Annotated in this window: 53 protein-coding genes, 1 other RNA gene, 1 pseudogene and 1 riboswitch (2 of these 56 cut by a window edge); of the genes and pseudogenes, 27 read left to right on the top strand and 28 right to left on the bottom strand. The window is 73.0% G+C overall.

What is annotated here, in order from left to right; translation table 11 throughout:
* Positions 1–1289, top strand: partial view of an MFS transporter gene (locus tag ABZ934_RS09290; RefSeq protein ID WP_361310578.1) — the 3' portion only. Its footprint begins 763 nt before the window's first position; 1289 of the gene's 2052 nt are visible here — the last part of the coding sequence; the start codon falls outside the window, past its left edge; the stop codon is at positions 1287–1289.
* Positions 1290–1348: 59 nt separating this feature from the next.
* Here ABZ934_RS09290 and ABZ934_RS09285 read toward each other — a convergent pair whose 3' ends face one another.
* Positions 1349–1870, bottom strand: coding sequence for a GNAT family N-acetyltransferase (locus ABZ934_RS09285; protein WP_361310576.1), 522 nt, complete (start codon positions 1868–1870; stop codon positions 1349–1351).
* A 107-nt stretch (positions 1871–1977) separates the two neighbouring features.
* On the opposite strand from ABZ934_RS09285, the gene ABZ934_RS09280 reads away from it, so the two are divergent.
* Complete coding sequence (locus tag ABZ934_RS09280) at positions 1978–2373, top strand: nuclear transport factor 2 family protein (RefSeq protein ID WP_361310575.1); 396 nt, start codon at positions 1978–1980, stop codon at positions 2371–2373.
* A gap of 64 nt (positions 2374–2437) precedes the next feature.
* Here ABZ934_RS09280 and ABZ934_RS09275 read toward each other — a convergent pair whose 3' ends face one another.
* Positions 2438–2773 (bottom strand): antibiotic biosynthesis monooxygenase, encoded by a 336-nt coding sequence (locus tag ABZ934_RS09275; RefSeq protein ID WP_361310573.1) that lies wholly within the window; start codon positions 2771–2773, stop codon positions 2438–2440.
* A 205-nt stretch (positions 2774–2978) separates the two neighbouring features.
* Between ABZ934_RS09275 and ABZ934_RS09270 the strand changes: the two genes are divergently transcribed.
* Complete coding sequence (locus ABZ934_RS09270) at positions 2979–4937, top strand: bifunctional glycosyltransferase 87/phosphatase PAP2 family protein (protein WP_361310570.1); 1959 nt, start codon at positions 2979–2981, stop codon at positions 4935–4937.
* 152 nt (positions 4938–5089) lie between these two features.
* On the opposite strand, the gene ABZ934_RS09265 is transcribed toward ABZ934_RS09270, so the two are convergent.
* A complete protein-coding gene (locus ABZ934_RS09265; protein ID WP_361310567.1) occupies positions 5090–5464 on the bottom strand; it encodes a DUF6193 family natural product biosynthesis protein in 375 nt (124 codons plus the stop codon).
* A 70-nt stretch (positions 5465–5534) separates the two neighbouring features.
* Positions 5535–6785, bottom strand: coding sequence for a cytochrome P450 (locus tag ABZ934_RS09260; protein WP_361310565.1), 1251 nt, complete (start codon positions 6783–6785; stop codon positions 5535–5537).
* A 244-nt stretch (positions 6786–7029) separates the two neighbouring features.
* Here ABZ934_RS09260 and ABZ934_RS09255 point away from each other — a divergent pair, with 244 nt between their 5' ends.
* The gene (locus ABZ934_RS09255) at positions 7030–8199 is read left to right on the top strand and encodes a steroid 3-ketoacyl-CoA thiolase (RefSeq protein WP_361310562.1); all 1170 of its coding nucleotides are present in this window, start codon (positions 7030–7032) and stop codon (positions 8197–8199) included.
* Between the two features lie 207 nt (positions 8200–8406).
* Here ABZ934_RS09255 and ABZ934_RS09250 read toward each other — a convergent pair whose 3' ends face one another.
* The 7 genes from ABZ934_RS09250 to ABZ934_RS09220 form a co-directional block, all read right to left on the bottom strand.
* Positions 8407–8811 carry a transglycosylase SLT domain-containing protein gene (locus ABZ934_RS09250; RefSeq protein WP_361310560.1) on the bottom strand — a complete coding sequence of 135 codons (405 nt, stop codon included), beginning with the start codon at positions 8809–8811 and terminating at the stop codon, positions 8407–8409.
* 388 nt (positions 8812–9199) lie between these two features.
* Positions 9200–10006, bottom strand: a complete 807-nt coding sequence (locus tag ABZ934_RS09245; protein ID WP_361310558.1) for an ECF transporter S component — start codon at positions 10004–10006, stop codon at positions 9200–9202.
* Complete coding sequence (locus tag ABZ934_RS09240) at positions 10003–11862, bottom strand: ATP-binding cassette domain-containing protein (protein WP_361310555.1); 1860 nt, start codon at positions 11860–11862, stop codon at positions 10003–10005. Before ABZ934_RS09240 ends, ABZ934_RS09245 begins: the two co-directional genes overlap by 4 nt.
* Complete coding sequence (locus tag ABZ934_RS09235; protein WP_361310552.1) at positions 11859–13091, bottom strand: energy-coupling factor transporter transmembrane protein EcfT; 1233 nt, start codon at positions 13089–13091, stop codon at positions 11859–11861. Before ABZ934_RS09235 ends, ABZ934_RS09240 begins: the two co-directional genes overlap by 4 nt.
* The gene (locus tag ABZ934_RS09230) at positions 13088–13774 is read right to left on the bottom strand and encodes an SCO2322 family protein (protein WP_361310549.1); all 687 of its coding nucleotides are present in this window, start codon (positions 13772–13774) and stop codon (positions 13088–13090) included. The genes ABZ934_RS09235 and ABZ934_RS09230 overlap by 4 nt, the downstream gene beginning before the upstream one ends.
* On the bottom strand, positions 13774–15024 hold the full coding sequence (locus ABZ934_RS09225; RefSeq protein WP_361310547.1) for a prenyltransferase/squalene oxidase repeat-containing protein: 1251 nt from the start codon (positions 15022–15024) through the stop codon (positions 13774–13776). The genes ABZ934_RS09230 and ABZ934_RS09225 overlap by 1 nt, the downstream gene beginning before the upstream one ends.
* 143 nt (positions 15025–15167) lie before the next feature.
* Positions 15168–15260: riboswitch (cobalamin riboswitch) on the bottom strand.
* Between the two features lie 102 nt (positions 15261–15362).
* A complete protein-coding gene (locus ABZ934_RS09220; protein ID WP_361310544.1) occupies positions 15363–16415 on the bottom strand; it encodes an MBL fold metallo-hydrolase in 1053 nt (350 codons plus the stop codon).
* 203 nt (positions 16416–16618) lie between these two features.
* Between ABZ934_RS09220 and ABZ934_RS09215 the strand changes: the two genes are divergently transcribed.
* Positions 16619–18091, top strand: coding sequence for an aldehyde dehydrogenase (locus ABZ934_RS09215; RefSeq protein WP_361310541.1), 1473 nt, complete (start codon positions 16619–16621; stop codon positions 18089–18091).
* Positions 18091–18324 carry a ferredoxin gene (locus ABZ934_RS09210; protein WP_361311342.1) on the top strand — a complete coding sequence of 78 codons (234 nt, stop codon included), beginning with the start codon at positions 18091–18093 and terminating at the stop codon, positions 18322–18324. Before ABZ934_RS09215 ends, ABZ934_RS09210 begins: the two co-directional genes overlap by 1 nt.
* A gap of 203 nt (positions 18325–18527) precedes the next feature.
* Here ABZ934_RS09210 and ABZ934_RS09205 read toward each other — a convergent pair whose 3' ends face one another.
* Positions 18528–19151 (bottom strand): TetR family transcriptional regulator, encoded by a 624-nt coding sequence (locus ABZ934_RS09205; protein ID WP_361310538.1) that lies wholly within the window; start codon positions 19149–19151, stop codon positions 18528–18530.
* 227 nt (positions 19152–19378) lie between these two features.
* Between ABZ934_RS09205 and ABZ934_RS09200 the strand changes: the two genes are divergently transcribed.
* The 3 genes from ABZ934_RS09200 to ABZ934_RS09190 are packed head-to-tail and all read left to right on the top strand — an operon-like array spanning position 19379 to position 22558.
* Positions 19379–20689, top strand: a complete 1311-nt coding sequence (locus ABZ934_RS09200) for a glycosyltransferase family 4 protein (RefSeq protein ID WP_361310536.1) — start codon at positions 19379–19381, stop codon at positions 20687–20689.
* Between the two features lie 55 nt (positions 20690–20744).
* Positions 20745–21479, top strand: coding sequence for a class I SAM-dependent methyltransferase (locus tag ABZ934_RS09195; RefSeq protein WP_361310533.1), 735 nt, complete (start codon positions 20745–20747; stop codon positions 21477–21479).
* Positions 21476–22558 carry a prenyltransferase/squalene oxidase repeat-containing protein gene (locus ABZ934_RS09190; RefSeq protein WP_361310530.1) on the top strand — a complete coding sequence of 361 codons (1083 nt, stop codon included), beginning with the start codon at positions 21476–21478 and terminating at the stop codon, positions 22556–22558. Before ABZ934_RS09195 ends, ABZ934_RS09190 begins: the two co-directional genes overlap by 4 nt.
* A gap of 119 nt (positions 22559–22677) precedes the next feature.
* Here ABZ934_RS09190 and ABZ934_RS09185 read toward each other — a convergent pair whose 3' ends face one another.
* Positions 22678–22977 (bottom strand): hypothetical protein, encoded by a 300-nt coding sequence (locus ABZ934_RS09185; protein ID WP_361310528.1) that lies wholly within the window; start codon positions 22975–22977, stop codon positions 22678–22680.
* A 113-nt stretch (positions 22978–23090) separates the two neighbouring features.
* On the opposite strand from ABZ934_RS09185, the gene ABZ934_RS09180 reads away from it, so the two are divergent.
* The 3 genes from ABZ934_RS09180 to ABZ934_RS09170 all read left to right on the top strand — a co-directional run bounded on the left by ABZ934_RS09180 (position 23091) and on the right by ABZ934_RS09170 (position 26027).
* On the top strand, positions 23091–23732 hold the full coding sequence (locus tag ABZ934_RS09180; RefSeq protein WP_361310526.1) for a hypothetical protein: 642 nt from the start codon (positions 23091–23093) through the stop codon (positions 23730–23732).
* Between the two features lie 141 nt (positions 23733–23873).
* Complete coding sequence (locus tag ABZ934_RS09175) at positions 23874–25592, top strand: immunity 49 family protein (protein ID WP_361310524.1); 1719 nt, start codon at positions 23874–23876, stop codon at positions 25590–25592.
* A gap of 36 nt (positions 25593–25628) precedes the next feature.
* Entirely contained in the window at positions 25629–26027 is a 399-nt protein-coding gene (locus tag ABZ934_RS09170; RefSeq protein ID WP_361310522.1) for a hypothetical protein, read from the top strand.
* Here ABZ934_RS09170 and ABZ934_RS09165 read toward each other — a convergent pair.
* The 5 genes from ABZ934_RS09165 to ABZ934_RS09145 form a co-directional block, all read right to left on the bottom strand.
* Positions 26024–27034 carry an LLM class F420-dependent oxidoreductase gene (locus ABZ934_RS09165; RefSeq protein WP_361310519.1) on the bottom strand — a complete coding sequence of 337 codons (1011 nt, stop codon included), beginning with the start codon at positions 27032–27034 and terminating at the stop codon, positions 26024–26026. The two genes, ABZ934_RS09170 and ABZ934_RS09165, sit on opposite strands and share 4 nt — an antisense overlap.
* Positions 27035–27168: 134 nt before the next feature.
* A complete protein-coding gene (locus ABZ934_RS09160; protein ID WP_361310517.1) occupies positions 27169–27972 on the bottom strand; it encodes a hypothetical protein in 804 nt (267 codons plus the stop codon).
* 137 nt (positions 27973–28109) lie between these two features.
* Complete coding sequence (locus tag ABZ934_RS09155) at positions 28110–29093, bottom strand: N-acetylmuramoyl-L-alanine amidase (protein WP_361310514.1); 984 nt, start codon at positions 29091–29093, stop codon at positions 28110–28112.
* A gap of 96 nt (positions 29094–29189) precedes the next feature.
* Positions 29190–29831: a class I SAM-dependent methyltransferase gene (locus ABZ934_RS09150; RefSeq protein WP_361310512.1), complete on the bottom strand. Its 642-nt coding sequence runs from the start codon at positions 29829–29831 to the stop codon at positions 29190–29192.
* Between the two features lie 548 nt (positions 29832–30379).
* Entirely contained in the window at positions 30380–30934 is a 555-nt protein-coding gene (locus ABZ934_RS09145) for a hypothetical protein (protein WP_361310510.1), read from the bottom strand.
* A 147-nt stretch (positions 30935–31081) separates the two neighbouring features.
* Between ABZ934_RS09145 and ABZ934_RS09140 the strand changes: the two genes are divergently transcribed.
* Positions 31082–31930 carry a helix-turn-helix transcriptional regulator gene (locus ABZ934_RS09140; protein ID WP_361310507.1) on the top strand — a complete coding sequence of 283 codons (849 nt, stop codon included), beginning with the start codon at positions 31082–31084 and terminating at the stop codon, positions 31928–31930.
* On the top strand, positions 31890–32150 hold the full coding sequence (locus ABZ934_RS09135; RefSeq protein WP_361310504.1) for a DUF397 domain-containing protein: 261 nt from the start codon (positions 31890–31892) through the stop codon (positions 32148–32150). Before ABZ934_RS09140 ends, ABZ934_RS09135 begins: the two co-directional genes overlap by 41 nt.
* A 146-nt stretch (positions 32151–32296) precedes the next feature.
* Here ABZ934_RS09135 and ABZ934_RS09130 read toward each other — a convergent pair whose 3' ends face one another.
* The gene (locus ABZ934_RS09130) at positions 32297–35305 is read right to left on the bottom strand and encodes an NB-ARC domain-containing protein (protein WP_361310501.1); all 3009 of its coding nucleotides are present in this window, start codon (positions 35303–35305) and stop codon (positions 32297–32299) included.
* 48 nt (positions 35306–35353) lie between these two features.
* Positions 35354–35704 carry a hypothetical protein gene (locus ABZ934_RS09125; protein ID WP_361310499.1) on the bottom strand — a complete coding sequence of 117 codons (351 nt, stop codon included), beginning with the start codon at positions 35702–35704 and terminating at the stop codon, positions 35354–35356.
* Between the two features lie 180 nt (positions 35705–35884).
* Between ABZ934_RS09125 and ABZ934_RS09120 the strand changes: the two genes are divergently transcribed.
* Both ABZ934_RS09120 and ABZ934_RS09115 read left to right on the top strand, forming a co-directional pair.
* Positions 35885–38020 carry an acyl-CoA dehydrogenase gene (locus ABZ934_RS09120; protein ID WP_361310497.1) on the top strand — a complete coding sequence of 712 codons (2136 nt, stop codon included), beginning with the start codon at positions 35885–35887 and terminating at the stop codon, positions 38018–38020.
* Positions 38021–38041: 21 nt separating this feature from the next.
* Positions 38042–39232 (top strand): lipid-transfer protein, encoded by a 1191-nt coding sequence (locus ABZ934_RS09115; RefSeq protein ID WP_361310494.1) that lies wholly within the window; start codon positions 38042–38044, stop codon positions 39230–39232.
* A gap of 57 nt (positions 39233–39289) precedes the next feature.
* Here the strand turns inward: ABZ934_RS09115 and ABZ934_RS09110 are convergent, their stop codons facing one another.
* Entirely contained in the window at positions 39290–39640 is a 351-nt protein-coding gene (locus tag ABZ934_RS09110) for a DNA-binding response regulator (RefSeq protein WP_361310491.1), read from the bottom strand.
* Between the two features lie 251 nt (positions 39641–39891).
* On the opposite strand from ABZ934_RS09110, the gene ABZ934_RS09105 reads away from it, so the two are divergent.
* The 3 genes from ABZ934_RS09105 (at position 39892) to ABZ934_RS09095 (ending at position 42849) form a co-directional block, all read left to right on the top strand.
* Positions 39892–40746 carry a MaoC/PaaZ C-terminal domain-containing protein gene (locus ABZ934_RS09105; RefSeq protein ID WP_361310489.1) on the top strand — a complete coding sequence of 285 codons (855 nt, stop codon included), beginning with the start codon at positions 39892–39894 and terminating at the stop codon, positions 40744–40746.
* A gap of 61 nt (positions 40747–40807) precedes the next feature.
* A complete protein-coding gene (locus ABZ934_RS09100) occupies positions 40808–41884 on the top strand; it encodes a Zn-dependent alcohol dehydrogenase (RefSeq protein WP_361310487.1) in 1077 nt (358 codons plus the stop codon).
* 23 nt (positions 41885–41907) lie between these two features.
* Positions 41908–42849 carry a 3-oxoacyl-ACP reductase gene (locus ABZ934_RS09095; protein WP_361310484.1) on the top strand — a complete coding sequence of 314 codons (942 nt, stop codon included), beginning with the start codon at positions 41908–41910 and terminating at the stop codon, positions 42847–42849.
* Positions 42850–42933: 84 nt separating this feature from the next.
* Here the strand turns inward: ABZ934_RS09095 and ABZ934_RS09090 are convergent, their stop codons facing one another.
* Complete coding sequence (locus ABZ934_RS09090) at positions 42934–43998, bottom strand: hypothetical protein (protein WP_361310482.1); 1065 nt, start codon at positions 43996–43998, stop codon at positions 42934–42936.
* A gap of 187 nt (positions 43999–44185) precedes the next feature.
* On the opposite strand from ABZ934_RS09090, the gene ABZ934_RS09085 reads away from it, so the two are divergent.
* Genes ABZ934_RS09085 through ABZ934_RS09075 form a run of 3 tightly spaced genes read left to right on the top strand, consistent with a single transcriptional unit; the run spans position 44186 to position 47087 of the window.
* Entirely contained in the window at positions 44186–45043 is an 858-nt protein-coding gene (locus tag ABZ934_RS09085; RefSeq protein ID WP_361310479.1) for a Nif3-like dinuclear metal center hexameric protein, read from the top strand.
* Positions 45040–45783, top strand: a complete 744-nt coding sequence (locus ABZ934_RS09080) for a C4-type zinc ribbon domain-containing protein (protein ID WP_361311341.1) — start codon at positions 45040–45042, stop codon at positions 45781–45783. Before ABZ934_RS09085 ends, ABZ934_RS09080 begins: the two co-directional genes overlap by 4 nt.
* Positions 45783–47087: a bifunctional RNase H/acid phosphatase gene (locus ABZ934_RS09075; RefSeq protein WP_361310476.1), complete on the top strand. Its 1305-nt coding sequence runs from the start codon at positions 45783–45785 to the stop codon at positions 47085–47087. The genes ABZ934_RS09080 and ABZ934_RS09075 overlap by 1 nt, the downstream gene beginning before the upstream one ends.
* Positions 47088–47148: 61 nt before the next feature.
* On the opposite strand, the gene rnpB is transcribed toward ABZ934_RS09075, so the two are convergent.
* An RNA gene (gene rnpB, locus ABZ934_RS09070) (RNase P RNA component class A) lies at positions 47149–47550 on the bottom strand.
* Between the two features lie 78 nt (positions 47551–47628).
* On the opposite strand from rnpB, the pseudogene ABZ934_RS09065 reads away from it, so the two are divergent.
* Positions 47629–47790: pseudogene (locus tag ABZ934_RS09065) on the top strand (MerR family transcriptional regulator); the annotation flags it as partial.
* A 36-nt stretch (positions 47791–47826) separates the two neighbouring features.
* On the top strand, positions 47827–48360 hold the full coding sequence (locus tag ABZ934_RS09060; RefSeq protein ID WP_361311338.1) for a hypothetical protein: 534 nt from the start codon (positions 47827–47829) through the stop codon (positions 48358–48360).
* 13 nt (positions 48361–48373) lie between these two features.
* On the opposite strand, the gene ABZ934_RS09055 is transcribed toward ABZ934_RS09060, so the two are convergent.
* Entirely contained in the window at positions 48374–49816 is a 1443-nt protein-coding gene (locus ABZ934_RS09055; RefSeq protein WP_361310474.1) for an RNB domain-containing ribonuclease, read from the bottom strand.
* Between the two features lie 175 nt (positions 49817–49991).
* On the opposite strand from ABZ934_RS09055, the gene yaaA reads away from it, so the two are divergent.
* Entirely contained in the window at positions 49992–50792 is an 801-nt protein-coding gene (gene yaaA, locus ABZ934_RS09050; RefSeq protein ID WP_361310471.1) for a peroxide stress protein YaaA, read from the top strand.
* Between the two features lie 34 nt (positions 50793–50826).
* Here yaaA and ABZ934_RS09045 read toward each other — a convergent pair whose 3' ends face one another.
* The 3 genes from ABZ934_RS09045 to ABZ934_RS09035 are packed head-to-tail and all read right to left on the bottom strand — an operon-like array spanning position 50827 to position 52651.
* Positions 50827–50958, bottom strand: a complete 132-nt coding sequence (locus tag ABZ934_RS09045) for a hypothetical protein (RefSeq protein WP_361310469.1) — start codon at positions 50956–50958, stop codon at positions 50827–50829.
* A 13-nt stretch (positions 50959–50971) separates the two neighbouring features.
* The gene (locus ABZ934_RS09040) at positions 50972–51847 is read right to left on the bottom strand and encodes a PhzF family phenazine biosynthesis isomerase (protein ID WP_361310467.1); all 876 of its coding nucleotides are present in this window, start codon (positions 51845–51847) and stop codon (positions 50972–50974) included.
* A 42-nt stretch (positions 51848–51889) separates the two neighbouring features.
* The gene (locus tag ABZ934_RS09035; protein WP_361310464.1) at positions 51890–52651 is read right to left on the bottom strand and encodes an SDR family oxidoreductase; all 762 of its coding nucleotides are present in this window, start codon (positions 52649–52651) and stop codon (positions 51890–51892) included.
* A 107-nt stretch (positions 52652–52758) separates the two neighbouring features.
* Between ABZ934_RS09035 and ABZ934_RS09030 the strand changes: the two genes are divergently transcribed.
* Positions 52759–54051 (top strand): multidrug effflux MFS transporter, encoded by a 1293-nt coding sequence (locus tag ABZ934_RS09030; protein WP_361310462.1) that lies wholly within the window; start codon positions 52759–52761, stop codon positions 54049–54051.
* Positions 54052–54096: 45 nt separating this feature from the next.
* Positions 54097–55110, top strand: a complete 1014-nt coding sequence (locus ABZ934_RS09025) for a small ribosomal subunit Rsm22 family protein (protein ID WP_361310459.1) — start codon at positions 54097–54099, stop codon at positions 55108–55110.
* Positions 55111–55123: 13 nt separating this feature from the next.
* Here the strand turns inward: ABZ934_RS09025 and ddaH are convergent, their stop codons facing one another.
* On the bottom strand, positions 55124–55382 hold the 3' portion of the coding sequence (ddaH, locus tag ABZ934_RS09020) for a dimethylargininase (protein ID WP_361311336.1). The gene runs 605 nt beyond the window's last position; the window shows 259 of its 864 coding nt (coding positions 606–864); its start codon lies beyond the right edge, outside the window; its stop codon occupies positions 55124–55126.

Here is a 55382-nt window from a genome sequence, read left to right as displayed (position 1 = left end):
TCGCCTTCATCGCCGTGGAACGGCGGGCCGCCGAACCCGTCCTGCCGCTGGGACTGTTCAAGATCCGCACCTTCACCCTCTGCTCGGTGATCAGCTTCGTCATCGGTTTCGCGATGTTCGGGGCGATGGTCTACCTGCCGACCTTCCTCCAGGTCGTCCGGGGCGTCTCACCGACGTTGTCCGGCGTCCATATGCTGCCGATGGTGTTCGGTCTGCTGATCTCCTCCACCGCCTCCGGCCAGGTCGTCAGCCGCACCGGCCGCTGGAAGGTCTTCCCGATCGCGGGCACCGCCGTCACCACCGTCGGGCTGCTGCTCCTGCACCAGTTGGAGCGCACCAGTTCCGACCTGGTCATGAGCGTCTACTTCTTCGTCTTCGGCGCCGGCCTAGGCCTGGTCATGCAGGTGTTGGTCCTGGTGGTGCAGAACTCGGTCCGCTACGAGGACCTGGGCGTCGCGACCTCGGGTGCCACCTTCTTCCGCTCCATCGGCGCCTCCTTCGGCGTGGCCATCTTCGGCACGATCTTCAACAGTCTGCTGGGCGACAAACTCTCCGCCACCCTCACCGGGGTGCCCCTGCCGCCCGGGGTGAGCGTGAACGGCCTGGAGGCCGACCCGCGGGCGATCGCGATGCTGCCCTCCGATCTGCGGCCACGCGTGCTCGACGCCTACTCGTCCGCGATCACCGACGTGTTCCTCTACGCCGTGCCCGTGGTCCTCGTCGCCTTCGTCGTCGCCTGGTTCCTCAAGGAGGACAAGCTGCGCGGTTCGGTCACCGCACCGGACGCGAGCGAGACCCTCGCCACCAACCCCGTCGAGCGCTCATCCCGAGACGAGGTGGCCCGGGCGCTGTCGGTGCTCGGGAGCCGCGAGGGCCGCCGCCACGTCTACGAGAAGATCACCGCGAAGGCCGGCTTCGATCTGCTGCCCGCCGCGAGCTGGATGCTGTTGCGGATCAACAGGTACGGATCGGTGGAGCCCGCGATGCTCGCGGAACGCACCACCGTGCCCATCAAGACCATCACGGAGGCGGCCCGTCAGATCGAGGAGCGCGGGCTCGCCGTCCGCGACGGCCTGCCGCTGGTCCTGACCGAACCCGGCCGCGAGGCGGCGGCCAGGCTGTCCCGCGCCCGCCAGGAGTCCCTCGCCGAGCTGCTCGGTGATTGGTGGGGCCCCGACCGGCCGACCGACTTGGCCGACCTGCTCAAGGAACTCAACGACGAACTCTGCGGCTCCGACTCCGAGGAGCCCTACGACACCTCCCCGCGCCGCGACCACTCCAACCACTGACCGGCCCGATCGCGCCCGGCGCCGGCGTGGTGCCGACCCGTCCCCGGCGGGAGCAGCGGTCAGCCGGGCAGGGCGGCCGGGATCCGCTTCTCGAACCAGTGCTCCGCGTACGGGCCGGAGTTGTAGGCGGGTATCTCCGCGTAACCCTGGCGCGCGTACAAGCGGCGGGCCTCCACCAGATCGGAACGGGTGTCCAGGCGGACGCGCTCCGCCCCCAGGTCCCGAGCCGCGTCCTCAAGAGCCCCCAGGAGGGCCGCCCCGCCGCCGGTACCCCGGGCGCGGGGGTCGACGTACACCCTCGTGAGCTCGGCGGTCGTCGCGTCGAGGAGGCGTATGCCGCCGCAGGACAGGGGCCGGCCGTCGTACCGGCCGACCACGAAACAGCCCGTCGGCGCGGCGAGCCCGTCGGCCGGGTCGTCACGCAGACCCTCGTCGATCTCGGCCTCGCTGACGGGCCTGCGCCAGTACCGGCCGGCGACCTCGGCGTAGTAGGCGCGCCGCAGGGCGGTGGCGTCGGGAGAGGTGAACGGTTCGGGGGCGACCGTCCAGGTGCCCTCGGCGGTGATCTGTTCGCTGGTCATGGAGTCATTCTGGGGCGGCTGCCGGATGGCCGCGTTGGAATATCCACAGGGACGGACCGATGATGTGAAAAGGGGTAAATCGCTTCGATAAAGAGGATGTGGGCGCCATGTCCGAACACCCTGACGCGGCCTTGGTCCGCCGTGGCTACGAGGCCTTCAACAAGGGCGACATGGAGACGCTCGGCTCCCTCCTGACGGCCGACGTCATCCACCACATGCCCGGCGACAACCCGCTCTCCGGACACCACAAGGGCCGCCAAGCCGTCCTCGACCTCTACCGGGCCTTCGCCAAGGAGACCGACGGCACCATGCGGGTCGAGCTGCACTCCGTGCTCGTCGACGGCCGCGGCCACGCGATGGCCTTCCACACCACCCGCGCCGACCGGGCCGACCGCGGGATCGAGATCCACCAGGGCATCTTCTTCACCATCGTCGGCGGCAAGGTCAGCGACATGGACCAGTGCACCCAGGACATCGACGAGGAGAACACCTTCTGGGGCTGAACCCGCTCGTCTCATCGAGAGGCGCCCCGGCGGCCGTCACCCGCCGGCCGCCGGAGCGTGGGGCTCAGCCCTGCGGCTTGGGCGCCGCCTGCTGCACGACCTCGAACGACCACACCGACGACCCCGACGCCGCGGGCTTCGGCCGCTCCCCGCCCGCACCGCCGGCGCCACCCTGGTGTGCCGCCTTCATCGGGCCCTCCATCCACGCCTGGAAGTCCTCCTCCGAACGCCACCGCGTGTAGACGAGGTACTGGTCCGTGCCCTCCACCGGACGCAGCAACTCGAACCACTCGAACCCGTCCGAACCCTCCACGGCCCCCGCCCGCGAGGCGAAACGCCGCTCCAGCACCTCCCGCTGTTCGGCGGGAACGGTCAGCGCGTTGATCTTCACGATGCTCATGCCCGCCATCCTAGGGATCGCGCGCGGGATATCGTCGTCCCCAGGTAATCAAGTGGTGCATGAAGCGCGGCAGCCAGGCGAAGTCGGGGTTGCGGTCAACAGGGCGGGAGGCCGGCGAGGCGTGGCTAACGCGGCGGAGCACAGGGGTGGACCCGGACATGCCGGGGTCATAGGCGATGGCGGAAGGCTCGGGGCGGCGCGCCTCTTGCTGTGGGCGCTGGCGGCGGTGCTCGCCGTCAGACAGGCCGCCGTCGTGCTGCGCGTCCCGCCCGGGCAGTGGCTCAGCGCCTTCCACCTCCCCGGCAGTCTGCCCGGCTCGCTCTACGACAGCGGTTCCGGCCAGTTCACCGGCACGCCCTTCGCCGGGCTCGTCCTCAAGCCGTTCGTCGGTTTCGCGGCGCCCTCGCTGGAGGTGGCGTGGACCTGCGTCACCCTCCTGTTCGTCGCCGCGATCGGACTGGTGGCCGCTCGCGCGCTGGCCGACCCCGTACCGCGCCGCACCGCGCTCTTGGCCGCGCCCGTCCTGGTCGCGCTGATGATGGTCTCGCTGCCCGTCCGCGAGGCCGCCTCGCCCGGGCAGACCGCGGTGCTGCCGGTCCTGCTGGTGCTGCTCGCCGTCTTCCGGGTGCCCGCCGAGCGCCCCGCCGGGTTCCTCGTCGGCCTCGCCGCCGCGCTGCAGCCCGGGCTGCTGCTGTTCGCGCCGTTGCTGTGGCTCACCGGCCGCCGCGCCGGGGCCCGGGCCGCCGCCGTGACCTTCGCCGGCGCGACCGCGCTGTCCTGGGCGTCCCTGCCGCGCGACTCGTGGACGTACTGGGTGCGCGACGTCGCGGGCACCGGCCTCGGCGGAGCCCCCGACGGCCTCGCCAACCAGTCCCTGCACGGCGCGCTGCTGCGGCTCGGCCTGAGCGGTCCCGGCGAGATCGTCCTCTACGCCGCCCTCGCCGCCGCCGTCACCTGGATCGGCCTGCGCCGCGCGGCCCGCTACGCCCGCGACGGGCAACTGCTGCTCGCCGCCGCGATCACCGGCTGCGTGGCGGTCGCCGTCTCCCCGGCCGGCTGGCGCCACCAACTGCTGTGGGTGCTGCTCGCGGTCGCCGGCAAGGTCGGCAAGCGGGCCGCCGACCGCACCGTGTGGCCGGTCGCCGTGGTCCTGGCCATGACGCTGTCCGCCGACGTGCTGCTGCCGAACCTCGCCGCGCTGGCCCCCGTACGCGACAACGTGCTGCTGCTGACAGCGCTGGCCGCGGCCTGCGCCGTACCGTTCCTGCCGCGGTCGTCCCCGTACTGGCGCGACCCCGTCCCGACGGCCTACGGGCGCCCTGCGGCCGCCCGCTGGTCACGCGTGCCGTTGACGCCGTTCTGGCGGCGCGTCCTGTCGCGCCCCAACCTGTTGCTGGAGCTGCTGCTGATACGGGTGGGGTACTCGCTGTACTCGCACATCCGCGCCGCCGCACCCACCAGCCGCAGCCTCGCCGAGAGCAACGGCAGCCTCATCCACGGCGCGGAGGAGGCGCTCGGCATCGACATCGAGCACGCCGTGAACCACGCCGTCGTCAACGCGCCCCCGGTGAAGGCGTTCTTCAACTTCTATTACACGTCCTTCCACTTCGTGGTCCCGCTGACCATCCTGGCCGTCCTGTACTGGCGCCGCCCCGGCGACTACCGCTGGGCGCGCGCCTCGCTCGGCCTGGCCACGGTCCTCGCGCTCGTCGGCTTCTGGCTGTTCCCGCTCGCGCCGCCGCGCCTGATGCCCGACCTCGGGTTCGTCGACACGGTGCACGGCGTGCAGGACCTGGCGCACCCCCAGTACGGGGCGATGACCGCCATCTCCAACCAGTACGCGGCGATGCCCTCCCTGCACTTCGGCTGGTCGCTGTGGTGCGGGATCGTCATCATCGTGCTCGCGCCCAAGACCTGGCAGAAGCTGCTGGGCGCGCTGCACCCGCTGATCACGGTGTGCGCGATCGTCGCCACCGCCAACCACTGGGTGCTCGACGCGGTGGGCGGCGCCCTCGTCGTCGGCGCCGGGTTCGGGCTGGTCTACGTACTGTCCGGGCCGCGCGGCGCGTCGGCGCCGGCCGAGGTGGGCCTGACGATGCCGCGTCCGCGCACGCCGGAGCGGGTGGGCAGCGCGAGCCCCTCGGGGGAGCGCACCAGCGCCTGACCGCGGCGCCGGCGTACGCGGGTACGGGCAGGCGGTGGGCGCGCGGACCGAAGGGGTGCCGGAGCGGCGATCGGGCCGTTCCGGCACCCCTTCGTGGATCGCCGCGTCCGTCCAGGATGGGGCCGCGGGCCGGCCCTGCCAGTCGGGACGCCCTACTGCCGCCCGTCCGGCGGGAGATGGGCCACCACCAGCGCGATGGCCGCCTCGGCGGTGTCGGTCTCGCCGAGGAGCTGCGCCGCACGCGGGCCGCGCACCCGGAACCGGCCGTCGGGCAGCGGCTCGACCGCCGGCACGTCCACGTTGAACGGCGGGCTGGTACGGGAGCTGAACCACAAGGTCCACTGTTTGGTGAACGGGTACAGCCGGCGCAGCCCCGGCTCGGCGGAGGCAGCCGCCAGCAGCGACAGAACGCCCTGGCTCAGCGTCTTGGACTCGGCCCGGTCCCGTACCAGCCGCCACGTCAAGGGCATGCGCTGCCAGCGGGCCTCCACCGCGTCGGCGGCCCCGCGTTCCTCCTGAAGGTTCATCCGCGCAGTGTGCTGCCCCGGCGCCGCCAGGACAACGGTTTCGCAGGTCACGAACCGGTAGAGCGCGGTGTCAGGCGCGGCCGTGGCCGACCCGGAGCTCCTTGATGCCGTTGAGCCAGGCGGCGCGCAGCCGGCGCGGGCCCTGCGCGGCGAGACGCAGATCGGGCAGGGTGTCGGCGAGCGCGTTGAAGATGAGGTCGATCTCCATGACGGCGAGGGACTTGCCGAGGCAGAAGTGCGGGCCGCCGCCGCCGAACCCGAGGTGCGGGTTGGGGTCGCGGGTGATGTCGAAGACGTCCGGGTTCTCGAACACCTCGGGGTCGTGGTTGGCGGAGGAGTAGAACAGACCCACCCGGTCACCGGCCTTGATCTTCTGGCCGCCCAGTTCGGTGTCCTGGGTGGCGGTGCGCTGGAAGGACACCACCGGGGTGGCCCAGCGCACGATCTCCTCCGCCGTGGTGGAGGGGCGGGTCGCCTTGTAGAGCTCCCACTGCTCGGGATGGGTGAGGAAGGCGTGCATGCCGTGGCTGATGGCGTTGCGCGTGGTCTCGTTGCCCGCGACCGCCAGCAGCAGCACGAAGAAGCCGAACTCGTCGGAGCCCAGGTTGCCCTGACCCTCGGCGGCCACCAACTGGGTCACGATGTCCTTGGCCGGGCACTCCTTGCGGGCGGCGGAGAGGTTCATGGCGTAGCCGATGAGTTCCATCGCCGCGTTGGCGCCGACCTCCTCGGTGATCGCGTACTCCGGGTCGTCGTAGGCGATCATCTTGTTCGACCAGTCGAAGATGCGCGAGCGGTCCTCCTGTGGCACGCCGATCAGCTCGGCGATGGCCTGGAGGGGCAGTTCGCAGGCGACCTGGGTGACGAAGTCGAAGCTGCCGTCGGCGGAGGCGGTCAGCGCCTCCTCGACGATCGTCCGCGCCCGCTGGCGCAGGGCCTGTTCCAGGCCGCGGATCGCCCGCGGTGTGAAACCGCGCTGCACGATCTGGCGTACCCGCGTGTGTTCCGGCGGGTCCATGTTCAGCATGATGAGGCGCTGGGCATCAATGGCATCACGCGGGATGTGTTCGTTGAAGCGGATGATCGCCGTGTTGAGCGTCGAGGAGAACAGCTCGGGGTGCGTGGAGACGTACTTGACGTCCGCGTGCCGGGTGACGGCCCAGTACCCCTCGTCGTCAAAACCGGTCACGCCCCGCCGCTGGGCGCACCACCAGACGGGCGCCGTCTGCCGCAGCCGCGCGAACTCGGGGAGCGGGACCCGGTCGTGGAGGAGGTCGGGGTCGGTGGCGTCGAAGCCTTCGGGCAGCGCGGGACACGACATCGGGCGACTCCAGAATCGATCTGATGGTGCATCAGAGATGGCTCGAAGGTAGTAACGAGTTCTAGAAGTGACAAGGGTCGCGGCGCCGACTGTTGAGTGTGGAATCCGTGCAAGCCGCGTGCAAGACCCTTGCGTGCCGGGCCCCCGGGTCATAAGACTGCGCAGAGAAATAGAACGCGTACTAGTTCGGGCGGGGCGCCGGGACGGCCCGCCGCGCCGGCACCGTGCAGGAGAGGACGAGCTCATGGCCGCGGAACCCGTCATCGTCGAAGCCGTACGCACCCCCATCGGAAAGCGCGGGGGCTCGCTCGCCAACCTCCACCCCGCCTACCTGCTCGGCGAGACGTACCGCGAACTGCTGGCCCGGACCGCGATCCAGCCCGACTGCGTCGAACAGATCGTCGGCGGCACCGTCACCCACGCCGGCGAGCAGTCGATGAACCCGGCCCGCAACGCCTGGCTGGCCATGGGCCTTCCGTACGAGACGGCCGCCACCACCGTCGACTGCCAGTGCGGCAGCTCACAACAGGCCAACCACATGGTCGCCAACATGATCTCCGGCGGGGTCATGGACATCGGCATCGCCTGCGGCGTCGAGGCCATGAGCCGCGTCCCGCTCGGCTCGGGCTCCAAGCACGGCCCCGGCAAGCCCTTCCCCGACGAGTGGAACGTCGACCTCCCCAACCAGTTCGAGGCCGCCGAGCGGATCGCCCGCCGCCGGGGCCTGACGCGCGAGGACGTCGACCGGCTCGGCCTGCTGTCCCAGGAGCGGGCCGCGGTCGCCTGGGCCGAGGAGCGCTTCAAGCGCGAGACCTTCGCCGTGCAGGTGCCGACCACCGAGGCGGAGCAGGCGGCCGGGCAGGGCATGTGGCGGTTGGTCGACCGGGACGAGGGGCTGCGGGACACCTCCATGGAGGCGCTGGCCCGACTCAAGCCGGTCATGCCGACCGCCGTCCACACCGCCGGGAACTCCTCGCAGATATCCGACGGCGCCGCGGCCGTGATGTGGGCCTCGCGGAAGATGGCCCGCGCCCTCAAGCTCAAGCCGCGGGCCAGGATCGTCGCCCAGACGCTGGTCGGAGCGGACCCCCACTACCACCTGGACGGGCCGATCGACGCGACGCGGGCCGTCCTCGGCAAGGCCGGGATGTCCCTGCGCGACATCGACCTCGTCGAGATCAACGAGGCGTTCGCCTCGGTCGTCCTCAGCTGGGCCCAGGTCTTCGACCAGGACCTGGAGAAGGTCAACGTCAACGGGGGCGGCATCGCGATCGGCCACCCCGTCGGCGCCACCGGCGCCCGGTTGATCACCACCGCGCTGCACGAGCTGGAACGGCGGGACAAGGAGTTCGCGCTGATCACCATGTGCGCGGGAGGCGCGCTGGCGACCGGCACGATCATCCAACGGCTGTGACGGCGCGACGGTTGTGACGACCGCTGTGACGGCGCGCGGCCGCCCCCGGGGCGGGCGCGCGAGCGGGCTCCGCTTCGGGCGCGGGGCCACTGAACCCAGTGGGATGGGAAAAAGTCGAAGGCCCCGGTGGCCGGCCTGGGGAGGCCGGCCACCGGGGCCTTCGCACGCACCGGGGTGCGTCATGCGGCGTCTGCTGCCACTGGTGGCTTAGTACCAGTGGTGCGACTGCCAGAAGTTCCAGGCGCCTACGGGGCTGCCGTAGCGGGAGTTCATGTAGTCCAGGCCCCACTTGATCTGGGTGGCCGGGTTCGTCTTCCAGTCGGAGCCCGCGGACGCCATCTTCGAGGCGGGCAGGGCCTGGACCAGGCCGTACGCGCCGGAAGAGGAGTTCGTGGCGGTGTGGTCCCAGCCACTTTCACGGGAAACGATCTGGTTGAAGGCCGCGAACTGCGCCGGGTCCTTGATCATCTGGCGCGCGATGGCCTTGGCGTCCATCGGGGCCGCCTGGGCGGGGACCGTGGCGAGCATGGAACCGGCGACGCCCAGGGCGAGGACGGAGCCCACGAGGGTCTTCTTGGAGGCGGCGATGCGGCGGATGACTGCGTTGGACACGGAGGAAACCTTCCGAAGGGAACAAGGGCGGTCGCCGTGCATGCCGAGGACATGCGTGAGCCACTCACGCGGAGGAGAGGGGTTCGTCGGGCGGGGGGTGAAGACCCCTGCCGCCGTGGCGACATCACCAGTTAGCCAGGTCCGACGCGCCCTGGCAACGACCCCTGTTACTAGGCACTTTCATAGCGGCCGCCCTGGGGACCCCCGGTGCACGGGTGGGGGGCGCGCAGGTCAAGGCCGGTTTCACGGGTCCGGAGAGGGTCCCGGGTAGCTACTAAAGAGTGCCGTATGTGACGTGGGTCCTGTGGGCCGCCTCACCTCCGGAGGGCCCCGATGTAACGCTGAGTAGCCGAGTGGGCAACGAAATAGGGTGTGGTCGGGGCCACTTTCAACGCATATCGAAGCAAAACGGGACATCAAACGCGGCTTTCCGCGTCGCCCGGCGGAGCGCTCTCACCAGGGTCCCGCCGAGCGCGAGGGTGAGTACGACGGTCAGGGCGGCCCGACCCAGGTCCCAGCCGAGCGATGTGGCGAGGCAGTACGCGAGGAAACGGGTCAGGTTCGCGGGCACCGGGTCCCCGGGGTGGAAGGAGACGCCCTGGCCCATGCCCTGGAGGAGCACCCAGCCCTGAAGGTTCATGACCGTGCCGTACGCGAACGACCCGACGAACCCGTACGCCGCGAGCATCCACAGCTCGGCCCGGCCACGTATCCGACCGGGCCCCGGCAGCAGCCCGGCGCCCAGCGAGAACCAGCCCAGCGCCAGCATCTGGAACGGCATCCACGGCCCCACACCGCCCGTGAGCAGCGCGGACGCGAACATCGTGACGGAGCCGAGGACGAACCCGAACCCGGGGCCCAGCACGCGCCCGCTGAGCACCATCAGGAAGAACATGGGCTCCAGGCCGGCCGTACCGGCGCCCAGCGGCCTGAGCGCCGCCCCCACCGCGGCGAGGACGCCCAGCATGGCGACGGCCTTGGAGTCCATCCCCTGGTCGGCGATGGTCGCGACGACCACCGCCACGAGGAGCGGCAGGAGCGCCGCGAAGAGCCACGGGGCGTCCTGGGAGTGGGAGAGGCCGGACCGGCCGTCGGCGAGCAGGGGCCAGCCGAACGCGGCGATGCCGATGAGGGTGACGAGGACCAGCGCGGCGGCGGCGCGGGGGCCGATGCGCAGGGGGCGGGCGGGGGTCATGCGGGGCGGCCCTCCCGGGACAGGGCGGCGGCGACCTGGGAGACCGTGAGCCAGTGGCCCGGCGCCAGGACCTTGGCCACCTGCGGGGCGAAGGCGGGGGAGGAGACGACCACCTCGGCGGTCGGGCCGTCCCCGACGACCTCCCCGCCGGCCAGGATCACCACGCGGTGGGCCAACTCGGCGGCGAGCTCCACGTCGTGGGTGGCCAGGATGACGGCGTGGCCGGCGGTGGCGAGGGCGCGCAGGATGCCGATCAGGCGGCCCTTGGCGGCGTAGTCGAGGCCGCGGGTCGGCTCGTCGAGCAGCAGCAGGGCCGGTTCGCCGGTCAGGACCAGGGCGAGGGCCAGGGCCAGACGCTGGCCCTCGGACAGGTCGCGGGGGTGGGTGTCGTCGGGGACGTCGGGGAGGAGGGAGGTGACCAGGGCGCGGCAGGTGCCGGGAGCGGCGCCGGCGTCCGCGTCGGCGGCGGCGCACTCGGCGGCGACGGTGTCGGCGTAGAGGAGGTCGCGGGGGTCCTGGGGGACGAGCGCGACGCGGCGGATCATCTCCCGGGGCGGAGTGCGGTGGGGGGTGCGACCGCCGACGAGCACCTCGCCGGTGGTGGGGGCGAGGATGCCGGCGAGGGTGGCGAGGAGAGTGGACTTGCCGGCGCCGTTGCGGCCCATGAGGGCGATGGTTTCGCCGGGGCTGACGGTGAGGGTGATGTCGTGGAGGACTTCGGCGCGGGCGCGGCGGAGGGTGAGGCGGGTGGCGCGGGCCGGTTGCTCCACCGGTTGCTCCGCCGGTTGCTCCGCCGGGTTCGTGGCGGGGGTCGGGGCCGGGGGCTGCGTGGGGGTGGGCCTGCGGAGGAGGCGGCCCCAAAGGGAGGGGTGCGGCGCCGTTGCGCGAGCGGCCCCGGCTGCGCCGGGCTGTGCGGGGCTCCGCCCCGCGCCCCGCGCCTCAAACGCCGGCGGGGCTGAAGAGCCCGTCTCCAACGCGGGCGGGGCTGGATCCACCGGCGGGGCTGGATGTGCCGGTGCGGCGGCGGGGGTCGTGGGGGTCGCGGTGAGGCGGGCTTTGAGGGGGGCCGAGAGGCGGCGGGCGTCGCGGACGGAGAGGGGGAGGGGGGACCAGCCCGCCAGGCGGCCGAGGGAGACGACCGGGGGGTGGACCGGGGAGACGGCCATGATCTCGGCCGGGGTGCCGAGGACGGGGGCCGCGCCCGGGGCGGCCAGCAGCAGCACGCGGTCGGCGTACTGCACCACCCGCTCCAGGCGGTGCTCCGCCATCAGCACGGTGGTGCCGAGGTCGTGCACCAGGCGTTGCAGGACCGCCAGCACCTCCTCCGCCGCCGCCGGGTCCAGCGCGGACGTCGGCTCGTCCAGCACCAGCACCCGCGGGTGCGGGGTCAACACCGAGCCGATCGCGACCCGCTGCCGCTGGCCGCCGGACAAGGTGGCCAGCGGGCGGTCGCGGAGCTCGTTCAGGCCCAGCAGGTCCAGCGTCTCCTCCACCCGGCGCCGCATCACCGCAGGTGGCAGCCCCAGGGACTCCATCCCGTACGCCAGCTCGTCCTCCACCACGTCCGTCACGAAGTGGGCCGACGGGTCCTGCCCGACCGTGCCCACCACGTCCGCGAGCTCCCGCGGCCGGTGCGTGCGCGTGTCCCGGCCCGCGACGGTGACCCGACCCCGCAGCCGGCCGCCCGTGAAGTGCGGGACCAGCCCGGAGACGGCCCCGAGCAGGGTCGACTTGCCGACGCCCGACGGGCCGACCAGCAACGTCAGCTCCCCTTCCGGCACGGTGAAGTCCGCGTCCCGCAGTGCGGGGGCCGACGCCCCCTCGTACGTCACCGACACCTCTTCGAACCGGATCACAGCGACGACGCCTCCTTCGGCGGTACGGGTGCCACGAGGGCGGGGAGCAGGCCGATGAGGATCGCCGCCGCGGGCCACAGCGGCAGCGTCGGGGCGAGAAGCGGCACCACCCCCGGACGCAGGGCCTCCGGGTCCAGCGTCCCGGCGTAGGAGACCAGGGCGGCCACCGCCGCCCCGGACCCGGCGACCAGCCAGGCCCGGCCGCCCCACAGGTCGGGCCGGTAGCGGGTGCGGACACTGCGCCGGCCGCCCAGGCGCAGTCCGGCCAGGGCCAGGACGAGACCCAGGAAGAGGACGGGCAGACCGAACACGGCGCCCTCCGCAGCGAGCAGCCCGTACGTACCGGCGCACATGCCGAGCAGCCCGCCGAGGGTGAGCGCGTTGGTGGTGCGGCGGACGGCGGGCGGGACCTGCGCGGTGCGGCCGTAGCCGCGGGCGTCCATCGAGGCGGCCACCGCCACCGAGCGCTCCAAGGCGCCCTCCAGGACCGGCAGGCCGATCTGGAGGACGGCCTTCACCCCGCCGGTGGGGCGTCCGCGCAGCCGTCGGGCGGTGCGCAGGCGGGCCACGTCGGCCACCATGTTCGGTGCGAATGTCATCGCGACGACCACGGCCACGCCCGCCTCGTACAGGGCGGCGGGCAGCGACTTGAGCAGCCGGGCCGGGTTCGCGAGCGCGTTCGCGGCGCCGACGCACACCAGCAAGGTGGCCAGCTTCGCGCCGTCGTAGAAGGCGAAGACCAGCTGCTCGGCGCTGACGCGGCCGCCGAGACGGATGCCCTGCGCCCAAGCAGGCAGGGCGAGTTCGGGGAGAGTGAGGAGGGTGTGCGCGCCGGGGACGGGCGAGCCGAGGAGGGTGGAGAAGAGCAGGCGCAGGCCGATGACGAAGAGGCCGAGCCGCAGGAACGCGCCGTAGGAGCGGGCCCAGGGCGCGGCGGTGCGGCGGGCGGCGACGACGTAACCGGCGACGGCGACGATCAGCCCGAGCAGGAGCGGGTTGGTGGTCCGCGAGGCGGCGGTGGCCAGCCCGAGCGCCCACACCCACCAGGCCCCCGCGTGCAGGGCGTTCCCACGACGCGCCTCGGGGGCGGAGCGCAGGCCCCTTTTCCCGTACGTCGGCACCCGCGACCCCCGACCGGCCGCGACCGCGCCGCCCCGGGCCGGGGTCACGAGGTCGGGTACGGCGTCGTGCGTGGTTGCCGTGCGCGGGCCCCGGCGGACCGGGGTCATCGGGAGCGTCGGCGGGATTGCCAGACGGCGGCCACCGCGAGGACGGCTACCGCCCCGATGCCCGCGAGCAGTCCCGCGGAGGGTCCGCCGTCACGGGCGGGGGCGGTCTGCGGTGCCTCGTGCCGCGGTGCCTCGTGCTGCGGTGCCTCGTGCTTCGGTTCGTCGGGCGCGCCCTGCGCGAGCGGCTCGCCGCAGCCCTGCTTCGGGTAGCCGGAGATCGCGCACAGCAACGCCGCGCCGTTGTAGCGCAGCGGTTTCGCCACCGACGCCAGCGCCTCGGCGGTCGTGGCATCCGGGGCGACCTGCGCGCAGGCGGTGCGCGGCCCGGTCTGCGGCGGTGCTTCGCCGGAGGGCGAGTCCTCGGGGATGCCGAAGTCGATGACCAGGGCCACCCGCTTTTTCCCCGCCACCGCCGGGGTGCCCGCGCAGACCGTCGCGAAGTCGGCGTCCGTGCGCGGCCGGGACGCGTGGTCCCCGGCGTCCTTGCTCACCGCGAAGCGGAAGCCCTGGACGGTGCCGTCCGCCGGGCGGGCCGCCGTGCCCTGGGTGGCGTAAGTCCAGGGGCCCTTGGCGCCGCCGTCCCAGAACGACCAGTAGCGGTAGCTCGACGCCACCGCCGGGGAAGCGGCGAGGAGGGTGAGGAGGACGCCGAGCGCGACGGCGAAAGCGGGCAGCCTGCGCATCAGTTCTTGTTCTCCTTCCGGCGGCCGCTCAGCAGGAAGCCGATGCCGACGCCGGCCGCGGCGCCCGCGCCGATGATCCAGCCGAGGTTGCCGGAGCCGTTCCCGTCCTTGTCCTTCTCGGCCTCGCTCATGCCGCCCGTCGCCGGGGTCTGCGCGGTCGGGCCGGTCACGTTCAGTGCCGCGACCAGGTCGGTGCCGCCGAAGGCGCGCGGGTCGGTGCCCGTCGCGTGCGCGGTGAGGATCAGGGTGCCCAGGGCCGCCGGGTTGCCCTTCGCCCACTGCGCCGAGTTGGCCTTGAGCCACTCCAAGGCGCCCGCCGCCGACTGCTTGTGGCCGGCCGCGGCGAGGGCGATGACGGCGTCGGCCGTGTTGCCGGTGTCGGGGGTCGGCTGGTCGGCGCCGGGGGTGACGGCGGTGAGGTGGCCGTCCTTCTTGAGGGCCTCGGCGAGGTAGCCGGCCGCGCCCTGGGCGGCGGCCGCCGGGTCGGTGGCGGCCGGGTCGGCGTCCGCCGCGCAGTTCGGCGCGGTCGCCGGGGTGTCGGTGGCGGCCGGGGCGACGACCGCGCCCTTGCCGAGGCCGGCCAGGGTCGCGGCGGCCGACGCGTCGGCGTTGGCGGGGAGCTTGCCGCCGGTCGGCTGGTAGCCGAACGCGCCCCGGTCGGAGGCCGGGTCGGCGGCGCAGCCCAGCCGGAAGGAGAGCAGCCCGTCGTACGCGGACTTGCCCGTCTTGGACTTCACGTCGGCCGGCCTCTCGCCGGCCGCGGCGAGCGCGCTGATGACGACGGAGGTCGAACTCGCCTCGCTCGGGGAGCCCGGGACGTACGCCCAGCCGCCGTCCTCGTTCTGGACGGACCTCAGCCAGTCCACGCCCTTCTTGACCGCCGAGGCGTGGCCGCCGAGCGTCTTGAGGGCCTGCACGGCCACGGCGGTGGCGTTGGTGTCGAGGGGCGTCGCCGGGTCGCACGCCTTCGTCGCGTCCGCGCGGAATGAGGCGAAGCCGCCGGCGGCGCACTGCTGGCCGGCGAGCCAGTCCACGGCGCGCGGGGAGGGCCGCAGGCCGACGGTGTGCTGGGCGAGCAGTGCGAACGACTGGCGCCAGACGCCGTCGTAGGTGGGGTCGGCCTGACCGAACAGCCCCGAGGGGATGACCGGCGCCGGGGAGGGGGAGGGGGCGGCGAGGGCCACGGGGGCCGCGCCCACGCAGAGCACGGCGGAGGCGGCGAGCGCGGCGGCGCTGCGGCGGACGTTCATGGCGGGGCGGGTGCCTCTCGTGCCGGGGAGCGGAGGCAGGCGCACGCGGGTGCGGGCACACGCGGGTACCGGGCTCCGGCTCCGTATACCTCGACGGTGCCGGCCGCCGGGGGCCCGGCGGCACGAGCCGCGCACTCCCGGCGGGGCATCCCGGCTCCCCGCCTCGGCGGCGCCGGAACGGCGCCGGGACGCGGGTCACGGTTGCGGGTCAGCGCCGGATTCGCACCGGCTTCCCCCCGTACGGAAGTGTGGACGACGGCCTTACTGTACCGGCCCCCGCCGGGCGCGGCGGGTGGCGCCGGCCGGGAGCGCCCCTTACCGACGTGCCGGGCCGCGCCTCACACCGCCCGGTACGTCACGGGGTCCGTGCCCGGCACCGCCTCCGCCCGGCCCTGCTTCACCAGCCGCCGAAGGTGCGCCTCCGCTTCCGAGACGGCGATGTTCCGGGACCCGTACGGGATCTGCTCCCAGGGCCGGTTCCACTCCATCCGCTCGGCCAGCTCCCACGGCGTCAGGGGCTCGGCGAGCAGCTCGCGCAGTCCGGCCAGCCGCTCCTCGTGGTGGGCCAGCAGCTCACGCACCCGGGCCGGGGCGTCGGTGAAGGGGTGCTGGTGCGCGGGGAGCACCTCGGCGGGGCGCAGCCGGCCGACGCGTTCGAGGGAGGCGAGGTAGTCGCCGAGGGGGTCGGTGATCCGCTCGTCCTGCGGGTCCTCGTAGAGCCCGATGTGCGGGGAGATCCCGGGCAGCAGGTGGTCGCCGGAGAAGAGGCGGCCGTTGCCGGGGAGGTTGTCGGGGTGGGTTTCCTCCAGGTGCAGGCAGACGTGGCCGGGGGTGTGGCCGGGGGTCCAGATCGTGCGGAGCGCGCGCCCGGCGAGGGGCAAAAGCTCGCCGGGGACGATCTCCCGGTCGGGGACGGCGGCCCGCAGGCCGGGCAGGGTCCGCAGCCGTCCGCCCGCCAGGGCCGCCCGCAGCGGGGCGATGTGCTCCTCGGGGGCGCCGGCGGCGGCCAGCTTCTCGCTCATGTAGCCGTACCAGACGCCCGGTTCGGCCGAGCGCGTCCGCACGACGACCTCTGTGTCGGCGGCGTGCATGGCGATCCAGGCGCCCGACACGTCCCGGACCCGCCCCGAGAGGCCGTGGTGATCGGGGTGGTGGTGGGTGATGACCACGCCGTGGAGGTCGGTGACGGCGGTGCCGAGCGCGGCGAGCCCGGCCACGAGGGTGTCCCAGGATTCGGGGTCGTCCCAGCCCGTGTCGATCAGGACGGGCCCGAGGTCGGTGTCGAGGACGTGGACGAGGGTGTGCCCGAGCGGGTTGTCGGGGATGGGGACCTTGATGCCCCACACGCCTCCGCCGTGGTCGGTGACCTGAGGTGGGGCGAGGGGCGTCATACGGGCTCCCTGGGAACGAGAACGTGTTGCATTGGTCGCCCCAGTCCACCACCCTGCGCGGGGTCCTGACTAGTCGTCGGCTCCGCACCTTCGGAGCGGGGTCGGTCCGCGCCGGCGATCGTGTCCGCGCCGTGGACTCCTGGAACTAGAACTGGTATCAGTTCTGGGACGCCCAGCCGCTGGTAGCCGCAGGAGGCATTGCCATGACCGAGCTCGTGGAACACGGACAGCTGTTCATCGGCGGGGAGTGGACCGATCCGCTGGGCGACGCCACCATCTCCGTCGTCTCACCCCACACCGAGCAGGTCATCGGCAGCGTCCCGCACGCCTCCGCGGCGGACGTGGACCGCGCCGTGGCCGCCGCCCGCAAGGCGTTCGACGAGGGGCCCTGGCCCCGGATGACCCTGGAGGAGCGGATCGCCGCCGTCTCCCGGATCAAGGACGCCATCGCCGTCCGGCACGAGGAGATAGCCCGCTCGATCAGCTCCCAGAACGGGTCCCCGTACTCCTGGAGCGTTCTCGCCCAGGCACTGGGCCCGATGATGGTCTACGACGCCGCGATCACCGTCGCGCGCGACTACCCGTACGAGGAACACCGCCAGGGCGCGCTCGGGCCGATCCTCGTGCGGCGCGAGCCGGTGGGCGTCGTCGCCGCCGTCATCCCCTGGAACGTCCCGCAGTTCGTGGCCGCGGCGAAGCTCGCGCCCGCGTTGCTCACCGGGTCGGCGGTGATCCTCAAGCCCTCGCCGGAGTCCCCGCTCGACTCCTACATCCTGGCCGACATCGCGCGGGAGGCCGGCCTGCCGGAGGGCGTGCTGTCGATCCTGCCCGCCGACCGGGAGGTCAGCGAGTACCTGGTCGGCCACCCCGGCATCGACAAGGTCGCCTTCACCGGCTCGGTGGCCGCCGGCAAGCGCGTCATGGAGGTCGCCGCGCGCAACCTGACCCGGGTCACCCTCGAACTCGGCGGCAAGTCCGCCGCCGTGATCCTGCCGGACGCCGACCTGGAGTCCACCATCGCCGGGATCGTCCCGGCCGCATGGATGAACAACGGGCAGGCGTGCGTGGCCCAGACCCGCGTCCTCGCGCCCCGCGGTCGCTACGGGGAGATCGCCGAGGCCCTGGCCGCCGCGGCGGGAGCGCTGGTCGTCGGAGACCCGCTGGACCCGGCGACGCAGCTCGGGCCGCTGGTGGCCCGGCGCCAGCAGCAGCGCTCGTTGGACTACATCCGGATCGGGCAGGAGGAAGGCGCCAAGATCCTCACCGGCGGCGGCCGCCCGGCGGCCCTGGAGCGGGGCTGGTACGTCGAGCCCACCCTCTTCGGGGACGTCGACAACTCGATGCGGATCGCCCGGGAGGAGATCTTCGGGCCCGTCGTCTGCCTGATCCCGTACGGGGACGAGGCCGAGGCGGTACGCGTCGCCAACGACTCGGAGTTCGGCCTCAGCGGCAGCGTCTGGACCGGTGACGTGGAACACGGCCTCGACTTCGCCCGTGCCGTCCGCACCGGCACCTTCAACGTGAACACCTTCAGCCTGGACATGCTGGGACCGTTCGGCGGCTACAAGAACAGCGGCGTGGGACGCGAGTTCGGGCCCGAGGGGCTGAGCGAGTACCTGGAGCACAAGATGATCCACCTGCCGGCGGGATACCAGGCCCCAGGGACCGGTGCGTGATGGGCGACCGCTGGCAGATCGAGGTCGACCGGGGGGTCTGCATCGGCTCGGGCATGTGCGTGAACCACGCACCGGCGGGCTTCACCCTCGATTCGGCGCGCCAGTCCCACCCCCGCGAGGCGCAGACCGACGCCAACGAGCCCGTCCTGACGGCGGCCGAGGGCTGCCCGGTGGAAGCCATCACCATCACGCTCCTCACCACGGGCGAGGCGGTGTTCCCCCCGGAGGAGTAGGGCCCCCGGGGCTCGCTCAAGTGCCTTGTTCCTGCTGTGCGGTGCGCGTCCTGAGCCCTGCTTGGGGTGTGTTCTGCTCGGAGTCGGCCCGTGGCTCGGCGCCCTCGGAGGTGACGGGAACCCCCATACCGCCCCTGATCCCGCCCCGCCGAAACCCCGCCTCCGCAGGCCGCCTCACCAACCCCCGCCCAGCGGGGGCGGGTTCAGGCCCTTTCCGGGGACGTCAGGTCGATCAGGCGGCAGACCGTCTCGATGTCGATCTTCACCTGGGCGATCGAGGCGCGGCCCGACAGCCAGGTGATCAGGGCCGAGTGCCAGGTGTGTTCGATCACCCGGACCGCCGAGAGCTGTTCCGCCGTCGGGGCGGACTCCAGGCCCATGGCGTCCAGGATGATCGCCGTCGTCAACCGCGAGACCGTGTCCACCTCCGGGCTCACGCTGCGGTCCGCGAAGGTCAGGGCGCGGACCATCGCGTCCGCCAGGTGCGGCTCCCGCTGGAGGGCCCGGAACGCGCGCATGAGGGTTTCGGCGACGCGCGCCGCCGGGTCCTCCGCCGCGGGGGGTCGCTTGCGCAGCGTCGTGTGCATGTGCTGGAGCTGGTCCTGCATGGTGGCGACCAGCAGGTGGACCTTGGAGGGGAAGTACCGGTACAGGGTGCCCAGCGCCACGCCCGCCGCCTCCGCGACCTCGCGCATCTGGACCGCGTCGAAACCGCCCCGGCCGGCGAGCTGCGCGCTGGCCTGTAGGATCCGCCGTCGTCGCGCCTCCTGGCGTTCCGTCAGGGGCGGGGACGCCGGCGTGGTCACGGCCTTCGCTTCCACTGTCATCTGTCCTGTTCCAAGGCGTTCCGTGTCGTTGGCGGGGGCTGCTCGCGTCGGGTTCGCCGTCAGCATGTCAGCCGTTGGAGCCGTGGCGTGAATCACCCGCTCCGCCTCTTACGGTGTGGTTTCCGGCCGGTAGATTCAATGCTCTTCGACGGATCAAGTCTGAAACTTGTTCTACATTATGCGAGCGGTTACGCTCCGGCGAAAGTGCAGGGAGAAGGGGGCCGAGAGTGACCGCAGAGGCCATGGTGACGAGCCCTTTCGCGGGTTCCGCCGCCGACGGCGACCGCCCGTTGCGCATCGCACTCCTCACCTATAAGGGGAACCCGTTCTGCGGCGGCCAGGGCGTCTACGTCCGGCACCTCTCGCGCGAGCTCGTCCGGCTGGGCCATTCGGTGGAAGTGATCGGCGCGCAGCCCTACCCGGTGCTCGACACCGGCGCCACCCTCACCGAGCTGCCGAGCCTGGACCTGTATCGCAGCCCCGACCCGTTCCGTACGCCGGGGCGCGACGAGTACCGGGACTGGATCGACGCGCTGGAGGTCGCCACCATGTGGACCGGCGGCTTTCCCGAGCCGCTGACGTTCTCCCTGCGGGCCCGCCGCCACCTCGCCGCCCGCGCCGGTGACTTCGACGTCGTCCACGACAACCAGACCCTCGGCTACGGCCTGTTGGGCGAGCTGGGCGCGCCGCTCGTCACCACGATCCACCACCCGATCACCGTCGACCGGAAGCTGGACCTGGCCGCCGCCAAGGACCGCAAGAAGCGCCTCTCCGTACGCCGCTGGTACGCCTTCACCCGCATGCAGGGCCGCGTCGCCCGCCGCCTGCCGTCCGTGCTCACCGTCTCCGGCTCCTCCCGGCAGGAGATCGCCGAGCACCTCGGGGTGCGCGACGAACGCATCCACGTCGTGCACATCGGCGCCGACACCGACCTGTGGTCGCCCGACGCCTCCGTGGCGGAGGTCCCCGGCCGGATCGTGACGACCTCCAGCGCCGACGTGCCGCTCAAGGGGCTCGTACACCTCGTCGAGGCGCTCGCCAAGCTGCGCACCGAACGGCCCGACGCGCACCTGGTCGTCGTCGGCAAACGCGCCGAGAAGGGCCCGGTCGCCCGCGCGATCGAGGCGTACGGGCTCCAGGACGCGGTGCGGTTCGTGAAGGGCATCACCGACGCCGAGCTCGTGGACCTGGTGCGCAGCGCCCAGGTCGCCTGCGTGCCGTCCCTCTACGAGGGCTTCTCGCTGCCCGCCGCCGAGGCCATGGCCACCGGCACCCCGCTCGTCGCCACGACCGGCGGGGCCATCCCCGAGGTCGCCGGACCCGACGGGGAGACCTGCCTGGCCGCGCCGCCCGGCGACGCGGGGGCGCTGGCCGCCGCGCTCGGCCGGCTGCTGGGCGACGAGCGGCTGCGCGCCCGGCTCGGCACCGCCGGACGCGAGAGAGTCCTGGCCCGGTTCACCTGGGCGAAGGCCGCCGAGGGGACCGTGGTCCACTACCGGGCCGCCATCGAGCAGGCCCGTACCCGCCGCTCGCGCTGACACCGTTCCACCCAACCGCCCCGTACACCCCCGCGACCCGCGAAGGCAGGACCCCGTGCTGACCGTCGATTTCTCCCGGTTCCCGCTCGCCGCCGGCGACCGCGTGCTCGACCTGGGCTGCGGCGCAGGCCGGCACGCCTTCGAGTGCTACCGGCGCGGCGCCCAGGTGGTCGCCGTGGACCGCAACGGCGAGGAGATCCGCGAGGTCGCCAAGTGGTTCGCCGCCATGAGGGAGGCCGGTGAGGCCCCCGCGGGCGCCACCGCCACCGCCATGGAGGGCGACGCACTGGCCCTGCCCTTCCCCGACGAGTCCTTCGACGTCGTCATCATCTCCGAGGTGATGGAGCACATCCCCGACGACAAGGGCGTGCTCGCCGAGATGGTGCGCGTGCTCAAGCCCGGCGGCCGCATCGCGATCACCGTGCCGCGCTACGGCCCGGAGAAGATCTGCTGGGCGCTCTCCGACGCCTACCACGAGGTCGAGGGCGGACACATCCGCATCTACAAGGCCGACGAACTGCTCGGGAAGATGGAGGCCGCGGGCCTCAAGCCGTACGGCACGCACCACGCGCACGGCCTGCACTCCCCGTACTGGTGGCTCAAGTGCGCGTTCGGCGTCGACAACGACAAGGCGCTGCCGGTGAAGGCGTACCACAAGCTCCTCGTCTGGGACATCATGAAGAAGCCGCTGGCCACGCGGCTCGCCGAGCAGGCCCTCAACCCGGTCATCGGCAAGAGCTTCGTGGCGTACGCGACCAAGCCCCACCTCCCCGTCGGCGCGGCGCAGTGAGCACGCCCGGACGCACCGAACACCTGGTCCTGGACGGCGTACTGACCGCCGAGCAGGCGGCCGGCACGGTCGCCGGGATCCTCGCGGCGCAGCGCGCCGACGGGGCGATCCCCTGGTTCCGCGGCCACCACCTGGACCCGTGGGACCACACCGAGGCCGCGATGGCGCTGGACGCGGCCGGGGAGCACCAGGCCGCGGAGCGGGCGTACGAGTGGCTGGCGCGGCACCAGAACGAGGACGGCTCCTGGTACGCGGCCTACGCCGACCGGCCGGACGGGGTGGACACCGCCGCGCCGCAGGACGCGAGCCGGGAGAGCAACTTCGTCGCGTACATAGCGGTCGGGGTGTGGCACCACTACCTCGCCACGGGCGACGACCCGTTCCTGGACCGCATGTGGCCGGCGGTGCACGCGGCCGTGGAGTTCGTCCTCGCGCTACAGCAGCCGGGCGGCGAGATCGGCTGGAAGCGGGAGGCGGACGGCACGCCCGTCGGCGACGCGCTGCTGACCGGCTCCTCCTCCATCCACCAGGCGCTGCGGTGCGCGCTGGCCATCGCCGACCACCGAGGGGACCCGCAGCCGGACTGGGAGCTGGCGGCCGGCGCGCTGGGGCACGCGATACGGCGGCACCCGGAGCGGTTCCTGGACAAGTCGCGGTACTCGATGGACTGGTACTACCCGGTGCTGGGCGGCGCGGTCACCGGCGCCGAGGCGCAGGCGCGCATCGCGGAGCGGTGGGACGAGTTCGTGGTTCCGGGGCTGGGCGTGCGGTGCGTGCTGCCGAACCCGTGGGTGACGGGCGGGGAGTCATGCGAGCTGGCGCTCGCGCTGTGGGCCATCGGGGAGTCGGACCGGGCGCTGGAGATCCTGCGCTCGATCGGGCACCTGCGGGCCGAGAACGGCATGTACTGGACGGGCTACGTGTTCCGGGACAAGGCGGTCTGGCCGGTCGAGCAGACGACCTGGACGGCCGGCTCGCTGCTGCTGGCCGTGGCCGCGCTCGGCGGCGACGAGGCGACGGGCGAGATCTTCGGCGGTCTCTCCCTCCCACCGGGCCTCGAACCGGACTGCTGCGCGTAGCTGCGCTAGTGCTGCGGCCGGAAAGGTCCACCGGGTCGCGGCGCCCGGCACGGCACTAGACCCTTTCCACAGCCGGCGGCCGCCACGTCACAGGTGGCGGCGCCGGGGCGGGTTCGGGGTCAGCGGCGGTAGAGCCAGCCCGAGACGACGTGGCCGATGAAGAGGTAGACCACGGCTGCCAGGCCGTAGCCGACCACCACCTGCACCCACTCGCGGTCGAAGGTGAACAGGTCGTACGACCAGTTCGCGAGCCAGGTCGCGGCGTCGTGCACGAAGTCGACGAACGCGTTCCCCCGGTTGGCGCCCAGCAAGTAGAGCAGGATCCACAGGCCGATCACGAAGGCCAGCACGTCCGCCAGGACGGCGACGGCCCGGCCCAGGCCGCTACCTCGGGCGGGTGCTCTGGTGTATGTCCGCATGCCCCGCGTCTTGCCGCCGCAGGGCGGAACAAACCCCGAACGGGTCCCCCAAGTAGCGGAGTCACACGGTCCGGGCCAGGCTGCGGAGGACACCTCAGTCCCCGGAGGCAACCGTGTCCCACCCCATCACGACTGTCCGAATCCGCCGCGCGCTGACGGCGGCCCTGCTGTCCTGCGCGCTCCTGGCCGGAGCGACCGCTTGTGGTTCCGGCGGCGGTTCCGGCGCGAGAACCGAGAACGACGACGTCTCGGTCGCCGTGGCCGCCTTCGCCGAAGCCGAGGGGGCCGCCTCGGCCGCGGACGCGCAGGCGGCCGCCGCCGAGCCGACGCCCAGCACGTCCGCCGAGCGGCAGAAGTTCGCCAAGACCCGCTTCGTGGCCAACGCCGGCCTCGCGGCCGGGGCGACGTACCAGTGGATCATCAAGCCGTACAAGGCGGGCAAGTTCAAGAAGGGTGCGAAGGGCCGTACGGTCGCCCTCGTCAAGGCCGGCCTGGCCGGCGCCTTCGCCTACAACCGACTGAAGGCGGCGATCAACAACGCGAAGGGCGACCCGCTGCTGTCGAAGGCGGTGGCACCGCTCAGCTCGGGCATCGAGTCCCTCAAGGGCCTCGGCTCCAAGCTCCGCAAGGGTGACGCGAACGACGCCGACATCAGCTCCTTCCAGAACGTCATCGGCGGCGTTAAGGACGCGGGCAAGAGCGCCGGCGCCCCCGTACAGGACCAGGTCCCGAGCCTGTCCCAACTGAAGGGCTGACCCACCCGGACGACGCGCCGCGGACGGGTCGGACGGGCACACGCGCCCGGACGGCCCGTCCCGTGCGTGCCGTCCGGCCGGGCGCGTGGTCCGCGCCGGGCCCCGGGCCGGACTGTCACACCCGCCTCGTAGGGTCGAGGTGTGAAACGAGACGACGCCCTTCACCCCTCGGACGTCCCGGACTCCGAGCTGTCGATGCTGACCGTCGCGCAGGCCGCCCGGTTGAGGGAGCTCGCCGCGCCCTACGCCCGGGACGGCCTCCACCACTCCCTGCACAATCTGGCGCACGCCTGCCGTCAGGCGCCCGAGGCCCACTGGCCCGACCTGGTCGCCGCGCACTTCGCCGCGCTGGAGGCCGGCGGGGGCGGCGGTGAGAGCGCCGAGGAGCTGCTGCGGGGCGCGCACGCCCGGCTGCTGCCCCCGGGGTCGTTCACCCCCGAACTGGCCGCTGTCATGCGGTACGCGCGGGTGGTGGCCGACGGGCTCGTCCTCGCCTACGCCCTCGACGGACCCACGAGCGTGCGCATCCTCACCGACCGGGACGTGGAGCGCGCCGGGCTCCGGGAGTTGGGGCAGGCGGCGTACGCGAACCTGATGCGCGTGCCCGTCGAGTACGCGGAAGTGCCCGGCGAGGGAGGGGCGCGGCTGTACTCCGTCTACGGCGACTCCCACTTCGTCGCGGCCAAGGCCCTGTACCTGTCCGAGGTGGCACGGCAGGTCAACGGGGAGCCGCTCCCGGAGGCGGGCGCCCTGGTCGTCGTGCCCAGTCGGCACAACCTGGTGTACCACCCGATCGCCGACGGATCGGTGGTCGACGCCCTCAACTCCCTCGCCTCCTACGCGCTGGGGGCTTACGGCGACGGGCCGGGCGCGCTGTCCCCGCAGGTCTACTGGTGGCACGACGGCGGCCTGACGTCCCTGACCGTCTTCGACGAGGCCACCCGCACCTTCTCCCTGCGCCCTCCGCCGCCGCTGCTCGCGCTGATGAAGGGCCTGGTCCGCCTCGGCCCCGCAGGTCGGCTCGCCGGCCGCGCCGCGACCGGGGCCCCCGACATCGACGCGCTCACGCAGGCCACCGCCGAGTCCATACGGCGTCTCGACCAGGACCCGACGGGGCTGGGTGACGCGTTCGGCTCCGCCCTCGCGCTCGCCCACGCCCACTGCGCGGACGACCCTGACGGGGCGTGGATCGACACCTGGGATGCCTGGGCCACCGCCGTGCAGCTCGGCTCCGCGCTGTTCAGCGGCGGCCGGCCGCAGGAGTGCCGACTGGGCGAGGACCTCGTCGTGGGACTGCCCGGGACGCCCGCCGATCCGCCCGTGGACGCCCGCGCCTGGCTCGACGCCCTCTACCTGGCGCTCGTGTGCCGCCAGACGGAGCGGGTCGGCCGGCTGTGCCAAGTGCCCCCGGCGAGACTGTGGGAGGACGACTCCGTCGACGAGTACGTCCTGCACTGGGTCGACACCCTGCGCACCTACCTCTCGCCCCGGCAGTCCATGGACGACGTCGTGCAGAAGCTGCTCGCCACCATGCGGGCGTCCATGCCCGAGAACCTGACCCACGCGCCGAAGGACTTCGTGAACCGGATCGACTACCAGCCCGTCGCCCTCTTCCACCGCCTGATCGCGGGCGACCACGACGCCTTCGCCGCGGCGCTCGCCGAAGCGCTGTCGGAGCACGGCGGCTACTGGGACGGGTCGGCGGCGCCGCGCGCCCGACTGGCACTCGGACCGCTCGCGATCGCGAGCCTCGCCTACGACCGGGGCTTCCCGATCGACCCGAAGCAGCCGTACCTGCCGACCTACCTGCTCAACCGGGAGCGGATCGAGACCATCCCCGACGCCGGGGTCCCCCGGTGATTTGTGCCGTGGCCGGCCGGAACCCAAGATGAGCGGATGTTCGGATTCCTCTTCCTCGCCGTCGTGGCCGTCGTGGCCGCGCTGATCGGCCGGCAGGTCCGGCGCGTACAGCGCCGCCGCGCGGCGGCCGGTCCGCCCGCCGGCATCCCGTGCATGGCCCGCCACCCGGCGGGCGGGGGACGCTGGCGGCCCGGCCGGGTGTACGTCGACCAGGGCGCGGCCCGCTGGCTCCCCCGCCGGGGCCCGGCCGTCGACCTCACCGACGCCCGCGCCACCGCCGTCCGGCCGCCCTCGGTACGGGAGGGGCTCTCCATCAACCCCGGCTCCCGCATCGCTACCTGCGCCCTCCCGACCGGCCCCGCCGTCGAGATCGCGGTGATGGCCCTGGACCTGCGGGAACTGCTGGCGGCCGTGCCGGAGGCGGACACTCCTTAGCTGTTGAGTTCCGCGAGGACGCGGAGGGTGTGGGGGTCCGGGGCGGTGAGGAGGAGGTCGGTGACCGGGCCCTTGCGCCAGAGGTCGAGGCGCTCCGCGATCCGCTCGCGCGGTCCGATCAGGGAGATCTCGTCGGCGAAGGCGTCGGGGACGGCCAGCACCGCCTCCTCCTTGCGGCCGGCCAGGAAGAGGGCCTGGATGCGGTGGGCTTCCTCCTCGTAGCCCATCCGGGCCATCAGGTCGGCGTGGAAGTTGCGGGCCGCGTGACCCATACCGCCGATGTAGAAGCCCAGCATCGCCTTGACGGGCAGCAGCCCTTCCGCGACGTCGTCGCAGACCTTGGCGCGGGCCATCGGCGCGATCAGGAAGTTGTCGCGGAGCCCGGTCAGGGAGGTCCGGTAGACGTCGGGGCGGGTCGGTGACCAGTACAGGGGGAGCCAGCCGTCCGCGATCCGGGTCGTCTGGGCGATGTTCTTCGGGCCCTCCGCGCCGAGCAGGAGGGGCAGGTCCGCGCGCAGGGGGTGGGTGATGGGCTTCAGGGCCTTGCCCAGGCCCGTGCCGCCCGCGCCTCGGTAGGGGTGGCTGTGAAAGCGGCCGTCGAGGCGGACGGGGGCCTCGCGGCGCAGCACCTGGCGGATGACGTCCACGTACTCCCGGGTCGCGGTGAGCGGGCTCGCGGGGAACGGGCGCCCGTACCAGCCCTCCACCACCTGCGGCCCCGACAGGCCCAGCCCGAGCATCATCCGGCCGCCCGAGAGGTGGTCCAGGGTCAGGGCGTGCATGGCGGTGGCGGTGGGGCTGCGGGCGGCCATCTGCGCGATGGCGGTGCCGAGCCGGATGCGGGAGGTGTGCGCGGCGATCCAGGTCAGCGGGGTGAAGGCGTCCGACCCCCATGCCTCGGCGGTCCACACCGAGTCGTACCCGAGGGCTTCGGCCTCCTTCGCCAGGGCGAGGTGGTCCGGGCCGGGGCCACGGCCCCAGTAGCCGAGTGCGAGTCCCAGGCGCATGTGCGGTCCCCCTGTGAGTCCCGGTGAGCCCGTAGCGGGCGCTATCTGACGATGCGTCAGAAAACTGTAGGGCAACGGCCCCCCACCCGGAAGGGTGGAGGGCCGTGGCCGGGCGTCGCGTCCGGGGGAGGGTGTTACCCGCGCTGGATGCCCGAGGTGTCGTTCAGGACGCCGCGGCGGCCGTCCTGGGTCTGCGCGATCAGGGTGGACTCGCCGCGCTGCTCGACGGCCAGGTACCAGGTGCCGGGGGCGAGTTCCGCGATCGGGGTGGGCGAGCCGTCCTCGGCGAGGAGGGGGCGGGCCACCGGGACGGCGAACCAGAACGGGGAGAAGTCCGCCGCCGGGGCGGGGGTCGGGGTCGCGTCCTGCGGGCCGGGGGAGGGCGTCGGGGTGCCGCCGTACGGCGGCATCGGCTGGGGGGTGGCCCCGTACGGCTGCGGCTGCTGGGCGCCCGGGTACCCGTACCCGGCGCCGGGCTGGCCACCGTACGGCGGGACGGCCGCAGGCCGCGGCTCGGGGACGAGCTGACCGGCCAGCGCCGGAATCTTCGGGCCGGCCACGGCCACACCGGCCAGGGCGAGGAGGGCGAGGAAGGACAGGACGCAGCCGGCGCCGAGGTCCGCGTTGGTCGGGCAGACGATCAGCGACCACAGGGCGTTCCAGGCGGCGGCGACGGCGAGCACCGTGCCCCAGGCGGCCAGGGGCAGGCCGAGGACCTTGCGGGACTCCGGCTGGAAGCGGGCGGCGATCAGCAGCCCCGCCGCGACGAAGCCGAGCAGGAAGACGGCGGGCAGGGCGAGGCCGTTGTAGTCGGTGTTCCACACGCTCGGCATGTTTGCGCCGGTTACGGAGTAGAAATCGAGGAACGAGGCGATGAACAGCAGCACCGCTGCTCCGATCACCACGCCGTCGCCTCGAGTGAGGGAGCGGATGTTCACGTCTTAGGTGTCCTTCTCGGTCTCGGTCGTCTCGTGGTGCCGCGGTCGCAGGTCAGGGCTGGAGCGGGGCGGGCGGCACCATGGTACGGAGGTTTTCCGTGGCCGAGAGGGCGGGGCGGTGGGCCGCCCCGGTAGGACTACCCGCCCAGGAAGCCGACGATGCCGTCAGCGATGCCCTGTGCCGCCTTCTGGCGCCACTGCGGATTGGTCAGCTGCGCCGCGTCCTTGCTGTCACGCATGTTGCCGCATTCGATGAACACCTTGGGCCGGGTTGAGAGGTTCAGTCCGCCCAGATCGTCGCGGATCACCAAACCCGTTCCGCTTCCGAGGTAGTTGGCGGGGCTGGATCCCGTCGTACGGGCGAAGTTGCTCGCGATGCGTTCGCCGAGCAGCCGGGAGGGTTCCACGATCTTCGCGGTGTCCGCCTTCCCGCTCTTGACCTCGGCCGGGAGGATCACGTGGTAGCCGCGGTTGCCCTCGGAGACGCCGTCCGCGTGGACGGAGACGACGGCGTCGGCCTTGGCCTCGTTGCCGATGCGGGCCCGCTCGTCGATGCAGGGGCCCCAGGCGCGGTCCGTCTCGTGGGTGAACACCACCTTGAGGCCCTTGGCCTCCAGGAGGGTGCGCAGTCGGCGGGACACGTCCAGCGTGAACTCGGCCTCCATGTAGCCAGAGTTGGTGGTGGTGCCGGTGGTGTCGCACTCCTTGCGGTTGGTGCCGATGTCCACTTGGCGGTCGATCTCGGTGGTGTGGTCGAAGTTGCCGGTGTTGTGGCCGGGGTCGATGACCACGGTCCGGCCGGCCAGCGGGCCCTTGGCGGGCGGCTGCGCGGAGGGCGAGCTGCCGGTGGAGCCGGTGGGGGTGGCGCCGGTGGCGCTGGCCGCCGTATTCGGCTTGCCGTCCAGGTGGGTGGCGTGGGAGGCGGGCAGTGGAACGGCCCGGGGTGGCTGCCGGTCCTGGCCGGTCCCGGTCAGCGTCTGGGTCAGCACCCATGCCGCCAGCGCGGCCGGGGCGACGGACGCGACCGCGATGGTGAGGGCGGAGCGGCGCGTGAACCAGCGCCGGTCCGGACTGATCGAAGAGGCGGACTCCGGGGGCGGGGGGCTGTCGTCGTAGCGCACGCCGCGATGCTAGACCGGCCCCGCCCCGGCAGGCCGGGGCTGAGCCATTCGAGGGCGTGGTCTGTTTATATGCCCGAGGCGGGTGGGGGAGAGGTGCTAGATGCCTGCGCCGGTGCGTCGGAGGACGCGCAGCGAGTCGGTCACCGAGACCTCCTCGAAGGCGCCGGAGGCGAGGGCGCGCAGGTAGATCCGGTACGGGGCCTGGCCGCCGTCGACCGGGTCCGGGAAGACGTCGTGGATCGCCAGGGTGCCGCCGACCGCGAGGTGCGGGGCCCAGCCCTCGTAGTCGCCGTTCGCGTGATCGTCGGTGTGGCCGCCGTCGATGAAGACGAGGCCGAGCGGGCCGCCCCAGGCGGCCGCGACCTGCGGGGAGCGGCCGACGATCGCGATCACGTGGTCCTCCAGGCCGGCCCGGTGCAGGGTGCGGCGGAAGGTCGGCAGCGTGTCCATCAGCCCGACCTCGGGGTCCACCACGGTCGGGTCGTGGTACTCCCAGCCGGGCTGCTGCTCCTCGCTGCCCCGGTGGTGGTCCACGGTGAGCGCGGCCACGCCCGCCTCGCGGGCGGCGTCGGCCAGCAGCAGGGTGGAGCGGCCGCAGTACGTGCCGACCTCCAGCAACGGCAGCCCGAGCGCGGCCGCCTCGGCCGCGGCGGCGTACAGGGCGAGCCCCTCGCCCACGGGCATGAACCCCTTGGCTGCCTCGAAGGCGGCGAGGGTCTCCGGCTTGGGGCTGGCCATGGTGTTCCTCCTGCTGGGCGGGGTGCGCGTGGGCCGCCCATGGTGCCTTACCGGCTGGTAGGACACCACGGCCGGGGTCATGTACGGCGCCATCCCCCCGGGGCCCGCGCCTCATGCGCCGGCGGGGCTGGATGTGCCCGGCCGGGGTGGGAGGCAGCGGTGGGGGTGATCGGGGCCGGCCGGGCCACCGCCACCGGCCGGCAGGCCGTCGCACCGGTCTCCTACGGCCGCTGGGACGAGTCGGCTTGCGCCCACTGGGCCGCCGGGGAGACGCAGCTGAACCCACTGGTCGGGGCTGCCTTCGACACCGAAGGCGCCTTCGACCCCGACGCGACCCGCCCGGCGCCCGCCCGGTTCCTGGCGCCGGTGTTCCTGCTCGCCGGGGAGGTCGATCCGGGCGCACCGCCGCCGCGCGGCCGGGTTCGCCGGGCTGTTCCCGGACGCCGAGCTCCGGTCCAGCCGGGAGCCGGACCGGTTCCCGGCGGCCGCCGCGGCGTTCCTCGGGCCGGGCCCCGCCCAGGCGCCCGGGGCGCCTGGGCCGCGGCCCGTCAGCGGCCGAAGAGGCGCGGCAGGGTGCCCGTTCCGGCGGAGCGCCGCTGCTCCCGCTGCGCCCGGCGGAGATCACTCCGCGTCTCCCGGACCCGCTGCGTCAGCCAGTGGGTCCCTCCGGCATTGACCTCCAGCCTGTGCAGCAGCGGTTTGAGCAGGGCCAGCGGGTAACCGGGATCTCCCGACTCCCCGATGCTGCGCAGCACCCGGTACGCCATCTCCGCGTCCCCCCCCGCGCCACAAGGGCCGCGGGATCCCTGTACAGCCGCAGGTACAGGGCCGCGGCCGTGCCGAAGTCGCTCACCACCCAGGCATCGTGGGCGAGCCGGCGGCGGACGTCCAGCAGGACCGGTGGCGATGTGGGGGTGCGCCAGGTTCCCCGCGAGGCTGGCCTCCCGCTCGAAGCGGCGGACGTCCTCGGTGGTCTGCGGATACCCGATCTTCACCGCGACCAGGCGGCCCACCCGCTCGTCCCGCGCCCGCCAGACCTCACCGAATCCGCCCTGCCCGAGCAACGCCTCCAGCTCGTACCGGTCTTCGATTCGTTCCCGCATGCCCTCGGCCCCCGTAATGCCATGCTCTGCCGCCCCGGCAGAGCATTATCTCTGGCCGTTCGGGCCACCTGGTGCCGCCGGGGCCCCTACGATCGACTACAGAAGGAAACCTACGCCTCACGGCGTGTAGTTGGTGGTGACGGCTCCATGGTCAGCAGCCGCGAACTCGATCCCAGTGCCTCTCCGCTGGACTACTACGGCGCCGAACTGCGCCGCCACCGGGAGGACGCCGGATTGAAACAGGCGGAGCTCGGGAGCAGTGTCTTCTGTACCGGCTCGCTGGTCGGCATGATCGAGAAGGCCCGCCGGGTGCCGACCCGGGACTTCTCGGAGCGGGTGGACGCGGTGCTCAACACGGGCGGGTTCTTCTCCCGGCTGGTGGGGCTGGTGCTACGGAGCCAGCTGCCGGCGTGGTTCCAGGCGTACGCGGAGATGGAGGCGCGGGCGGGGTACATCTCCACCTTCCAGGCTCAGCTGATCTACGGACTGCTGCAGACCCCGGCGTACGCCCGGGCGGTGCTGGGGTCGCGGAGCAACGACGACCTCGACGCGAAGGTGGCCGCGCGGATGGACCGGCAGCGGATCCTGGAGCGTGAGGACCCGCCGCTGATGTGGGTGGTGATGAGCGAAGCCGCCCTGCACCAGGAGATCGGCGGCCGGGAGGTCATGCGGGAGCAGCTTGCCCACTTGGTGGTGCTACAGGAGTGGGAGTGGGTGAAGGTGCAGATCCTGCCGTTCGAGGCGGGCGCGCATGCGGGGCTTGATGGCTCCTTCACTCTGTTGCGGCTCGATGATGGACATGACGTCGTGTATACGGAGGACTTGGTCCAAGGGCATACGACGGCCAATCCAAAAGCACTCAGGGAAGGTTCGCTCCGATACGATCTTCTGCAGGCCGCGGCCCTCTCTGTGGAGGACTCGTCGGCACGGATCGCCCGCGTAATGGAGGAGCGTTATGGACACCATCCAGCACATGACGGGCACGTTGTGGCGTAAGTCCTCGTACAGCGGCAGCAACGGTGGTGAGTGCGTCGAGTGCGCCCCGCTCGGCGCTGCCGCTTGGCGCAAGTCCTCGTTCAGTGGCGACACCGGTGGTGACTGCGTCGAGGTCGCCGCCCAGCCCTGCCGCGTCGCCGTCCGGGACTCCAAGAACCCCGGGGGGCCCGCTTTCACCGTGAGCCCGGACGCCTTCGCGGTGTTCGTGCGCGGTCTCTGACCCGCCGGGCGGAAACGCTCCTTCGGGCCCGGCCCGGCCCGGTTCCGGCGCGAGACACATGCCTCGCGCCGGGTGCCGGGCGGCAAGGAACGTGAGGTGGATCAAGACGGGTGTGAAGTTCCCATGATTCGCGGAGCCGGAGTGCGTTACTGGCTCCGCTGCCAACGGGCGACGTTTCGACGGGTCGCGATGGTTATGGGGTGGTCTTCGCCGAGTACGCGGATGAGGTCGGGCAGAAGGTCGGTCAGAGCGGCGGCGGCTCGTGCGGGATGGCCTGACGCGCCGTGCCAGAAGGCGATGTTGCTGCGGACGACGAGGGTGTCTGGGGCCTCAGGCCCAAGGACCCGGGTCATGTCGGGAAGCAGCTGCTCGTAGGTCCTCGCCCCTCCGGCTGCGTCACCGGCCCGCCCTCGCCAAAAGGCCAGGTTGGCGCGGGTGGTGAGGGTGCCGACGTGGTCTTCGCCCAAGACACGCGCCTGGTGCGACAAGAGGTCCTGCAAGGCTGTGATGGCACCGGTCGCGTCCCCGGTTTCTTGCTGCCAGCGGGCCAGGGTCGCGCGGATGGTGAGCGTCTCGGTGTGGTCGGGGCCGTACACGCGCTCATACGCGGAAAGCAACTCGCCGAAGCTGCGGCTCGCACCGGCTGGAGCCCCGGCCTCCCCCTGGTAGTGGGCAAGGACGGCGCGGGTGAGGAGGGTTTCGGGGTGCTCGGGTCCCCAAGAGGCCGCCTGGTCGTCCACGAGAGCGCGTAGGACGCCGATCGCGCCGACTGTGTCCCCGGCCCGCTCCAACCACAGGCCGCGAGCGCGGCGCACGATGAATGTCTCAGGGTGATCGGCCCCCAGTGCGCTCACCATCAGCGGAACGAGGTCGGCCAACGCAGCCGCTGCGCCGGCTGCGTCCCCGGCTTCGCCTTCCCAATGGGATATGGCGTAGCGCGTGGTGAGAGTGTCGGGATGCGTGAGTCCGAGCACTCGTTCGCGGTCGGCCAAAAGGAGCTTGAGCTCTGCGGCGGCCGTTGCCGCTTCCCCGAGCTCGCCTCGGGTCCAGGCCAGCTCGTGACGTGTGGCGAGGGTGTCGGGATAGTCGGCTCCCAGTGCGCTGGTTTGTATGGGCAGCAGGTCTTGAAGAACGCGGGCTGCTTCGGCGGCGTCTCCGGCGCGGCCCTGCCAGACGCCCAGGTTGTGTATGGCGTTGAGGAAGTGAGGGTCATGCTGGTCCATCAGGCAGACCATGTCCGCCAGCAGCTCCCGGAGCTCTTCGACCGCTCCGGCTGCGTCCCCGGCCTGGCCCCGTCGCCGCGCGATTTCATGGCGAACCACGAGGGTGCTGGTGGCGTAGTGCCCGTGCACGCGCACCATTTCTGGCAGGAGGTCCCGCAGGATGCGGGCCGAACTTTCGATATCCCCAGCCTTCGCCTGCCAGAAGGCCAGTCCTGCCTGAACGCCGAGGGTGACCGGGTGGTCGGGACCCAGAGCCTGCGTTGCGATGGGCAGCAGTGTCTCGGAGGCTTGCTTCGCGCCGGCAAGGTCCCCGGCCCGGCCTCGCCACCGGGCATGATTGGCACGAGCCGCAATAGCCTGCAGATGGCTGCCGCCCAAGGACGAGGTCGCCGTCTGCTCAAGGCGGCCGAAGTAGTCGGCGGCGGCCGCGAACTGCCCTGCCGCACCGAGACTGAGCCCGCACCGAAAGAGCACCTCGTGTCCCTCCGGGCCCCACAGGGCACCGGTGGCGTCACTGCCTTCCAGGGCCTGCGCACAGGCCCGGAGCCGCACCCCGCCCGGCTGGTATCCTTCGGCCTCGGGCCAGGCCGCAAGTAGGGCGTCGGCAGCGGCGCGGGTAAGACGAGCGCGCTCACGGGTGGGGACCTGTTCGCGGACGGCACGCTGCAGGAGCTGATGGACGCCGACATCGCCACCACGGGTGGGGTGGCGGACCAGACTCAGTCGGTGCAGTGCCCGCAACGCGTTAACGGCCTCATCTGCGGCGACGGGCACGGGCTGCTCCTGCCGGTGGCGTCGGGCCCATCGCCACCGGCTCTTCCCCGCAGGCGCGCCGGCGGCTGTCTTGTTGGCCTCACGACAGGCGCCGAGGTAGACCAGGGCGGGCTCGCTGGTGAGGACGTCCTGCGGGATACCGTTGGCGTCCAACATGGTGGTCAGGGCAAGCATGGGACGGGCCAGGCCCGGTGGATCCAGGCTATCGGCCCGGTCGATCGACAGAGACCAGGCGGCGGCCAAAGGAATGGACTGGTCGTCGGGGAGGCGATCGGGGGCGATGTCAGTGAGCTTGGTGGCGCGGTCGGCCAGCAGCTGACGGTACGTGGTCACCTCGTGGCCGCTGTTGATGATGTAGGCGGTGGCCTGGGCCAAGGCAAGGGGTAGATACCCGAGGTCGGATGCCAGGGCCTCCAGGTCGGCACCGGTGGTGTCGCGGCCTTCGAGGGCATCGGTGAGATAGGTGAGGGCTTCCCTCTCGGTGAACAGGCCGATCTCGATCCTGCGGCCGCCGTCCGCGCGGAGAGCGGCGTCTTGGAGTCGGGTTGTCACCAGGGTGCGGCCATGAGGGCTTGAGGGCGGCCACAGACCGTGCAAGTCGTCGGGGTCCGCGACATCGTCGAGAACGATCAACCAGCGACACGGATGTGTCGCGGCTTTCGGGCTGAGCCAGGCAAGAAAGGACCGGGCGGCGCTTTCGGCATCGTTGGGATCACCCCGGCACAGCTTGACACCGGCCTCCCGGTAGGCCGCCAGGATGGCCTGCCGACTGTTCGCTGTGATCCACACCAGAACATCCAGCTCGCCGGACTCGCTGGCGTGGCCGGCGAAGTCGGCGGCGAGCTGCGTCTTGCCCGTCCCGCCCATGCCGGTCAGGAACTGCGTGCGGACGGTGGTCTCGCCGCGCTCCACCATCGCCCGCAGCCGGTCCATCTCGGCACGATGCTGAAAGGGGGCTGCCTTCTTGGGGATGGCACCGACATGCTGTGGCCAGGGAGCCGGTTCCTGAGGCGCGAGCTGTTGGTCCACGTACACCGTGCCGATGTAGCCGCTGTTGGCAATGGAGCCCCCTACGGCGTTCGCCGGCGCGGTGCCGCTGACCGTGACTTCCCCGTCCGCCTCCCCGGCGGCATGCCGCGGCTTGTGTCTCCATGCCATGTGATGGTCCTCCCCACCCTACTGTTGGCTGCGCCGCGGTGGCTCCGGTCAGCTGTGGTCGACACCACTGACGGACTGGCTGTCGTCGTCGGCGATTGCGTCGCCGGTGTCTTCCGCCTTCGCCGACCCACTGCCGCGCCCCTGAGGGCGCCGCACGCCGGTGACTGCCGTGCTCCCGCCGCTGGCGCGTGGCATGCCCGTGCGAAGAGCTACGTCATCTGTACGGCTGACCGGCTGCTGGAACAGTGCCCATACCAGGGCGGCGACTCCGACAGCAGCCTGGACCGACGCCCCGGCCAGTTGGCCGGAGTCGGGACTGTCGAGCAGCCATAGCAACGGCGTGGAGACGATCCCTCCTACCGCCAGCACGATGATCGTGATCTTCCATCCCTGCGTCACGAATTCCCCCTACAAAAACATGCGGGTCGATCGGCTGACAGCCCGCGGTGCATATGTTCTCGCAGGGGTTCGGCGTGAAACTCGGATGCCCGCAACTGGTACTGACCGGTGTCATAAAGTTCTGGACTAGGCACGGATCTGACCTTCCGTCAGAATGGAACGTGTTCTAATCTGCCGCGCATGGGCATCGGAATCACGCAAGAGCAACGGGAGTTGGCCGACGCCGTGCGCGGGCGGCTCGCGCGAGACGTGCCGGTCGAGGAAGTGCGCAAGCTGCTCGACACCCCGCCGCGGACCGGGGCGCGACCCGGCTACTGGGACGCCCTGGCCGACTCCGGGCTCCTCTTCCCACACCTGGAGGGCGGCACCCTGCTCGATCTCGCCGTCGTCGTGGAGGAGGCCGCCCGGGCGGCGCTGCCCGGGGCGTACCTGCCGAGCGCGCTGGCCTCCGTACTCCTGGAGCGGACCGGGGCCGAGCCGCTCGGCGGACGGGTGGGGGCCGTCGCGCTCGGGCCCGGGACCATGACCGCCGTCGCCGTCGAAGGCGGCGGCCACCTGCTGGACGGTCTCGCGCCGCCCGTGCTCGGCGCCGGGGAGGCGGAGCTCGTGCTGCTCGCCGCCGAGGCCGCGCGGGGGACCCTCTGGTTCGCCGTCGACGCCGCCGCCCTGGAGATCCGTACCCACGACAGCGTCGACCCGACCCGGCCCACCGCCGAGGTGCGGGCGCGCGCGGTCCGCGTACCGGCCGGGCCGCTGCCCACGCTGGACCGGGACCTGGTGCGGGACACCGCCTGCGCGCTGTTCGCCGCCGACGCCTGCGGGACCGCCGCCTGGGCGGTGCACACCGCCGCCGCATACGCGAAGGTGCGCGAGCAGTTCGGCCGGCCCATCGGGCGGTTCCAGGGCGTCAAGCACCTGTGCGCCGACATGCTGGTACGGCTGGAGCGGGCGCGGGCACTGGCCTGGGACGCCGCCCGGGTCCTGGACGAACCGGCGGCCGGGGCGCGCTCCCTCGTGACGGCGCTCGCCGCCGCGACCGCCCTGGACGCCGCCTACTCCTGTGCCAAGGACTGCATCCAGGTGCTGGGCGGGATCGGCTTCACCTGGGAGCACGACGCGCACATCCACCTGCGTCGGGCCGTCGTCGCCCGCCAGCTCCTCGGCCCCGGCGACGCGCACCGCGCACGGGCCGCGGGGCACGCGGCGGCCGGCGCGCGCCGGGAGCTGCGGCTGGAACTCCCCGCGGAGGCCGAGACGTACCGGACGCGGGCCCGCGGCGTCATCGAAGGAGCGCGGGGCCTCGATCCGGCCGCCGCCCGCAGGGTCCTCGCGCGGACCGGCTACGCCGCCCCGTACCTGCCGCCGCCCTACGGGCTGGGCGCCGGCCCCGTCGAACAACTGGTGGTGCAGCAGGAACTGGCGGCGGCCGGGGTCCGCCTCGCCGACCTCGGGATCGCCACCTGGGTCGTGCCCTCGCTGATCGCCTACGGGTCCCCGCGCCAACGGGACACGTACCTGCTGCCCACCCTGCGCGGGGACGTCACCTGGTGCCAGCTCTTCTCGGAGCCGGGCGCGGGCTCGGACCTCGCCTCGCTGCGGACCAAGGCGGAACGGGCGGCGGACGGCGGCTGGATCGTCAACGGACAGAAGGTGTGGACGAGTTCCGCGCAGAGCGCCGACTTCGGCATCCTCCTCGCCCGGACCGACCCGCGAGCGCCCAAACACAAGGGCCTCGGGTACTTCGTCGTCGACATGCGCACACCCGGCATCGACATCCGGCCCCTCAGGGAGATCACCGGGGAGGCGCTGTTCAACGAGGTCTACTTCGACGACGTCGCGCTCCCGGCCGACGCCCTGGTCGGGGCGGCCGACGAGGGCTGGAAGGTGGCCCGCAACACCCTCGGCAACGAACGCGTGCACATGGCCGACCAGATGACCTTCGACTCGGGGCTGGAGGCGCTGATCGCCGCCTGCGCCGCACGGCAGGACGACTCCTACCGGGTGCGCCTCGGCGCGCTGGCCGCCGAGGCGCACGCGCTGGCCTGCATCGGCCTGCGGACCACGCTGCTCCAGGTGTCGGGGCTGGAGCCGGGCGCGGGCGCGTCCGTACGCAAACTCGTCCAGACCCCGCACCAGCAGCGGCTGGCCGAACTGGCGCTGGAACTGCTGGGGCCGGCGGGCGCGGTGTGCGAGGGGGCGGGGGAGCGGGCGGTGCACGGGATGCTCATGTCCCGCTGCCTGACCATCGCCGGGGGCACCACCCAGGTCCAGCTCAACGTCGTCGCCGAGCGGATTCTCGGCCTTCCCAGGGACTGATGAGGAAGAGGAGTGGCAGGGATGAAGTCGTACATCGTGGGCGTCGGCATGACGAAGTTCGAGAAGCCGGAGTCGCGGGACTGGCAGTACTGGGACATGGCGAAGGAGGCGGGGAGCGCGGCGCTGGCGGACGCGGGGATCGCGTACGAGCTGGTGGAGCAGGTGCCGGTCGGGTACTGCTTCCAGGCGTCGACGGCCGGACAGCGGGCGGTGTACGAGCTGGGCCTGAGCGGGGTGCCCGTCTACAACGTGAACAACAACTGCGCCACCGGCTCGACGGCGCTGATGATGGCGCGGCAGTTCGTCGAGGGCGGCCAGAGCGACTGCGTGCTGGCGCTGGGCTTCGAGAAGATGAAGAAGGGCGCGCTGGGCGGCGGCGCCGACGCGGGCGCCGACTTCAAGACCTCCCCGGTCGCCCGGCACTACGGGATCATGGCCGCCGGGCACGGCTTCGAGATGTCGCCGCCGACCGCCCAGATCTTCGGGAACGCGGCGCGCGAGCACACGGAGCGGTACGGGACGACGCCCGCGCAACTGGCGGCGGTGGCGGCGAAGAACCACCGGCACTCGGCGAACAACCCGAACGCGCAGTTCCGGGACGTGTACGAGGTCGAGGAGATCCTCGCGGCGAAGACCATCCACGAGCCGCTGACGAAATTGCAGTGCTCGCCGACCTCGGACGGGGCCGCGGCGGCGCTGGTGGTGTCGGAGCGGTTCGTGGTCGCGCACGGGCTGCACGACAAGGCGGTGGAGATCGTGGCGCAGGCGATGGCGACGGACACGGCCGCGTCGTTCGCGTCCGGCTCGTGCATCGACGTGGTCGGCAAGCCGATGTCGGCGGCGGCGGGGCGGGCGGTGTTCGAGGCGTCGGGTCTGGGCGTGGAGGACGTGGACGTGATCGAGCTGCACGACTGCTTCTCGATCAACGAGTTGCTCACGTACGAGGCGCTCGGGATGTGCGCGGAGGGCGGGTCCGGGGAACTGGTGGAGAGCGGGGCCACGACGTACGGCGGGCGGTGGGTGGTGAACCCGTCGGGGGGCCTGATCTCCAAGGGGCACCCGCTCGGCGCGACGGGGCTGGCGCAGGCGGCGGAGCTGGTCTGGCAGCTCCGGGGCGAGGCCGGAGGGCGTCAGGTCCCGGGGGCGGGGGTGGGGCTCGCGCACAACATCGGCCTGGGCGGCGCGGCGGTGGTGACGCTGCTGCGGCGGTAGCCGCGGGGCGGGGGCGGGGCCGGAAGGGGCGCGGGCGCCCCCGCGGGCTGGGTTCGGTCAGGGGACGTCGAGGGCGGGATCCGTCACCGGTTCGCCGCGGGAGGCGCGGTGGAGGGATGCGGCCAGGTCCGCGAGCGGGCCGTCGCGGAGGACCAACCCCGCCGCGCCCGCGGCCAGGGCCGCCTCCCGCAGGCCCGACCGGGCGGAGCCCACCAGTACCAGGACCGCGCACTCCGGCGCTTCCTCCCGTACCTCGCGGACCCCGTCCACCGACTCCACCAGCGCCACCGCCGGACGGCCCATCGGCGAGGACACCACTTCGATGTCCCGCTCCAGGCCGAGCCGCACCGCCAGCGCCGGGTTCGCGGGCCACAGCAGGACCCGCAGGGACCGACCGGTTTCGTCCATCCCGTCAGGGTAGGGTCCCGGCCCCCGCGCACCGGGAAACCATGCCGTGGACCGATGATCTGACGTTGAGTCAGCAGTCTTCCCAACTGCTGGGGGGTGCGTTATACATGGCCTCACCGGCCGCCTAGAACGCGTTCTACCCGCGCTTCGGCGGCGGCCCCGCAGACGACCTCGGCGCGGCCGACGGTGCGGACGACCGCGCCGAGGTCTTCCACTCACGGAGCACCCGCTCAGCAAGGAGCAGCATCCGAATGCCGATCGATGCCGCCAAGGCCCTCGCCGCCGAACCCCGCCGGGGGGAGATCGCCTGGGACCACAAGGACGTCCAGCTCTACCACCTCGGCGTCGGCGCCGGCCTGCCCGCCACCGACCCCGACGAGCTGCGCTACACCCTGGAGTCCAGGCTCCACGTACTGCCCAGCTTCGCGACCGTCGCCGGCGCCGGCATGGCCATGCTGGGCGGCCTCGCCGCCCCCGGCATCGACGTCGACCTCGCCGCCGTCCTGCACGGCGGCCACTCCATCGAGCTGCACCGCCCCATCCCCGTCAAGGGCCGGGCCACCTCCCGGTCCAAGGTCGCCGCCGTCTACGACAAGGGCAAGGCGGCGGTCATCGTGCTGCGCTCCGAGGTCGAGGACGCCGACGGGCCGCTGTGGACCAGCGACGCGCAGCTCTTCGTGCGCGGCGAGGGCGGATTCGGCGGCGAGCGCGGGCCCTCCGCCCGGGAGGAGGCCCCCGACCGCGACCCCGACCGCACGGTCGAGCGGCACATCCGTGAGGACCAGGCGCTGCTCTACCGGCTCTCCGGTGACTGGAACCCGCTGCACGCCGACCCGGAGTTCGCCAAGCTCGCCGGCTTCGACCGGCCGATCCTGCACGGCCTGTGCTCCTACGGGATCACCCTCAAGGCCGTCGTCGACACCACCCTGGCGGGGGACGTGTCCCGGGTCCGCGCGTACCGCACGCGCTTCGCCGGGATCGTCTTCCCGGGCGAGACCCTGCGCATCCGGATGTGGGAGGAGCCCGGCCGGGTGCGGGTGGCGGTGACCGCCGTCGAACGGGACGACGCCCCGGTCCTCGCCGACACCGTCGTGGAACACGCGTAACCCCCGATCGTCCCCGATCGCCTACGCCCCCACCCCCGAGCGAAACCGAAGGAGCCGCACCGTGCGCGCAGCACTGCAGAGCGAGATCGGCCAGGACAAGCTGGAGGTCGTCGAGGACATGGAGGCCGTGGGCTTCGGCCCCGGCAAGGTCAAGATCCGCATCAAGGCCACCGGCCTGTGCCACTCCGACCTGTCCGCGATGAGCGGCGTACTGCCGCAGCCCGCGCCCTTCATCCCGGGCCACGAGGGCTCCGGCGAGATCACCGACATCGGCGACGGAGTGACCCGACACAACGTCGGGGACCGGGTGCTGGTGTGCTGGCTGCCGCCGTGCGGCCACTGCCCCTCCTGCAAACGCGGCCAGGGCCACCTGTGTCTGGAGGCGTTCGGGAACGTGGCCACCCCCAACTTCCGTCGCGCGGGAAGCGACGTCTTCGGCTTCGCCGGTACGGGCACCTTCGCCGAGGAGGTCGTCGTCCCGGCGGGGTGCGCGGTGCCGATACCCGACGACCTGCCCTACGACATCGCCGCCCTGATCGGCTGCGGAGTGACCACCGGGCTCGGCGCGGCGATCAACACCGCGAAGGTGGAGGCCGGTTCCTCGGTCGCGGTCATCGGCTGTGGCGGCGTCGGCATCTCCGTCATCCAGGGCGCCAAGGTGCAGGGCGCGGCGCAGATCGTCGCCGTCGACCCGGTCGCCTCGCGCCGCGAGGCGGCGCTGCGGTTCGGGGCGACGGAGGCGGTCGCACCGGACGCCTTCGGCGACGCGAAGAACCGGATCACGGCCGGGGAGGGCTTCGACTACGTCTTCGAGGTGGTCGGAAAATCCGCGACGACGCAGACCGCGTACGAGATGACCCGGCGCGGCGGCTCCGTCGTGGTGGTCGGCGCGGGAGCGCTGGACGACACGTACTCGATCAACATGTTCTCGCTGTTCTTCGACGAGAAGAAGATCCTGCCCTCGATGTACGGGGGCGGTGACGTGCTCCGCTCCTACGAGCGCACCATCGCGCTGTGGCGGGCCGGCCGGGTGGACCTGGCGGGTCTGATCACGCACCGGGTACGGCTCGGGGAGATCAACGACGCCCTCGACCAGATGCGTACGGGCGTGGCCCTGCGCACCTGCATCGAATTCTGAGCGCGACGAGAGGAATGCGGTAGATGTCACTGCCACTTGAGGGGCTCAGCGCCATCGTCACCGGCGCGGGCCGCGGGCTGGGTCGGGCCGAGGCGATCGAGCTGGCGCGGCTCGGGGCGAGCGTGGTCGTCAATGACTTCGGGCAGCCCGGCCGCGACGGTTCCGGGGAGGCGTCGGCGGCCCCGGCGCAGGAGGTGGCCGACGAGATCCGGGCCGCGGGCGGGCAGGCGGTGGCACACCTCGGTGACGTGGCCGACTTCGCTCAGGCGCGGGAGCTGGTCGAGCTGGCGGTCGCGAACTTCGGCAAGCTCGACATCCTGGTCAACAACGCGGGCATCCTGCGCGACCGGATGGTCTTCTCCATGTCGGAGGAGGAGTGGGACTCGGTGATACGCGTCCACCTCAAGGGCCACTTCAACACCACCCACTTCGCCTCGGCGCACTGGCGTGAGCGGTCCAAGGCGGCGGGCGGCCCGGTCTACGGGCGGATCGTCAACACCTCCTCCGAGGCGTTCCTCGGCGGCAGCGCCGGCCAGCCGAACTACGCGGCGGCCAAGGGCGGCATCGTGGGTCTGACCACCTCGACCGCCCTGGCCCTGGCCAAGTACGGGGTCACCGCCAACGCGATCTGCCCGCGCGCCCGTACCCGGATGACCGAGGACGTGTTCGCGGGCTTTCAGGAGCCGGAGGAGGGCGAGCTGGACGCCCTCGCCCCCGAGCACGTCGCCCCGCTGGTCGGCTACCTGGCCTCACCGGCCGCAGCGAAGGCCAACGGGCAGCTGTTCGTGGTGCACGGCGGGATCGTGGTGGTGATGGAACGCCCCAAGGTGGCCGCGAAGTTCGACACCACCAAGGAGGCGTTCAGCTTCGAGGAGCTCGACGGGCTCCTCACCCCGCACTACGAGTCGCGCCCGCCGAACGAGACTTTCGCGGCGGCGGAGGTACTGGGCCTCAAGCACGACTAGCGCGAGAATCACGCCGGGCATGCCCGGCACGCCCGGCACGACGGGGGAGCGGCCGGCGGGCCCCCGGCCCCGGCCGTTCCGACCTCAGTTCAGCGGGGCCTGCTGGAGCGGCACCGGCCGGGGGGCCGTGGGAGCGGTGATCCGGACCGGCGGCGGCGGGGCCGCCGGCTGGGTCAGGGTGACGATCCCGCACGGCACCTCCGGGGTGGCGTAGGGGAGGCGCAGCACCCCCTGCGGGGTCCACAGGCCGCTCCCCAGCCACCCCGCCGGGGCGGAGAGCCGGAAGACGTGCCGGTCGGCCGGCCGCCACAGCGCGATGCCCTCGGGCACCCGCAGCGCGACCCCGCAGCTCTCCGGCATCAGCACCTGCCCCGGCTGTACCGCGAACGGCACCGCGTCCGCCGCCCGCAGGCACTCCGGGAAGCGGACCGGGCGCTCGCTGCCCAGCACCCCCCAGCCCAGCCGCGGCTCGCCCGGCGCGTCCGAGCGGATCAGCAGCAGCCCGCTGTCCGGCTCGGCCAGCAGCAGCCGGTCGTCGCTGTCGTCCGCGATCTGGAGCAGCGGGGTCACCAGCCCGTCCCGGGCCAGGTCCACGGTCACCGTCTTGGTGCGGCCGTCCAGCTCGCGGTCCAGCGCCAGCAGTCGGCCGGCACGGTCCAGCCAGACGCCGCCCGAGCAGCGGCCGGGGACACGGGCCGCCCGCCGGGGGCCGCCGGGGGCACCGGCCACCTGCCAGAGCACCGTCTCCTCGGTGCCCACCGCCAGGGCGAAGGCGCCGTGTCCGTCCGGGGACGGCGGCAGCAGGAAGACCCGTACGTCCCGCGCGCACGGCCCGATCGAGCCCAGCGGCAGCTCCCCGGTGCGCGACCCCACCCCGGCGCCGCCGGTCGGGTACAACAGCGCGAAGGCGTGCCGGTCCGCCACCCGGCGGTGGATCAACACCCGGCCGTCGGCGAGCGGCAGCACCTCGCTGTCCGCCTCTTCCGGCTGCGCGAGCGGCAGCGGTACCGCGTACGGCTCGGGCCCGGCCAGGGTCCAGCGCTCCGGATACCGGGCCTGACCCTCCCCGGCCAGCCGCGCGGCGTACGCCCCGTCCGCCGCGATCGTGAACGCGGCAGCCGTCGTCATCTCGATGGCACAGACAGTCATCCGTGCGTCACCTCCGGTGAGGAAGCTAGTTTTCGCACTTCCTGCCGAACAACACGACCTCACGCGCTTCACACATACGGGTGGCGGCACGGCGGTTCAGGTGTGACGCGGGGGATGGTTGTGCTGTGCGGCGCCGGGGTCCGCCGGCGCCGCGACCGGGGGCCGCCACGGACGGTAGCCTTGGCCCGTGCCCCGTCTCTCCGAAGTCATCGCCGCTCTCGACGCTCTCTGGCCCCCCGCGCGGGCCGAGCAGTGGGACGCCGTCGGCACCGTCTGCGGTGACCCCGACGCCGAGGTCACCCGGGTGCTGTTCGCCGTGGACCCCGTACAGGAAGTCGTCGACGAGGCGGTGAAGCTCGGCGCCGACCTGGTGGTCACCCACCACCCCCTCTACCTGCGCGGTACCACCACCGTCGAGGCGGGCACCTTCAAGGGCCGCGTCGTGCACACGCTGATCAAGAACGACATCGCGCTGCACGTGGCCCACACCAACGCGGACACCGCGGACCCCGGTGTCTCCGACGCCCTCGCCGGCGCCCTGGACCTGCGCGTCACCGGCCCCCTCGTGCCCGACCCCACCGACCCCGCGGGCCGCCGCGGCCTCGGCCGCATCTGCGAACTCGACCACCCCGAGACGCTGCGCGAGTTCGCCGCCCGCGCCGCCGCCCGGCTGCCGCACACCGCGCAGGGCATCCGCGCCGCCGGCGACCCGGACGCGCCCATCCGCACCGTCGCCGTCAGCGGCGGCTCCGGCGACGGCCTGTTCGCGCAGGTCCGAGCCGCGGGAGTGGACGCCTTCCTCACCGCCGACCTGCGCCACCACCCGGCGTCCGAGGCCCGCGAGCAGAGCCCGCTCGCCCTCGTCGACGCCGCCCACTGGGCCACCGAGTGGCCCTGGTGCGAGCAGGCCGCAACACAGCTCGACGCGATCTCCGAGCGCCACGGCTGGGGCCTGCGCACCCACGTCTCGCGCCTCGTCACCGACCCGTGGACGGCGCACGCGCCGTCCGTCACCTCCTCTACCAACCCTGGAGCCCCCAACTGAACGCCGAGCCCGCCGACCAGATCCGACTTCTCGACGTCCAGGCCCTGGACGTCCGGCTGTCTCAGCTCGCCCACAAGCGCAAGTCGCTGCCCGAGCACGCCGAGGTCGACTCCCTGACCAAGGACCTCACCCAGCAGCGGGACCTGCTCGTCGCCGCTCAGACGCAGGCCAGCGACGCCGCCCGCGAGCAGACCAAGGCGGAGCAGGACGTCGACCAGGTCCGCCAGCGCGCGGCCCGCGACCAGGCGCGACTGGACTCCGGCGCGGGCGTCTCGGCCCGGGACCTGGCGAACCTCCAGAGCGAGGTCGTCTCCCTCGCCAAGCGGCAGGGCGACCTGGAGGACGTGGTCCTGGAGGTCATGGAACGCCTGGAGGCCGCGCAGGCGCGCGTCACCGAACTGACCGAGCGGGTCTCCGGCCTGGAAGCCGAGCTCGCGGACGCCACCGCGCGCCGCGACGCCGCCACCGCCGAGATCGACGCCGAGGCCGCGGGCATCGCCAAGGACCGCGAGGTCATCGTCGCCTCGATGCCCGAGGCGCTGATGGCCCTGTACGAGAAGATCCGCGTCAAGCAGGGCGGCGTCGGCGCCGCGCGCCTGTACCAGCGCCGCTGCGAAGGCTGCCGCCTGGAGCTCGACATGGCCGAGGTCAACGAGATCAAGGCCGCCGCCCGCGACCAGGTCGTACGCCACGACAACTGCGGCCGCATCCTGGTCCGTACGGCGGACTCGGGCATCTGATGTCGAGGCTTGTCCGGTTCGTCGTGGAGGCGGACGGCGGATCCCGGGGCAACCCGGGGCCCGCCGGCTACGGCGCGGTGGTCCTCGACCCGGCCTCGGGCGAGACGCTGGCCGAGCGCGCCGAGTACATCGGCGTCGCGACGAACAACGTGGCCGAGTACAAGGGGCTGATCGCCGGGCTGAAGGCCGCCCGCGAACTGGCCCCCGACGCGGTGGTCCTCGTACGCATGGACTCCAAGCTCGTCGTGGAGCAGATGTCGGGCCGCTGGAAGATCAAGCACCCGGACATGAAGCCGCTCGCCACCGAGGCGGCCACGATCCTGCCGCGCGCGCAGGTGACGTACGAGTGGATCCCGCGCGAGCGCAACAAGCACGCCGACCGGCTCGCCAACGAGGCGATGGACGCGGGCAAGCGCGGCCGGCAGTGGGAGCCGTCGGCCTCCTCCGCCGCCCTGGACACCTCGGCGGCGCGCGCCCTGGCGACCCCGCCGCCCGCGGGTCCTCCCGGCGACGCCACCGCCGGAGCGGCCGCGGTCCGCGCGGCCCTCGCCGCGGCCTCCGTCGCCACGTCGGCACCCGCCGCGGGGGCCGAACAGGCGGCGGACACGCTGTTCGCGGAGCCCGCCCCGGCCGCCGCCCCGGCCCCGGCGGCGCCGTCGGCCGGGTGGGGTCCCGACCTGGGCACCCCGGCCACTTTGGTCCTGCTGCGCCACGGCGAGACGGCGCTGACCCCGCAGAAGCGTTTCTCCGGCAGTGGCGGCAGCGACCCCGAACTGTCTCCCGTCGGCCGCCGCCAGGCCGCCGCGGTGGCCGGGGCGCTGGCCGCGCGGGGCACCGTCGAGGCCGTCGTCAGCTCCCCGCTGCGCCGCTGCCGCGAGACCGCCCAGGCCGTCGCCGACCGGCTGGGACTGCCCGTCGTGATCGAAGAGGGCCTGCGCGAAACGGATTTCGGCGCCTGGGAGGGCCTCACCTTCGCCGAGGTGCAGGAGAGGTTCCCCGACGACCTCCAGGCGTGGCTGGACTCCCCGAAGGCGGCCCCCTCGGGCGGCGGCGAGAGCTTCGCCGCCGTGACCCGTCGGGTCTCGGCCGCCCGCGACCGCCTGCTGGGCGCGTACGCGGGCCGTACGGTGCTGCTGGTCACGCACGTGACGCCGGTCAAGACGCTGGTCCGCCTCGCGCTCGGCGCGCCCCCGGAGTCCCTGTTCAAGATGGAACTGTCGGCCGCCTCCCTCTCGGCGGTGGCCTACTACGCCGACGGCAACGCCTCGGTCCGCCTCCTGAACGACACCTCGCACCTGCGCTGAGTCCACGTACGCAGAAGCCCCCGGCCACAGCGTGGCGGGGGCTTCTGCGTACACGTGAGGACAGACGAGCCGGCCTGTACGCCGGGTTCTGTCGCCCGGAGACCTCGCGGTCGCCGGGGAGACGGCCATCCATCTAGGACCGGCGTTGCCACCGGCCTCGTGCGGTCTACCCGCGAACTCGGGCGGGCAGCCCTCGAACGTTCGCGCAGGGCCGTCCGAGAACGACCCCTCTTGACCTTGCTCCGGGTGGGGTTTACCTAGCCACCTGAGTCACCTCAGGCGCTGGTGGTCTCTTACACCACCGTTTCACCCTTACCGAGGGCCGAAGCCCCCGGCGGTCTGTTTTCTGTGGCACTGTCCCGCGGGTCACCCCGGGTGGGCGTTACCCACCACCCTGCCCTGTGGAGCCCGGACGTTCCTCGGCGGGATCCGAGGATCCCGACGCGACCGTCCGGCCGACTCGTCTGTCGTGTCGACCATGCTACCGGCTGTGCCGTCACGGCCTGACCTTCCCGCAGGGGCAGGGTTTCTGCTGGGCGCCATGCGGATCGGAGCAATCGCCGCCCTCGTCGGTGTGACCACCCGGGCGGTACGGCACTACCACCACATCGGCCTGCTCCCCTAACCGGCCCGGCAAGCCAACGGCTACCGCGCGTACACCGTCCGGGACGCCGTCCTGCTGGCCCGCGTACGTCGGCTGACCGAGTGGCGAGCTGCGGGCCGCCGCCTCGCCGGGGAGGTGGGCGCTGCGCAGGCCACCGCACGGGGTGCGGGCGACATCGCGGCCGGCTACACCGGACCGCAGACGGCCATGACGTACGGGCTGCTGTTCGTGGCCCTGATCGAGATCGTCGCCCTCGGGCTCCTCGTCCCGTGGCCCGCCGTGCACGCGGTGCTGCTGGTCCTCGACCTGTACGGCGTCCTGATGGTGCTCGCCCTGCACGCCGCGTGTGTGCAACGGCCGCACGTCGTCCGTGCCGACGGGTCGCTGTGGATCCGCTACGGGGTCCTCTTCGGTGCGACCGTCCCGCCGGGCGCGGTGATGTCGGTCCGCGTGGAGCGCCGCTACCCCGAGGGGAGCCTCGTCACGGTCTCCGAGGACGGGGTGCTCGACCTGATCGTCGGAGGCCACACCACGGTGACCGTCGAGCTGGGGCGCCCTTTGGAATTCGTCCGGCCGCTCGGCGGGCGGGCGCGGGCGCGCGCCGTGCGGTTCCACGCCGATGACCCCCGCGCGGTGGTCGCCGCGCTGCGGCAGTCCGCACCCCCGTGACGCACAGCGGCGGTTACGCGGGAGCGAAGAGGATTTTCGCCGTGCCCGGGTCGGCCCGGGTCAATCTGACCCGGATGCGTTCGCCCAGCGGGAGCTCGGCCGCGGGGGACTCGACGCGGCCGACCACCGCCGGGTCCTCCAGGTGGACCGTGCCGACCTGCGGCTCGTGGTCCTTGACGTCGATCACCGTCGCCTCGAAGGTGTCGCCGACCCGGTCCTTGAGCAGGGCTGCCTCGACCAGGTCCACGCACTCCCGCTCGGCGGTGTTGGCGAGCCGGGTGCCCTCCGCCATCTCGTGCGGCAGCGCCCCCAGCGCGGCGACGGCCCACTCCGGCGGTTCGGCCCCGGCGGACGCCGCCACGCACAGCTCGCCGGCGTACCGGTCGACGAGCCTGCGCAGCGGCGCGGTGCAGTGCGCGTACGGGGCGGCCACGGCGGCGTGCAGCAGCGGATCGGGGGTCTCGCCGGAGGTGAAGGACGTGTACCCGGCGCCGCGCAGCAGGGTCGTGCACTCCAGGAGGAACGCGGCGTGGTCGGGCCGGTGCGGATCGAGGGAGCGGACGAGTTCCGCGTACGCGACATGGTGGGGCCAGTCGATCCGCAGGGCCTTCGCCGAGCGCCGCAGCCGGGCGACGGCGCCGTCGGGGGCGCTGGGCAGGGTCCGCAGGATCCCGGTTCCGGCGGTGAGCATCAGGTCGGCGGCGGCCATCCCCGTCATGAGGGAGATCTGCGCGTTCCAGCCGTCCGCCGGCAGCGGGGCCCGGTAGGCGAGGGAGTACGAACCGTCCCGCTCGACGACCTCCTGCTCGGGCACGCCCAGCGAGATGCCGCCGCGCTCCGCCTCCAGTGCCTCGCGGAGCGTCCCGATGACCTTGAGCAGGGCCACGGTCTCCTCCGCCGTGCCGGAGTCGATGGCCTTCTGGACGCCGGCGTAGTCGAGTCGAGCCCGGCTGCGGACCAGGGCCCGGCGCACCTCGGTGCTCTCCACCCGGCCGTCGGCGTCCAGGTCGAGCCGCCACACGAGCGCCGGGCGGGTCCTTTCGGGCAGCAGGCTGGCCGCGCCCTCCGAGAGCGCGACCGGGTGCAACGGGACCTTCACGTCGGGGAAGTAGAGGGTGGTGACCCGGCGGTGGGCTTCGGTGTCGATGGCGCCTCCGGGGGTGACGAAGGCGGCGACGTCGGCGATGGCGTAGTGCACGCGGTAGCCGCCGGAGGGACGTTTCGCCAGGTGCATCGCCTGGTCGAGGTCGACGGAGTCGGGCGGGTCGACGGTGAAGAAGGGGATGCCGGTCACGTCGGTCGGGGGCAGCCGGGGGTGGGCGGCGGACTGTTCGGCCTCGGCGAGCACGGCGGTGGGGAACTGCCCCGGCACGCCCAGCCTCGTCCGCAGGTCGCGCAGCGCCGCCCGCAGGGCAGACCCGTCTGCGCCGGTCATGTGCAGGTGACGGCGTGGCATGGACCGAGCCTAGGGGGGACGGGCCCGGGCTGCCCGTCGAGCCGTCGCGAGCACACGTCGGGCCGTCCCCGTCGCGCCCGCCGGGTGGACGCGACGGACGAGCCCGGCCACGCCGTTTACGCTGGGCGCCGGGGGCCGCACCCCCTGCGCCGTGTCGTACCGAAGGAGAACCACCGTGCTCGTGCTGCTGCCGCCCTCCGAGGGAAAGGCCGCCGGGGGCTCCGGCGCACCGCTGGAGCCGGGGTCGCTGTCCTTGCCGGGATTGGCCGGGGCGCGGGCGGCCGTGCTGGAGGAGCTGGTCGAGCTGTGCGCGGGCGACGAGACGAAGGCGCGCGAGGTGCTCGGCCTGAGCGAGGGCCTGCGGGGCGAGGTCGCCAAGAACGCCGAGCTGCGGTCGGCGGTCGCCCGTCCTGCCGGGGAGATCTACACCGGGGTGCTTTACGACGCCCTCGGCCTGGCCGACCTCCCCGCCGGGGCGCGAGCCCTGGCCGAGCGGTCGCTGCTCGTGTTCTCCGGGCTGTGGGGCGCCGTGCGGATCACCGACCGGATCCCCTCCTACCGCTGCTCGATGGGCGTCAAGCTGCCGGGGCTGGGAGCCCTCGGGGCGTACTGGCGGGCGCCGATGGCGGAGGTCATGCCGGAGGCGGCCGGCGCGGGTCTCGTCCTGGACCTGCGTTCCTCCGCGTACGCGTCCGCCTGGAAGCCGAAGGGGGAGGTCGCGGCGCGCGCCGCGACCGTGCGGGTGCTGCACTCCCAACTGGTCGACGGGGTGGAGAAGCGGTCGGTGGTGAGCCACTTCAACAAGGCGACGAAGGGCCGGCTGGTCCGGGACCTGCTGCTGGCGGGCGCCGTCCCGGACGGCCCCGCGGAGCTGGTGGGGGCGCTGCGGGAGCTGGGGTACGTCGTGGAGGCGCGGGAGCCCGGCAAGCCCGCGAAGGCGTGGTCGCTGGACGTCGTGGTGACCCAGATCCACTGACCCGAATTCACTGACCGAATCCACTGAGCCGGATTCACCGAGCACCGTGCGCGGGGGCCGGCGCCGGGTCGTGCGCCGCCGACCCGGCGCCGGGCCAGGCCGCCGCCTCCAGCGCCTCCGCCTGCGCGGCGAGCCCGGCCGGGAGCGCCTCGTACACGCCGGTCACGCGGTACGGCCCCTCACACGATGGCCACCGCGGCGCCGCCCACGCGGACCCGGGCGTCGCCCGGCCGCAGCTCCACCGTCAAGACCCCCGGCCGGCCCATGTCCTCGCCCTGGAGCAGCGTCAGCGTCGCGTCGTCCGGGACCAGCCCGAGCTCGCGCGCGTACGCCCCGAACGCGGCGGCCGCCGCGCCGGTGGCGGGGTCCTCGACGACGCCGCCGACCGGGAACGGGTCCCGTACGTGGAACAGCTCCGGGCCTTCGCGGTGCACCAGCTGCACCGTGGTGAGGTCCAGGCGGCGCATCAGCGCCTCCAGCCGGGCGAAGTCGTAGTCCAGGTCGGCCAGGCGGGCGCGGGTCGCGGCGCCGAGCACCAGGTGGCGGGCCCCGGCGTAGGCGATGCGCGGCTCGAAGGCCGGGTCGAGATCGGCGGCCGGCCAGTCCAGCGCCGCCAGCGCCTCCGCCAGGTCCTCGGCGGCCACGGCCTCGGTGTGCGGCTCGACGCTGGTCAGGACCGCCCGCAGTCCGCCGTCGGCCTCCGTCACCGAGACGGGCACCGTGCCCACCGGCGTCGCGAAGACCAGCTCGCCCGGACCGATCCGCTCGCCCAGCGCCACGGCGGTGGCGACGGTGGCGTGCCCGCAGAAGGAGACCTCCGCCTTCGGGCTGAAGAACCGCAGGGTGAAGCCCCGTCCGGGCTCGGCGCCCAGGCCCCGCGGCGGGACGGTGAGGAACGCCGTCTCGCTGTAGCCCAGCTCCGCCGCGATGGCGAGCATCCGTTCGTCGTCCAGGTCGCTCGCGTCGAGCACGACCCCGGCGGGGTTGCCCCCGGCGGGGTCGGTCGAGAAAGCGGTGTAGCGCAGTACCGGGGCCTGTCCCGTCGTATCAGTCATGATCAGCTCAACTCCGGGGTGGTTGCGGCCATTCCCGGCCGCTCAGCCCCGCCCGATGTACGGCATGGTCGTCGCCATCACCGTGGCGAACTGCACGTTCGCCTCCAGCGGCAGCTCCGCCATGTGCACCACCGTGCGCGCCACGTCGGCGGCGTCCATCACCGGCTCCACGGCCAACTGCCCGTCGGCCTGGAGGATGCCGCTCTGCATCCGCTCCGTCATCTCGGTCGCCGCGTTGCCGATGTCGATCTGCCCGCAGGCGATCCGGTACGGGCGTCCGTCCAGCGACAGCGACTTCGTCAGGCCCGTCATCGCGTGCTTCGTCGCGGTGTAGGCGACGGAGTGCGGGCGCGGCACGTGCGCGGAAATGGAGCCGTTGTTGATGATCCGGCCGCCCTGCGGGTGCTGCGCCTTCATCAGGCGGAAGGCCGCCTGCGCGCAGAGGAACGAGCCGGTCAGGTTGACGTCGACGACCGAGCGCCACGCCTCGTACGTGATGTCCTCCAGCGGGACCCCGCCCGGGCCGAAGGTGCCGGCGTTGTTGAAGAGCAGGTCGAGCCGGCCGTACCGCTCGCGGACGGCCTCGAAGAGGGCGGTCACCTCGTCCGGGTCGCTCACGTCCGCCGGTACGCACAGCACGTCGGCGCCGGCCCCCGCCGCCTCGGCGGTGTCCTCCAACGGCTGCGGACGGCGTCCCGCCACGGCCACCGACCAGCCGGCGCCCGCCAGGGCGAGGGCGACGGAGCGGCCGATGCCGGACCCGGCCCCGGTCACCACAGCGATCTTCTTCCCAGGTGCGTTCATGGGGCCGCAGAGTACGTCACACCGGACATTCGCCCACGGACGTTCCGACAGCTGAGAGCATGGGTCGGTCAGGGGTGCGAAAACATACGACGAGAGTGGAGTTCCGCATGCCGGAGAGAGCCCCCGGAACGGCCCGCGACCGGAAGCCGTCGTCCGTTGCCGCGGGCCCCTCTCCCGCGGCGCGGCGCACCGGTCTGCTCGTCACCTTCATACTCGGCGGGCTGACGGCGCTGCCCCCGCTGTCCATGGACATGTACCTGCCCGCGCTGCCGCAGGTCACCTCCGCCCTGCACAGCCCGGCCGCCACCGTCCAGTTGACCCTCACCTCCTGCCTCGCCGGCATGGCACTGGGCCAGCTCGTCATCGGCCCGATGAGCGACAAGTGGGGTCGCCGCAGGCCGCTGCTGACCGGCATGATCGTCTACGTGCTGGCCACCGCCGTCTGCGCGCTCGCCCCCACCACCGAACTGCTCGTCGGCTTCCGACTGGCCCAGGGCCTGGCGGGCGCGGCGGCTATCGTCATCGCCCGCGCCGTCGTGCGCGACCTCTACGACGGGGTCGAGATGGCCCGGTTTTTCTCCACCCTGATGCTCATCTCCGGCGCCGCCCCGATCATCGCCCCGCTCATCGGCGGCCAGGTGCTGCGCTTCGCCGACTGGCGCGGGGTCTTCGTCGTCCTGACGGCCGTCGGCACGGCCCTGACGCTGGTGGTGTGGCGCAGGCTCGACGAGACGCTGCCGCCCGAGCGGCGCCACACCGGGGGCGTGGGCGCCGCCCTGCGAACGATGCGCGGGCTGCTCGGCGACCGGGTCTTCGCCGGGTACACCCTGGCCGGCGGCTTCGCGTTCGCGGTGCTGTTCTCGTACATCTCCGCGTCGCCGTTCGTGGTGCAGGAGATCTACGGGGCCTCGCCGCAGCAGTTCAGCCTGCTGTTCGGCCTGAACTCGGTCGGCCTGATAGCGGTCGGCCAGATCAACGGCAAGTTGCTGGTGGGCCGGGTCAGCCTGGACAAGGTCCTGGCCGTCGGGCTCGCCGTCGTGACCCTGGACTCGGTGGTGCTCCTGCTGATGGCGGGCGGGGCGTTCGGCGAGGTCGGGCTGCTGCCCATGGCGGCCGGGCTGTTCATGCTGATGTCGGCGATGGGCGTGCTGATGCCGAACACCAACGCGCAGGCGCTGATGCGTACCCCGCACGCCGCCGGATCGGCGTCCGCGCTGCTGGGCACCTCCTCGTTCCTGGTCGGCGCGGTCGCCTCGCCGCTGGTCGGGATCGCGGGGGAGGGGACGGCGGTGCCGATGGCCGTGGTCCAGCTCGTCTGCTCGCTGCTGGCGGCGGCCTCCTTCCTGGGGCTGTGCCGTCCGTGGCGGACCCGCGAGCCGATGGCGGCGGCCGGGGCGTAGTCGGCGCCGGAGCGCGGGGCGCGTCCGGCGCCGTAAACTTCCGAGGTGAACGCCTCCGCCCTTCCCGTTTCCGGTCCCACCACCGCCGAGACCCTGCGCTCCGCGCTCGGCGGGCTGCTCGACGGGCTCCCGCCCAAGCAGGCCGCGGCCGCCGTCGAGCGGTTGATCGCGAACTACCGGGGCACGACCCCCACCGACGCGCCCGTCCTGCGCGACCGTTCGGACGTGGCGGCGTACGCCGCGTACCGGATGCCGGCCACCTTCGAAGCCGTGCGCTGCGCCCTGGACGCCCTGGCGCAGGCCGCCCCGGGATGGACGCCGGGCTCGCAGGTGGACGTGGGCGGCGGCACCGGCGCCGCCACCTGGGCGGCGGACGCCACCTGGGACGGCCCGCGCCCCACGACGGTGCTGGACTGGGCGGAACCGGCGCTGGCCCTGGGCCGGGAACTGGCCTCCCGCTCCGCCTCGCCCGTGCTGCGCGCGGCCGAGTGGCGCCGGGCCGTCATCGGCTCCGGGATCGCGCTCCCCGAGGCCGACCTGGTGACCGTGTCGTACGTGCTCGGCGAACTCACCGCGGACGCCCGCCGAGCCGTCGTCGCCGAGGCGGCCCGCGCCGGCCGGGCGGTGGTGCTGATCGAGCCGGGTACCCCCGAGGGCTACCTGCGCATCCGGGAGGCCCGCGAGCAGCTGATCGCGGCCGGGCTGACGGTGGCCGCGCCCTGCCCGCACGACGCGGCCTGCCCGATCGAGACCGGCCGGGACTGGTGCCACTTCTCGGCGCGGGTCAGCCGTTCCTCGCTGCACCGGCAGATCAAGGGCGGCTCCCTGCCGTACGAGGACGAGAAGTTCAGCTACGTGGCCGCGACGTGCTTCCCCGTCGAGCCCGCCGCCTCCCGGATCACGCGCAGACCGCAGATCCGGAAGGGGCAGGTCCTGCTGGACCTGTGCGGTCCCCCGGAGGACGGCCTGACCCGGGTCACCGTGACCAAGCGCCAAGGTGACCTCTACAAGGCGGCGCGGGACGCCGACTGGGGCCGGGAGTGGCCGCCCTCCTCCTGAGCGCGGGGCGCCGTCAGGGCCGCAGCTCCTGGGTGCAGCACTTGACGCTGCCGCCGCCCTTGAGCAGCTCGCCCAGGTCCATCGGGATCGGCTCGAAGCCGCGCTCGCGCAGGGGTGCGAGCAGGCCCGCCGCGGCCTGGGGGAGCAGGACGTGCAGGCCGTCGGAGACCGAGTTCAGGCCGAAGGCCGCCGCGTCCTCGGCGTCCACGACCAAGGCGTCGGGGAACAGTCGCCGCAGGACGGCCTGACTGCCGGGTGAGAACGCCTGCGGG

The sequence above is a fragment of the Streptomyces sp. NPDC046557 genome, from assembly GCF_040645975.1.
In the GTDB taxonomy this organism is placed as follows: domain Bacteria; phylum Actinomycetota; class Actinomycetes; order Streptomycetales; family Streptomycetaceae; genus Streptomyces.
Note: the sequence above shows the minus strand (reverse complement) of the source record. Positions and strands in the feature narration are given on the sequence as shown.

What these genes read in the sequence shown, in the direction of transcription:
- ABZ934_RS09075 (WP_361310476.1), top strand. Translation starts at nt 45,783, where the DNA reads ATGTCGAGGCTTGTCCGGTTCGTCGTGGAGGCGGACGGCGGATCCCGG.
- ABZ934_RS09035 (WP_361310464.1), bottom strand. Translation starts at nt 52,651, where the DNA reads ATGAACGCACCTGGGAAGAAGATCGCTGTGGTGACCGGGGCCGGGTCC.
- ABZ934_RS09285 (WP_361310576.1), bottom strand. Translation starts at nt 1,870, where the DNA reads ATGACCAGCGAACAGATCACCGCCGAGGGCACCTGGACGGTCGCCCCC.
- ABZ934_RS09095 (WP_361310484.1), top strand. Translation starts at nt 41,908, where the DNA reads ATGTCACTGCCACTTGAGGGGCTCAGCGCCATCGTCACCGGCGCGGGC.
- ABZ934_RS09135 (WP_361310504.1), top strand. Translation starts at nt 31,890, where the DNA reads ATGGACACCATCCAGCACATGACGGGCACGTTGTGGCGTAAGTCCTCG.
- ABZ934_RS09225 (WP_361310547.1), bottom strand. Translation starts at nt 15,024, where the DNA reads ATGAACGTCCGCCGCAGCGCCGCCGCGCTCGCCGCCTCCGCCGTGCTC.
- ABZ934_RS09260 (WP_361310565.1), bottom strand. Translation starts at nt 6,785, where the DNA reads ATGTCGTGTCCCGCGCTGCCCGAAGGCTTCGACGCCACCGACCCCGAC.
- ABZ934_RS09145 (WP_361310510.1), bottom strand. Translation starts at nt 30,934, where the DNA reads ATGCGGGAACGAATCGAAGACCGGTACGAGCTGGAGGCGTTGCTCGGG.
- ABZ934_RS09105 (WP_361310489.1), top strand. Translation starts at nt 39,892, where the DNA reads ATGCCGATCGATGCCGCCAAGGCCCTCGCCGCCGAACCCCGCCGGGGG.
- ABZ934_RS09110 (WP_361310491.1), bottom strand. Translation starts at nt 39,640, where the DNA reads ATGGACGAAACCGGTCGGTCCCTGCGGGTCCTGCTGTGGCCCGCGAAC.
- ABZ934_RS09170 (WP_361310522.1), top strand. Translation starts at nt 25,629, where the DNA reads ATGTTCGGATTCCTCTTCCTCGCCGTCGTGGCCGTCGTGGCCGCGCTG.
- ABZ934_RS09215 (WP_361310541.1), top strand. Translation starts at nt 16,619, where the DNA reads ATGACCGAGCTCGTGGAACACGGACAGCTGTTCATCGGCGGGGAGTGG.
- ABZ934_RS09120 (WP_361310497.1), top strand. Translation starts at nt 35,885, where the DNA reads ATGGGCATCGGAATCACGCAAGAGCAACGGGAGTTGGCCGACGCCGTG.
- ABZ934_RS09210 (WP_361311342.1), top strand. Translation starts at nt 18,091, where the DNA reads ATGGGCGACCGCTGGCAGATCGAGGTCGACCGGGGGGTCTGCATCGGC.
- ABZ934_RS09115 (WP_361310494.1), top strand. Translation starts at nt 38,042, where the DNA reads ATGAAGTCGTACATCGTGGGCGTCGGCATGACGAAGTTCGAGAAGCCG.
- ABZ934_RS09090 (WP_361310482.1), bottom strand. Translation starts at nt 43,998, where the DNA reads ATGACTGTCTGTGCCATCGAGATGACGACGGCTGCCGCGTTCACGATC.
- ABZ934_RS09230 (WP_361310549.1), bottom strand. Translation starts at nt 13,774, where the DNA reads ATGCGCAGGCTGCCCGCTTTCGCCGTCGCGCTCGGCGTCCTCCTCACC.
- ABZ934_RS09140 (WP_361310507.1), top strand. Translation starts at nt 31,082, where the DNA reads ATGGTCAGCAGCCGCGAACTCGATCCCAGTGCCTCTCCGCTGGACTAC.
- ABZ934_RS09255 (WP_361310562.1), top strand. Translation starts at nt 7,030, where the DNA reads ATGGCCGCGGAACCCGTCATCGTCGAAGCCGTACGCACCCCCATCGGA.
- ABZ934_RS09055 (WP_361310474.1), bottom strand. Translation starts at nt 49,816, where the DNA reads ATGCCACGCCGTCACCTGCACATGACCGGCGCAGACGGGTCTGCCCTG.
- ABZ934_RS09040 (WP_361310467.1), bottom strand. Translation starts at nt 51,847, where the DNA reads ATGACTGATACGACGGGACAGGCCCCGGTACTGCGCTACACCGCTTTC.
- ABZ934_RS09280 (WP_361310575.1), top strand. Translation starts at nt 1,978, where the DNA reads ATGTCCGAACACCCTGACGCGGCCTTGGTCCGCCGTGGCTACGAGGCC.
- ABZ934_RS09220 (WP_361310544.1), bottom strand. Translation starts at nt 16,415, where the DNA reads ATGACGCCCCTCGCCCCACCTCAGGTCACCGACCACGGCGGAGGCGTG.
- ABZ934_RS09275 (WP_361310573.1), bottom strand. Translation starts at nt 2,773, where the DNA reads ATGAGCATCGTGAAGATCAACGCGCTGACCGTTCCCGCCGAACAGCGG.
- ABZ934_RS09205 (WP_361310538.1), bottom strand. Translation starts at nt 19,151, where the DNA reads ATGACAGTGGAAGCGAAGGCCGTGACCACGCCGGCGTCCCCGCCCCTG.
- ABZ934_RS09030 (WP_361310462.1), top strand. Translation starts at nt 52,759, where the DNA reads ATGCCGGAGAGAGCCCCCGGAACGGCCCGCGACCGGAAGCCGTCGTCC.
- ABZ934_RS09130 (WP_361310501.1), bottom strand. Translation starts at nt 35,305, where the DNA reads ATGGCATGGAGACACAAGCCGCGGCATGCCGCCGGGGAGGCGGACGGG.
- ABZ934_RS09265 (WP_361310567.1), bottom strand. Translation starts at nt 5,464, where the DNA reads ATGAACCTTCAGGAGGAACGCGGGGCCGCCGACGCGGTGGAGGCCCGC.
- ABZ934_RS09185 (WP_361310528.1), bottom strand. Translation starts at nt 22,977, where the DNA reads ATGCGGACATACACCAGAGCACCCGCCCGAGGTAGCGGCCTGGGCCGG.
- ABZ934_RS09235 (WP_361310552.1), bottom strand. Translation starts at nt 13,091, where the DNA reads ATGACCCCGGTCCGCCGGGGCCCGCGCACGGCAACCACGCACGACGCC.
- ABZ934_RS09245 (WP_361310558.1), bottom strand. Translation starts at nt 10,006, where the DNA reads ATGACCCCCGCCCGCCCCCTGCGCATCGGCCCCCGCGCCGCCGCCGCG.
- ABZ934_RS09165 (WP_361310519.1), bottom strand. Translation starts at nt 27,034, where the DNA reads ATGCGCCTGGGACTCGCACTCGGCTACTGGGGCCGTGGCCCCGGCCCG.
- ABZ934_RS09150 (WP_361310512.1), bottom strand. Translation starts at nt 29,831, where the DNA reads ATGGCCAGCCCCAAGCCGGAGACCCTCGCCGCCTTCGAGGCAGCCAAG.